The 57,671-nt window shown below is 31.6% G+C and carries 63 protein-coding genes (2 of these 63 cut by a window edge); all 63 read right to left on the bottom strand.

The window, feature by feature from the left end; all coding sequences use genetic code 11:
• On the bottom strand, window positions 1-214 hold the beginning of the coding sequence (locus bsdtw1_RS15520; protein WP_183278465.1) for a FliA/WhiG family RNA polymerase sigma factor. 512 nt of this gene lie to the left of the window's left edge; the window shows 214 of its 726 coding nt (coding positions 1-214); the start codon lies at window positions 212-214; its stop codon lies off the left edge, out of view.
• Between the two features lie 13 nt (window positions 215-227).
• Window positions 228-866: a flagellar brake protein gene (locus bsdtw1_RS15525; RefSeq protein WP_183278466.1), complete on the bottom strand. Its 639-nt coding sequence runs from the start codon at window positions 864-866 to the stop codon at window positions 228-230.
• 11 nt (window positions 867-877) lie between these two features.
• Window positions 878-1,738 (bottom strand): MinD/ParA family protein, encoded by an 861-nt coding sequence (locus tag bsdtw1_RS15530; protein ID WP_183278467.1) that lies wholly within the window; start codon window positions 1,736-1,738, stop codon window positions 878-880.
• Window positions 1,732-2,949 (bottom strand): flagellar biosynthesis GTPase FlhF, encoded by a 1,218-nt coding sequence (gene flhF, locus bsdtw1_RS15535; protein WP_183278468.1) that lies wholly within the window; start codon window positions 2,947-2,949, stop codon window positions 1,732-1,734. The genes bsdtw1_RS15530 and flhF overlap by 7 nt, the downstream gene beginning before the upstream one ends.
• Entirely contained in the window at window positions 2,949-5,012 is a 2,064-nt protein-coding gene (gene flhA, locus bsdtw1_RS15540; protein ID WP_183278469.1) for a flagellar biosynthesis protein FlhA, read from the bottom strand. Before flhA ends, flhF begins: the two co-directional genes overlap by 1 nt.
• A gap of 20 nt (window positions 5,013-5,032) precedes the next feature.
• Entirely contained in the window at window positions 5,033-6,862 is a 1,830-nt protein-coding gene (locus bsdtw1_RS15545) for a fused FliR family export protein/FlhB family type III secretion system protein (protein WP_183278470.1), read from the bottom strand.
• 11 nt (window positions 6,863-6,873) lie between these two features.
• The gene (gene fliQ / locus bsdtw1_RS15550) at window positions 6,874-7,143 is read right to left on the bottom strand and encodes a flagellar biosynthesis protein FliQ (protein ID WP_183278471.1); all 270 of its coding nucleotides are present in this window, start codon (window positions 7,141-7,143) and stop codon (window positions 6,874-6,876) included.
• Window positions 7,144-7,154: 11 nt separating this feature from the next.
• On the bottom strand, window positions 7,155-7,928 hold the full coding sequence (fliP, locus tag bsdtw1_RS15555; RefSeq protein WP_183278472.1) for a flagellar type III secretion system pore protein FliP: 774 nt from the start codon (window positions 7,926-7,928) through the stop codon (window positions 7,155-7,157).
• The gene (locus bsdtw1_RS15560; RefSeq protein WP_183278473.1) at window positions 7,925-8,287 is read right to left on the bottom strand and encodes a flagellar biosynthetic protein FliO; all 363 of its coding nucleotides are present in this window, start codon (window positions 8,285-8,287) and stop codon (window positions 7,925-7,927) included. Before bsdtw1_RS15560 ends, fliP begins: the two co-directional genes overlap by 4 nt.
• 14 nt (window positions 8,288-8,301) lie before the next feature.
• On the bottom strand, window positions 8,302-8,802 hold the full coding sequence (locus tag bsdtw1_RS15565; protein WP_183278474.1) for a flagellar basal body-associated FliL family protein: 501 nt from the start codon (window positions 8,800-8,802) through the stop codon (window positions 8,302-8,304).
• A complete protein-coding gene (locus tag bsdtw1_RS15570) occupies window positions 8,802-9,509 on the bottom strand; it encodes an OmpA family protein (RefSeq protein WP_183278475.1) in 708 nt (235 codons plus the stop codon). Before bsdtw1_RS15570 ends, bsdtw1_RS15565 begins: the two co-directional genes overlap by 1 nt.
• The gene (locus bsdtw1_RS15575) at window positions 9,502-10,311 is read right to left on the bottom strand and encodes a motility protein A (protein WP_183278476.1); all 810 of its coding nucleotides are present in this window, start codon (window positions 10,309-10,311) and stop codon (window positions 9,502-9,504) included. Before bsdtw1_RS15575 ends, bsdtw1_RS15570 begins: the two co-directional genes overlap by 8 nt.
• A 13-nt stretch (window positions 10,312-10,324) precedes the next feature.
• Window positions 10,325-10,513, bottom strand: a complete 189-nt coding sequence (locus tag bsdtw1_RS15580) for a flagellar FlbD family protein (RefSeq protein ID WP_183278477.1) — start codon at window positions 10,511-10,513, stop codon at window positions 10,325-10,327.
• Between the two features lie 55 nt (window positions 10,514-10,568).
• The gene (locus tag bsdtw1_RS15585; protein WP_183278478.1) at window positions 10,569-13,247 is read right to left on the bottom strand and encodes a flagellar hook-basal body complex protein; all 2,679 of its coding nucleotides are present in this window, start codon (window positions 13,245-13,247) and stop codon (window positions 10,569-10,571) included.
• Window positions 13,248-13,337: 90 nt separating this feature from the next.
• On the bottom strand, window positions 13,338-13,724 hold the full coding sequence (locus tag bsdtw1_RS15590) for a TIGR02530 family flagellar biosynthesis protein (RefSeq protein ID WP_183278479.1): 387 nt from the start codon (window positions 13,722-13,724) through the stop codon (window positions 13,338-13,340).
• A 10-nt stretch (window positions 13,725-13,734) separates the two neighbouring features.
• The gene (locus bsdtw1_RS15595) at window positions 13,735-14,421 is read right to left on the bottom strand and encodes a flagellar hook capping FlgD N-terminal domain-containing protein (RefSeq protein WP_183278480.1); all 687 of its coding nucleotides are present in this window, start codon (window positions 14,419-14,421) and stop codon (window positions 13,735-13,737) included.
• A gap of 11 nt (window positions 14,422-14,432) precedes the next feature.
• The gene (locus tag bsdtw1_RS15600; RefSeq protein WP_183278481.1) at window positions 14,433-16,103 is read right to left on the bottom strand and encodes a flagellar hook-length control protein FliK; all 1,671 of its coding nucleotides are present in this window, start codon (window positions 16,101-16,103) and stop codon (window positions 14,433-14,435) included.
• A 5-nt stretch (window positions 16,104-16,108) separates the two neighbouring features.
• Window positions 16,109-16,549, bottom strand: coding sequence for a flagellar export protein FliJ (fliJ, locus tag bsdtw1_RS15605; protein ID WP_183278482.1), 441 nt, complete (start codon window positions 16,547-16,549; stop codon window positions 16,109-16,111).
• Between the two features lie 6 nt (window positions 16,550-16,555).
• Window positions 16,556-17,866, bottom strand: coding sequence for a flagellar protein export ATPase FliI (gene fliI, locus bsdtw1_RS15610; RefSeq protein WP_280514151.1), 1,311 nt, complete (start codon window positions 17,864-17,866; stop codon window positions 16,556-16,558).
• Between the two features lie 115 nt (window positions 17,867-17,981).
• Complete coding sequence (locus tag bsdtw1_RS15615; protein WP_183278484.1) at window positions 17,982-18,731, bottom strand: FliH/SctL family protein; 750 nt, start codon at window positions 18,729-18,731, stop codon at window positions 17,982-17,984.
• On the bottom strand, window positions 18,715-19,731 hold the full coding sequence (gene fliG / locus bsdtw1_RS15620) for a flagellar motor switch protein FliG (protein WP_183278485.1): 1,017 nt from the start codon (window positions 19,729-19,731) through the stop codon (window positions 18,715-18,717). The genes bsdtw1_RS15615 and fliG overlap by 17 nt, the downstream gene beginning before the upstream one ends.
• Window positions 19,732-19,734: 3 nt before the next feature.
• Window positions 19,735-21,306 (bottom strand): flagellar basal-body MS-ring/collar protein FliF, encoded by a 1,572-nt coding sequence (fliF, locus tag bsdtw1_RS15625; protein ID WP_183278486.1) that lies wholly within the window; start codon window positions 21,304-21,306, stop codon window positions 19,735-19,737.
• An 18-nt stretch (window positions 21,307-21,324) separates the two neighbouring features.
• Window positions 21,325-21,630 carry a flagellar hook-basal body complex protein FliE gene (gene fliE / locus bsdtw1_RS15630; protein WP_183278487.1) on the bottom strand — a complete coding sequence of 102 codons (306 nt, stop codon included), beginning with the start codon at window positions 21,628-21,630 and terminating at the stop codon, window positions 21,325-21,327.
• A gap of 12 nt (window positions 21,631-21,642) precedes the next feature.
• Complete coding sequence (gene flgC, locus bsdtw1_RS15635; RefSeq protein ID WP_183278488.1) at window positions 21,643-22,050, bottom strand: flagellar basal body rod protein FlgC; 408 nt, start codon at window positions 22,048-22,050, stop codon at window positions 21,643-21,645.
• 6 nt (window positions 22,051-22,056) lie between these two features.
• Window positions 22,057-22,455, bottom strand: a complete 399-nt coding sequence (flgB, locus tag bsdtw1_RS15640) for a flagellar basal body rod protein FlgB (protein ID WP_183278489.1) — start codon at window positions 22,453-22,455, stop codon at window positions 22,057-22,059.
• A 432-nt stretch (window positions 22,456-22,887) separates the two neighbouring features.
• Window positions 22,888-23,748 carry a flagellin N-terminal helical domain-containing protein gene (locus bsdtw1_RS15645; protein ID WP_183278490.1) on the bottom strand — a complete coding sequence of 287 codons (861 nt, stop codon included), beginning with the start codon at window positions 23,746-23,748 and terminating at the stop codon, window positions 22,888-22,890.
• Between the two features lie 67 nt (window positions 23,749-23,815).
• Complete coding sequence (locus tag bsdtw1_RS15650) at window positions 23,816-24,514, bottom strand: acylneuraminate cytidylyltransferase family protein (RefSeq protein WP_183278491.1); 699 nt, start codon at window positions 24,512-24,514, stop codon at window positions 23,816-23,818.
• 13 nt (window positions 24,515-24,527) lie between these two features.
• Window positions 24,528-25,685, bottom strand: coding sequence for a UDP-N-acetylglucosamine 2-epimerase (gene neuC / locus bsdtw1_RS15655; RefSeq protein ID WP_183278492.1), 1,158 nt, complete (start codon window positions 25,683-25,685; stop codon window positions 24,528-24,530).
• A complete protein-coding gene (gene neuB, locus bsdtw1_RS15660) occupies window positions 25,682-26,686 on the bottom strand; it encodes an N-acetylneuraminate synthase (RefSeq protein WP_183278493.1) in 1,005 nt (334 codons plus the stop codon). The genes neuC and neuB overlap by 4 nt, the downstream gene beginning before the upstream one ends.
• Window positions 26,683-27,321 carry an acetyltransferase gene (locus bsdtw1_RS15665; RefSeq protein ID WP_183278494.1) on the bottom strand — a complete coding sequence of 213 codons (639 nt, stop codon included), beginning with the start codon at window positions 27,319-27,321 and terminating at the stop codon, window positions 26,683-26,685. Before bsdtw1_RS15665 ends, neuB begins: the two co-directional genes overlap by 4 nt.
• Window positions 27,321-28,373 (bottom strand): nucleotidyltransferase family protein, encoded by a 1,053-nt coding sequence (locus tag bsdtw1_RS15670; protein ID WP_183278495.1) that lies wholly within the window; start codon window positions 28,371-28,373, stop codon window positions 27,321-27,323. Before bsdtw1_RS15670 ends, bsdtw1_RS15665 begins: the two co-directional genes overlap by 1 nt.
• 16 nt (window positions 28,374-28,389) lie before the next feature.
• Window positions 28,390-29,556, bottom strand: coding sequence for a LegC family aminotransferase (locus bsdtw1_RS15675; RefSeq protein WP_183278496.1), 1,167 nt, complete (start codon window positions 29,554-29,556; stop codon window positions 28,390-28,392).
• 37 nt (window positions 29,557-29,593) lie between these two features.
• A complete protein-coding gene (locus tag bsdtw1_RS15680) occupies window positions 29,594-30,577 on the bottom strand; it encodes an NAD-dependent 4,6-dehydratase LegB (protein ID WP_183278497.1) in 984 nt (327 codons plus the stop codon).
• A 73-nt stretch (window positions 30,578-30,650) separates the two neighbouring features.
• Window positions 30,651-31,019 (bottom strand): DUF8042 domain-containing protein, encoded by a 369-nt coding sequence (locus bsdtw1_RS15685; protein WP_183278498.1) that lies wholly within the window; start codon window positions 31,017-31,019, stop codon window positions 30,651-30,653.
• Complete coding sequence (locus tag bsdtw1_RS15690; protein ID WP_183278499.1) at window positions 31,012-32,721, bottom strand: motility associated factor glycosyltransferase family protein; 1,710 nt, start codon at window positions 32,719-32,721, stop codon at window positions 31,012-31,014. Before bsdtw1_RS15690 ends, bsdtw1_RS15685 begins: the two co-directional genes overlap by 8 nt.
• 426 nt (window positions 32,722-33,147) lie before the next feature.
• On the bottom strand, window positions 33,148-33,963 hold the full coding sequence (locus bsdtw1_RS15695) for a flagellin N-terminal helical domain-containing protein (protein ID WP_183278500.1): 816 nt from the start codon (window positions 33,961-33,963) through the stop codon (window positions 33,148-33,150).
• Between the two features lie 376 nt (window positions 33,964-34,339).
• Window positions 34,340-35,155, bottom strand: a complete 816-nt coding sequence (locus bsdtw1_RS15700) for a flagellin N-terminal helical domain-containing protein (RefSeq protein ID WP_183278501.1) — start codon at window positions 35,153-35,155, stop codon at window positions 34,340-34,342.
• 272 nt (window positions 35,156-35,427) lie between these two features.
• Window positions 35,428-36,243 (bottom strand): flagellin N-terminal helical domain-containing protein, encoded by an 816-nt coding sequence (locus bsdtw1_RS15705; protein WP_183278502.1) that lies wholly within the window; start codon window positions 36,241-36,243, stop codon window positions 35,428-35,430.
• A gap of 524 nt (window positions 36,244-36,767) precedes the next feature.
• Window positions 36,768-37,583 (bottom strand): flagellin N-terminal helical domain-containing protein, encoded by an 816-nt coding sequence (locus tag bsdtw1_RS15710; RefSeq protein ID WP_183278503.1) that lies wholly within the window; start codon window positions 37,581-37,583, stop codon window positions 36,768-36,770.
• A 162-nt stretch (window positions 37,584-37,745) separates the two neighbouring features.
• Complete coding sequence (gene fliD, locus bsdtw1_RS15715; RefSeq protein ID WP_183278504.1) at window positions 37,746-39,635, bottom strand: flagellar filament capping protein FliD; 1,890 nt, start codon at window positions 39,633-39,635, stop codon at window positions 37,746-37,748.
• A gap of 14 nt (window positions 39,636-39,649) precedes the next feature.
• Window positions 39,650-39,988, bottom strand: coding sequence for a flagellar protein FliT (gene fliT, locus bsdtw1_RS15720; RefSeq protein ID WP_183278505.1), 339 nt, complete (start codon window positions 39,986-39,988; stop codon window positions 39,650-39,652).
• A 1-nt stretch (window position 39,989) separates the two neighbouring features.
• Window positions 39,990-40,373: a flagellar export chaperone FliS gene (fliS, locus tag bsdtw1_RS15725; RefSeq protein WP_183278506.1), complete on the bottom strand. Its 384-nt coding sequence runs from the start codon at window positions 40,371-40,373 to the stop codon at window positions 39,990-39,992.
• A 9-nt stretch (window positions 40,374-40,382) separates the two neighbouring features.
• Complete coding sequence (locus tag bsdtw1_RS15730) at window positions 40,383-40,688, bottom strand: hypothetical protein (protein WP_183278507.1); 306 nt, start codon at window positions 40,686-40,688, stop codon at window positions 40,383-40,385.
• A gap of 36 nt (window positions 40,689-40,724) precedes the next feature.
• Window positions 40,725-41,078 (bottom strand): flagellar protein FlaG, encoded by a 354-nt coding sequence (locus bsdtw1_RS15735; RefSeq protein ID WP_183278508.1) that lies wholly within the window; start codon window positions 41,076-41,078, stop codon window positions 40,725-40,727.
• Window positions 41,079-41,091: 13 nt separating this feature from the next.
• A complete protein-coding gene (csrA, locus tag bsdtw1_RS15740; protein ID WP_128212454.1) occupies window positions 41,092-41,307 on the bottom strand; it encodes a carbon storage regulator CsrA in 216 nt (71 codons plus the stop codon).
• A 1-nt stretch (window position 41,308) separates the two neighbouring features.
• On the bottom strand, window positions 41,309-41,737 hold the full coding sequence (gene fliW / locus bsdtw1_RS15745; RefSeq protein WP_183278509.1) for a flagellar assembly protein FliW: 429 nt from the start codon (window positions 41,735-41,737) through the stop codon (window positions 41,309-41,311).
• Window positions 41,738-41,756: 19 nt separating this feature from the next.
• Window positions 41,757-42,752: a flagellar hook-associated protein FlgL gene (gene flgL / locus bsdtw1_RS15750; RefSeq protein ID WP_183278510.1), complete on the bottom strand. Its 996-nt coding sequence runs from the start codon at window positions 42,750-42,752 to the stop codon at window positions 41,757-41,759.
• A 15-nt stretch (window positions 42,753-42,767) separates the two neighbouring features.
• A complete protein-coding gene (gene flgK, locus bsdtw1_RS15755; protein WP_183278511.1) occupies window positions 42,768-44,588 on the bottom strand; it encodes a flagellar hook-associated protein FlgK in 1,821 nt (606 codons plus the stop codon).
• 14 nt (window positions 44,589-44,602) lie between these two features.
• Window positions 44,603-45,013 carry a flagellar protein FlgN gene (locus bsdtw1_RS15760; RefSeq protein ID WP_183278512.1) on the bottom strand — a complete coding sequence of 137 codons (411 nt, stop codon included), beginning with the start codon at window positions 45,011-45,013 and terminating at the stop codon, window positions 44,603-44,605.
• Between the two features lies 1 nt (window position 45,014).
• On the bottom strand, window positions 45,015-45,293 hold the full coding sequence (gene flgM, locus bsdtw1_RS15765; protein WP_183278513.1) for a flagellar biosynthesis anti-sigma factor FlgM: 279 nt from the start codon (window positions 45,291-45,293) through the stop codon (window positions 45,015-45,017).
• A gap of 407 nt (window positions 45,294-45,700) precedes the next feature.
• Window positions 45,701-46,867 (bottom strand): flagellar motor switch phosphatase FliY, encoded by a 1,167-nt coding sequence (gene fliY, locus bsdtw1_RS15770; protein WP_183278514.1) that lies wholly within the window; start codon window positions 46,865-46,867, stop codon window positions 45,701-45,703.
• Window positions 46,860-47,855: a flagellar motor switch protein FliM gene (gene fliM / locus bsdtw1_RS15775; protein ID WP_183278515.1), complete on the bottom strand. Its 996-nt coding sequence runs from the start codon at window positions 47,853-47,855 to the stop codon at window positions 46,860-46,862. Before fliM ends, fliY begins: the two co-directional genes overlap by 8 nt.
• A gap of 21 nt (window positions 47,856-47,876) precedes the next feature.
• Window positions 47,877-48,278, bottom strand: coding sequence for a chemotaxis protein CheW (locus tag bsdtw1_RS15780; protein ID WP_183278516.1), 402 nt, complete (start codon window positions 48,276-48,278; stop codon window positions 47,877-47,879).
• Window positions 48,279-48,293: 15 nt separating this feature from the next.
• Window positions 48,294-48,653, bottom strand: coding sequence for a response regulator (locus bsdtw1_RS15785; RefSeq protein WP_128212445.1), 360 nt, complete (start codon window positions 48,651-48,653; stop codon window positions 48,294-48,296).
• Between the two features lie 15 nt (window positions 48,654-48,668).
• A complete protein-coding gene (locus tag bsdtw1_RS15790) occupies window positions 48,669-49,271 on the bottom strand; it encodes a chemotaxis protein CheC (RefSeq protein WP_183278517.1) in 603 nt (200 codons plus the stop codon).
• Between the two features lie 20 nt (window positions 49,272-49,291).
• The gene (locus bsdtw1_RS15795) at window positions 49,292-51,343 is read right to left on the bottom strand and encodes a chemotaxis protein CheA (RefSeq protein WP_183278518.1); all 2,052 of its coding nucleotides are present in this window, start codon (window positions 51,341-51,343) and stop codon (window positions 49,292-49,294) included.
• Between the two features lie 422 nt (window positions 51,344-51,765).
• Window positions 51,766-52,530 (bottom strand): CheR family methyltransferase, encoded by a 765-nt coding sequence (locus tag bsdtw1_RS15800; RefSeq protein WP_183278519.1) that lies wholly within the window; start codon window positions 52,528-52,530, stop codon window positions 51,766-51,768.
• A 10-nt stretch (window positions 52,531-52,540) separates the two neighbouring features.
• Window positions 52,541-53,581 carry a protein-glutamate methylesterase/protein-glutamine glutaminase gene (locus bsdtw1_RS15805; protein ID WP_183278520.1) on the bottom strand — a complete coding sequence of 347 codons (1,041 nt, stop codon included), beginning with the start codon at window positions 53,579-53,581 and terminating at the stop codon, window positions 52,541-52,543.
• A 13-nt stretch (window positions 53,582-53,594) separates the two neighbouring features.
• Complete coding sequence (locus bsdtw1_RS15810; RefSeq protein WP_183278521.1) at window positions 53,595-54,083, bottom strand: chemotaxis protein CheD; 489 nt, start codon at window positions 54,081-54,083, stop codon at window positions 53,595-53,597.
• Between the two features lie 9 nt (window positions 54,084-54,092).
• Window positions 54,093-54,542, bottom strand: coding sequence for a chemotaxis protein CheW (locus tag bsdtw1_RS15815; RefSeq protein WP_183278522.1), 450 nt, complete (start codon window positions 54,540-54,542; stop codon window positions 54,093-54,095).
• A gap of 11 nt (window positions 54,543-54,553) precedes the next feature.
• Window positions 54,554-56,455 (bottom strand): flagellar assembly protein A, encoded by a 1,902-nt coding sequence (locus bsdtw1_RS15820; protein WP_183278523.1) that lies wholly within the window; start codon window positions 56,453-56,455, stop codon window positions 54,554-54,556.
• A 103-nt stretch (window positions 56,456-56,558) separates the two neighbouring features.
• The gene (locus tag bsdtw1_RS15825) at window positions 56,559-57,383 is read right to left on the bottom strand and encodes an aminotransferase class IV (protein WP_183278524.1); all 825 of its coding nucleotides are present in this window, start codon (window positions 57,381-57,383) and stop codon (window positions 56,559-56,561) included.
• 189 nt (window positions 57,384-57,572) lie between these two features.
• Window positions 57,573-57,671: the 3' portion of a DUF1292 domain-containing protein gene (locus bsdtw1_RS15830; RefSeq protein ID WP_183278525.1), read on the bottom strand. Its footprint extends 276 nt past the window's final position; only the last 99 of its 375 coding nucleotides appear in the window; the start codon falls outside the window, past its right edge — the gene reads right to left on this strand; the stop codon is at window positions 57,573-57,575.

Below are 57,671 nucleotides of genomic sequence, written 5' to 3' on the forward strand. Positions count from 1 at the left end.
TTCTTATAGAAGCATAGGTCGAAAACTTCATTCCTTTACTCTCGTCAAACTTGTTCATTGCGTCCATGAGACCAACCATACCATAACCAACTAGATCATCGTACTCAACATATTTGCTTTTGCCAAGAATAACTCTAGATGCTATATACTTAACTAATGGTATGTATTTTTCTACTATTTTGTCTCTATACGCTAAAGCACCTTGTACTGCCATATAAATTCCTCCCTTAGAGTAATTCTCTTTGTTTTCTCATTATATCAAACACCATTCTTATGATCTTATCTCTAGTTCTTTCATCTATGTTGTCAAAATTCACACCATAGATCCATTGTTTATCTTCAGTAGTTTCTACCCTTACTATATTTCCCTTTACTAATACTTGTTGATTACTATATTTAAGTTCAGAGATAATACTATCGCCTTTTGATAACTTTTCCTTGAGTTTAACTCTCATTCCTCCGCCACTTAAGTCTAGCAATATTGCAGTATTAAGTTTAAGCTTTTCTATATCCTCTACTGTATAATCCCCAGTAATATAACTTATTATTTGAGCAACTTTAACTCTCACATAATCTCTTCTTTGTATTCTTACTATGTCATATGGATTAGTCATAACATACATAGGTATATTATTCTCTTGTGATCTAGAAATTATTGTGGATTTAAACTTAAAAACATCTCCATCATCACAAAAGCTCATAAATTCTAAATCTAATCCCCTTGAAACAGTTAGGTATTGACCCTCGCTTGCAGGTAAATTTATGTTAAAGAAATTTTCTCCTATGTCTTGAATCTGACATCTGTATATCCTTTCTTCAAACAATACATCTAGTCTGTTGTTTACTAATAAAGTTAAATTGCCCATCTAATTCACTCCTACGAAAATATCTTAAATATCTTTTTAAACAATCCCTGAACTCCAGTTCCATTTTCTTTTTCAGCAGATCCAAGTAAATGATTTCCTATATCCTGAATACATTCTGCAGCATCTGAGCCTGGATATCTTACTATAAAAGGCATCTGTTCTCTAACAGCTTGAACTAATTTCTTATCATCCAACACACATCCATAGTATTTTAAGTTCATACTTAAAAACTTATTTACTACGTTTTCAAATTTAGAAAACGTTTCTTCCCCTTCTTTATATGAAAGAGCTTTATTTACTACTACATTTGCCCTATCTTTTATCTTAAAATGACTTGTGGCCTTCAGAAGACTATAAGCATCTGTCAAAGAAGTAGGTTCTGGTGTAGTTATAACGATAAGCTCATCACAGCAAGATATAAATGCTAATACGGTTCTATTAATACCTGCTCCAGTATCCATAAATATATAATCGAAATCTTCTATCTCAGAAATTTTGCTTAAGAACACTTCTCTTTCTTCATCGGTTAAATCTTCTACCTTGTTAAGCCCTGAGCCTCCTGGTAATAGTTTTATACCGAATGGTCCTGTTGCTAAAACATCATTTAAATTTTTATTATTATTTATTACATCAAATATATTATACCTCGAAGAGATTCCCATTAAAACATCATCATTCGCCATTCCTATGTCAGCATCGAAGATTAATACTTTTTTACCCATCTTTTGCAAATGAATCCCTAGATTTACTACAAAGTTGCTTTTTCCAACTCCACCTTTTCCTGAGGTTATAGTTATTATCTTCCCTTTTTTTGTTAAAGAAGGATTGCTACTCTGCGCAAGCTTTCTAAGGCTCTCAGCTTGATCTAACATATATTATCCTCCCCCATAATGAGCTTAGCTATCTGTTCTTTTGTAAAAATAGTTATGTCATCTGGAACTGTTTGACCTGTTGTCATAAAGCTTATAGGTTTATCTGCCAATTGCAATATGTTTAAAATAGATCCATAAACGGAAGTCTCATCTAGTTTAGTTATTATCACGTGATTGTAATTTAATATCTTAAAGCCCTCTACAATTGACTTTATATCACGATTTTTTGTAGTAGCACTTATAACTAAATGTATGTTATCTGAATTGACTTTTTGTACAAAAGCCCTTAGTTCAGATATTTGCATTGAGTTCTTACTGCTTCTTCCTGTAGTATCTATAAGTATTACATCACAATCTTTCATTGAGTTTACTGCATCTTCCATCTCTTTGATTGTTATAACTACCTTAAACTCTAAATTCATGATTTCTGCATATGTCTTTAATTGATCTACAGCACCAATCCTATATGTATCTACTGTTATAAGTCCTACTTTTTTCTTTTCAATTAATGCCATTCTCCCTGCAAGCTTTGCTATTGTAGTAGTTTTACCAACACCAGTGGGCCCTACTAATACAACCGGTCCTTTTAAATCTACGTTCTCAACTTTAATTCTTTTTTCTATAACATTTTCTAAAGCCTCTTCATCATGCTCTTCAGATAAAGGTATATCTTTAATTAAAGTTTCCGCTAAATTTTCCTCTATATCATTATTTATAAGGCTTTTTCGGATATTTTCATAGGGCTTTTCTTTAGCATCTTCACCAGATATAACCTTAGAAATTAAACTTTTCATTTCTCTCATTTCTTTTACTATATAGTCTTGAGTATTATTTAGAGAATATGAATCCTTTAATGTCTCATTCATCGGTCTATTAGAGTTCGCTCTGACTGTAGAACTTCCATCATCTTCTCTATCTGTTTTGTAATTTATACCACTTTTACTACTAGATATCTGATCATTCATTAACTTTTTTATACTCTCAATGGAGTCTTCTAAAGTATCTTCTTTCTTTCTATTATCAGCTCCGTCTTTTTTTGATGCATTTTCTACCGCAGCTGTTACCTCGATCATTTTAGGTGAAAAGATGCCAATGAATCCAGGTTTCTTTACTTTTCTTTGACTTATTATAACGGCATCTTTTCCAAGCTCATATCTGATTCTTGTCATTGCCTCATTCATGTTTTTAACCATGTATTTTTTAATAATCATTAAAACGTCACTACTCCTTCAGTTCTAATCTCTACATCATTAGGAATCTCATTTAGAGATATTACCATAACATGAGGAAATACCATCTCAATTAGCTTTCTGAAAGGAGCTCTCACATTTGGTGATACTAAAATAACTGCTTGATTATTGAAAAAGTAAACAGAATCTAAAGTATTCTTTATTGAATTAAATATTATAGTAGTAGTATCTGGATCAACTGCTGGGAAAGAACCATTGATAGACTTTTGAATATTGCTTACTATCACTTCCTCAATTTGTGGATCCAATGTTACAACAGATACCCTTCTATTTTCATCAATTATCTGATTACATATAGTTCTTGATAATGCAAATCTAACATACTCAGTGAGAAGCTCAATATCTTTCGTATTTCTTGAGTTATCTGCTAAAGATTCCATAATAGTTACCATATCTTTTATTGGAACCTTCTCCCTTAATAAGCTTTGTAATACTTTTTGTAGTTCTCCGATTGTCATTAAGTCTGGTATAAGTTCCTCTACAACCGCACTATACTTTTCTTTAGTATTATCCACTATTAGTTTAACTTCTTGTCTTCCTAATAATTCATAAGAATGTGCTTTTATTGTTTCAGTTAAATGAGTAACCATTACAGTAGTTGGATCTACAACTGTTAACCCCTTAATTTCAGCTTCCTCTCTTTGATCCTTATTTATCCACATAGCTGGAAGTCCAAAGGTCGGCTCAATTGTTCTAATACCTGGAATATCTGCATTTTCACCAGATGGATCCATACATAAAAGCATGTTTGGCATCATTTCTGAACTTGTTACTACTGTTCCTCTAATCTTTATAACATATTCATTTGTTTTAAGTTGAAGGTTGTCCCTAATTCTTATAGGTTGAACCACTATTCCCATTTCAATAGCACATTGTCTTCTTACTGAAGCAATTCTTTGTAGTAAATCTCCACCATTACTTTCATCTGCAAGCGGTATAAGGCCATATCCTATCTCTACTTCCATAGGCTCTACCTGTATAAGAGTCATTACATTTTCAGGCTCTTTTCTTTCTACTTCAGCAATGGCTTCTTCCTCTTGAACTATCTCTCTTACAATCTTTTCTTGCTCATCTTTATATAATGCATATGCTCCTGCTCCAAAGCCTACAGCCATTATTAGGAAAGGCACTTTAGGCATTTGAGGGATCAATGCTAAGAATAGCATTAATACTGAAGCAAGTCCTAAAACTATAGGGAATCCTGTAAGTTGCTTTGAAACAACTGAACCAAAATTCTCAGCATTACCAGATCTAGTTACTAATATACCTGACGCAGTAGATATTAATAGCGCTGGAATCTGGCTCACTAACCCATCACCTATAGAAAGCCTAACAAACTTTTGAGCTGACTCTGTTATTGGAAGTCCCATCATAACGCTACCAATAATAATACCACCTATAATATTTATTATAGTGATTATTATGGCTGCAATAGCATCTCCTTTAACGAACTTAGAAGCACCATCCATGGCTCCATAGAAATCAACTTCGGCCTGAAGGTCTGCTCTTCTTTTCTTAGCACCCATCTCATCTATAAGTCCTGCATTCAAATCAGCATCGATACTCATTTGTTTACCTGGCAATGCATCTAGTGTAAATCTAGCTGATACTTCTGATACTCTTCCAGAACCATTTGTTATTACCACAAACTGTACTATCATTATAATTAAAAATATTATAATACCTACAACATAGTTGCCTCTAATAACGAATTCACCAAAAGAATCAATAACCTGACCAGCATATCCCCCTGTTAATATAAGTCTAGTTGATGATATGTTTAATCCTAATCTAAAAAGTGTTGTAACTAGCAGTAAAGTTGGGAAAACTGATAGTTGAAGCACATTAGTAGTAAACATAGTTATAAGAGCTATAACCACCGACAATGTTATGTTCAGTGCTATTAGTATATCTAGCATACCTGCTGGGAAAGGTATTATTATCATTAATATTATGCCTATTACGCCTAACGCAACAAGAACGTCTAGATTCTTTTTCAAACTTATCTTTCTGCTACCTTCCATAAATTAATCTCATCCCTTTCCTATTTTTTCTTCATCTTAAAAACTATCGCTAATATCTCAGCTACTGCTTGATACATATCAGCTGGTATTTCTCTGTCTACATCAACCTGCTCATATATAAGTCTAGCTAAAGGTTTATTTTCTAATATTGGAATATCATTTTCCTTAGCAATTTCTTTTATTCGAAGGGCTATATTATCTGCTCCCTTTGCAATTACCTTAGGCGCTTCCATATTTCCTTCTTGATATTTTATTGCTATCGCCAGGTGAGTAGGATTTGTTATAACCACTGTAGCATCTGGGACAGCTTGCATCATTCTTCTTGTAGCCATTTCTCTTTGTCGTTGTTTTATCTTTGATTTTATTTGAGGATCTCCTTCCATTTGTTTAAATTCTTCTTTAACCTCTTGTTTTGACATCCTCATTTCTTTATTGAACATTCTTCTTTGCATAAAGTAATCTAATGCAGCAATAACAACCAAGACTAGAGTAATCTTCATAAATATATTTAGTAATAATCTTTTAAATTCAGCTCCAAGAGATGGTAAATAGAAATTACCTATATTTATAATCTCCATATAGTTTGACTTTACAAAATCATAGCCAATATATGCCAAGATGCAAACTACTATAAAGTTTTTCCCTAAGTCGACGAAATTTTTCTTAGAGAACATATTTTTTAATCCGTTTAGAGGATTAAGTTTCCCTAAAGAAGGTTTTAATGGCTCTGCTGTAAACAAGAAACCACTTTGTGCAATAGATGACAATATACCTATTACCATGATAGGTACAACTATAGGTATTAGATCTTTCATTATTCTATAAATCACCATTAAAGACAAACCGTTTAGATAACTTATATTTATCTCTTGATGAAAGTTATTTGACAAAAAATATATAAGATTATATTTTAAATCACCACCTATATATCCACCTAGAGCAGCTATTACAAGTGTGCAAGCCACTAAAGTCATTGCAAGGTTTACATCCTTACTACGAGGTATTTGACCTTTCTTTCTAGCTTCAGATTTCTTCTTAGGAGTTGCCTCTTCTGTTTTGTCCTCTGCAGCAAATATGAATACTAGGGGTAATGCCTTGTATATATTTTGGTATACATCTGGCAGATAGCTAAAAGCTGCTATCATTGCTTTTATTATCATAGGAAGTGCTATCAAAAATGAAGCTACTCCAACTAGCATCTTGATAGGCATTCCAAGTATCATTATATTTAACTGTGGCACTGTTCTAGATATAAGTCCCATAGTTAAATCAGTTATTATTATTATCAATACTATTGGTATTGCAATTTTCAAACCTATTATAAAATACTGAGTAAAAGAATTAAGTATGGTCATAATACTCTCTTGAAATATAATGCTTTTACCTATACCTACAATCTTATAACTACTAGAAAGTTCTTTTATCAGCATATGATGTCCATCTACTATGAAAAAAATCAGTATAGCTACCCAGTATAAAAGTCTAGATAATAAACTTGAGTTGGACTTTGTGTTTGGATCAAACATAGATATCATACCAAGACCTATCTGCTGATCCATAAGGCTTCCTGCCATTTCTATGACATAGAATATAATTGAAGTTACGAAACCCAAAGTTATTCCTGTCATAACTTCATTAAATGCATAAATTATTATTGTATAATTACTTTGGATATTTTGTATAACACTTATGTCTATAGTTCCTACTAGTATCATTGATAATATAAGATTTAAAGATATTTTAAAGGCTGCAGGTGTTCCTGAAGGAAAAAAATTAGGTATCACTGTAAAGAATGTTACGAGTCTTAGAAAGATAAAAAATATCGCTAAAAAGTACGCTGTATCTATCAAGTTTATCACCTTTAATGTACTATATTAGCGATCATTTGAAATATTCGCTCAGTGAAAGACATTAGCTGTGTCAACATCCAACTACCTAATAATAATCCAACAGCTGCAACTGCTATGAGTTTTGGGACAAAAGTAAGTGTCTGCTCTTGTATCTGAGTAGACGCCTGAAAAATACTTATTAATAAACCAAGTACTAGTGAAATCACCAAAAATGGTGCTGAAAGATATAATGCGGTTGTTAATGCATCCTTTATTATTCCTATAACTAATTGTTCACTCATATTAACTCACCTCAAGAAAAACTCATAATTAACGATTTCACTATTAAGTACCATCCATCTACCAAAACAAACAGAAGAAGCTTAAATGGCAGAGAAATCATAGCTGGAGGTAGCATAAACATACCCATAGACATTAGAACACTGGAAACTACCATATCTATTATTAAAAAAGGCAAAAAAATCAAAAAGCCAATTTGAAAAGCTGTTTTTAACTCACTAATAGCAAAAGCCGGAATTACAACATATAGAGGAACTGTATTTTCATCTATTTTAGTCGCATCCAATTTTGCTGCTTCAATGAAAAGCTTTAAGTCTTTTTGTCTTGTCTGTTTCAGCATGAATTGCCTTAATGGCTTTGAACCAACATCAATAGCCTGCTGCTGTGTTATTTTATTGTCCATATACGGCTGCAATGCATTGGTGTTAATATCATTATACACTGGCTGCATAATAAATATAGTTAAAAATAATGCCAACCCAATCAAAACTTGGTTAGGTATAGACTGTTGTGCCCCTATTGCATTTTTAAGGAAAGAGAAAACTACTACAATCCTAGTAAAACTGGTCATCATGATCAGAAAGGATGGTAGTACTGAAATTAGTGTTAACATTACCAATAGTTTTATATTTGACACATAATCCTTAGGGTTAGTTGTATTTCCCACAGTAATATTAACATTAGGTACAGGGGTGTCCTGTGGAGCAGCTTGTGCTTTATATGTAGTAAGTCCTATTAAGACAAAAGCTAATATTAAAATAAATATGTATTTCTTTTTCAATTTCATCTTATTTTTCCTTTAAATCCTTTTACCTTAATATTTCCGAAAATATCCGAGTACTTCTTCATCATATCCTGTTGAAACTGATCCTTACTTTCTAATATGTTTCTCAAAGTCTCTTCATCAATTTCTTCTAGTTTTTCTGTGCTATTCTGAGAACAACTCATCACAACACCTTTGCTACCAATCTGAAGAAGCACTATGGATATTTCTTTAGATAACTGAATCTTTTCTATTACTTTTATATATCTACCTTTTTGAAGACTATTATACTTGTTTCCAGTAAGTTTTAGTGAAATTAGTGCCAAACATAATATAAACAGAAAACTAAACACTAACTTTATAATTAAAAAAAATAAATCCATAATTTACTCATCCCTTACTGTACTATAAGTTCTTGAAAATATGCCTCTATAAATTGACCTTGTGAAACTCTTTTATTTAATGTATCAATTAATTCTTTTTTAACTTGTTCCAAATTCTCTGATTTAAAATCAGCTGCTTTTTTTGATTGCAAAAATTCAAGTGCTGTTGATTGAAGCGCAATTAAATCATCAGTTGATTCTGTTGCAAGTTTTTTATTAGTTTTATCGTATCCAATTGACACCTTCGCTTTAAGGTAATGCTTTTCTTTATCATCGTTAAGATTTACAGTGTATTCTCCAAGTTCTAAATAAGCTTCTGATACTTTAGCAACTACTTTTGAACTAGAGGTACTTGAGCTATCTTTTCCCTTTACGTAAAGAACATAGTATCCTCCAAAAAAGCCCATACCAGCTAGGATTAAGACAAGTAAAACTATTATGATAAGATTACTCTTTCCCCCTCCGGTTTTTTCTGCCTTTTCTTTTTTTTCTTTTTTTTCTTTCTTCTCAGCCATTACTTCTTCTCCCTTTCTAATGCAACTATCAAGATATTTATTCTTCTATTTTTAGCTCTATTTTCAGCTGTGGAGTTATCAACTATAGGTTTATATTCTCCAAATCCTGCAGCTGTAAATCTAGCAGCATTAACATTTTCTTGATCAATAAAAAATTTAACAACATTAACTGCTCTCGAAGCAGAGAGATCCCAATTGCTCTGAAATCTATATGTATTTATAGGCACATTATCAGTATGCCCTTCGACAATTATATTATTGGGAACAGTTTTAATTAGATTTCCAACTTTATCAAGCAAACTTTTACTATCCGGGATTAAATCAGCTTTGCCTGATTCAAACAACAGACTATCCCTAAGCTGTAGTATAACACCTCTATCATCTTGTTTTAATTCAACTGATGCCCCAAGTTTATTATCTTCTATATATTTTTTAGACTTCTCATATATATCATTAATATTTGCCTTTTTTTCCAAGTCGCTTGCAGTATTCTCAACAATATCAGTACTCTGTGCTTTAACCTTTGCACCCTGTCCTGTTAATATCCCCTGTAGCGATGTTGGTATTGAAGACAAACTTTGCTCATCCATAGTTGAAAAAGAATATAATAATATAAAAAGTATCAAAAGAACCAATATAGTACTTGAGAAAGGTATTAGCCATTGATCATTTTTAACTTGCTCCTCTTGTACTCTTCTTCTAGCCATTATATACAGCCCCTTTTAGACTGCTTGTATTTTTTAAATATTCCAATCTTTCTTTAGGTGAAAGATAATTAACAAGTTTTTGCTCCATTATTCTAGGGTTTACTCCAGATTGTATTGAAAGAACACCTTCAACTATCATCTCTCTAATTGCAACTTCCTTGTCATTTTTAACCCCTAAGTTAGCTGCAATAGGATTAAGTATTACATTAGCTAATATAACTCCATAAAGAGTTGCTACAAGGGCTTTTGCCATGCCTGAAGCTAAAGAACCTGAATCATTTAAGTTAGAAAGCATTTGTATAATTCCAATTAAAGTACCTATCATACCAAAAGCTGGCGCATAGTTGCCCCAAGACTTAAATATATTTGCTCCTTTAGTATGTCTATTTATCATTTCATCTATTTCTAATTCCATTATTTCCTTAATCATTTCTGGCTCTGTTCCATCAACAACCATTCTTAATCCATTTTTGAGAAATTCATCTTCCATGGTACTTATATAATCTTCTAAAGAAAGTAGCCCATCTCTTCTTGCTTTCTTTGATATATCGGTGAACTGAGTTACAATCTCACTTCCTGAAATCTCAGTATCCTTTGTTGCTGAAATAAATACTTTACCAATATTCTTAATTTCATCTAAAGAATAATTTACTATTAGTGCACAAAGTGATCCCCCTACTGCTATCAATATAGACGGGAAATCAAAAAATATTTTAAATCCTGCACTATTGTGCATCCCAAAAGCCAACATGATTATTCCTGCTATTAGACCTATCACAGTAAGCGAATCAAACTTCTTCATAGCTTACCTCCTATTACTTTAGAGCGAATATCTTATTCTTGTATCTTATTACTTTATCCACTACTTCTTCAACAGTCTCTAATACAATGTATTTCTTTCCATTTGTAAGTGTAATTATAGTTTCTGGAACTTCTTCAATTTTTTCTATATGTTCAGCATTTAAAACAAATTCCTGATTATTCATGCCAGTAACATTAATCATTAAAGCCTCCTATTAGTTGTATGGGACATCATTTAGATGTCCCATATATTTTTTATTATCTCTTTAAGTTGATTATATCTTGAAGTATTTCATCACCAGTATTGATCATCTTACTACTTGCTTGGAAAGCTCTTGTAGCAGTTATCATATCAGTAAATTGTTCTGCAAGGTCAACGTTTGACATTTCAAGCATACCTTGAAGCGCATCTCCAAATCCCTTACTGTTATCATCATCTCTAGTATTTGATCCACTCTTTATAGTAGCTTCTCCAGAGTTTACTGATTGAGCATAAAGATTACCACCAAGTTTAGTAAGTCCTGATGCGTTCTTAAAGCCAGCCATCGCTACTTGTCCAAGTGCTGCTACTTTTCCATCTTCAAGAACTCCGTTTATTATACCATTTTTATCAATTGTATAGCTTTTTATTCTAAGTTCTGTATCAGTTCCAGGTATTTTAACCTTTTCTGGTATTCTTAAAGTTTTTAAGCCACCATCATATGCTTTAACAGTTTTAGTTCCGTCAACAAAAGTAACAGCTCCGTTTTCATCTAAACTTTGAACTGGAGTACCACCCTCAGAAATATCTGAAACTGATTGAGATTGAGTTAATGGTCTTATAGTTGACCCAGTTGGAATCGATAATGTCTGATCTATTTGAGCATTTTCTAAAGCATTTTGTATCTCTCTATTTAACCTCTCAACTGTAACTCCTGGTGTCACAAAGTCGCCATTTAAAATTATCTTCTTATTAGTAGTATCTATGTCTACAGATGGGGTTGTTCCTTGTGTAACTTTACCTACTTGCACAGAATATCCATTTAATGCTGCTCCTGTACCTGCTACAAAACTTAAACCTAAAACATCACTAGCAATTTGAGGTGCCACTTTTTCTGAACCACCAGAAATTTGATTTGATACTAAGTTTGAATAAGTCTTTCCAGTACCGCTTCCAACTGTTACTTTATAAGTAGTATCGTAGTTTGCTGCAGTAACTCCTGCTGGAGGATTAGCAATTACGGCATCCTTAATAGCCTGTTGTAATTGTGTTGAAGTAACCGCATTTGGAGTTAAGAAGTCACCTGAAATTTGTACAACCTTTTGTGTTGGATCACATACAGCTGTTACTGAATTTGCTCTTACATCAACTACTTGGAAAGTATATCCGTTATAAGTTGATCCCACTGGGAATGATAATTTTAAGTTTGCAACTGTAATATCTGATGGCTTACTGTCATCACTACCATTTTCTATTTTTCCAACTTGAGTAGCTAAAGGATCATAGGTTCCTGTAACAGAAAGTAGCTTTGGTGAAGTTATATTATTTTTAACTAGTTCATTATTATATAATGTTGCTAAATTAGTCACATTTGAAGCTACTGATAAATCGCCGTTCATCGTAACTACCATATTTGATTTATCTATAGTTACTGATGGAGTTACACCTGATCCGGTATTACCATACTTTATAGTATAATCATTTAATTTTCCACCATTATCAAAGTTAAATGTTAATCCACCTAAAGAAGCTATTGGAACTCCAGTGTCATCTGTAAGTGTTGGAACAGCTTTGTTTGCTCCTAAAGAATCTGTTTTTGCACTTATTTGAGATAATGTACTTACTGAACCAGTTATCTTTTCAACTTGTTGACTAATTCCTGCTGCACTTAGTCTATCATTTATTGCAGCTAATAATTCAGTATTGCTTACATTTCCATTTACTAAATCAGCATTTATTACTATCTTATTAGGGTTCTTAGTAATAGTTGCATCTGTAGTTGTTCCTGGTCCTATCTTATCGAATTCAATTGAATAACCTTCTAGTTCTTTACCATTTCCAAATTGGAATGTTAAACCTGCTGCTGTTACATTTCCTGGTGCCGCATCATCTAATCCACCTACTGCCTTGTCAGAAGCTAATTTATTTATCACATCAGGCTTTCCAGCAACAAATACACTTTGTGCTATTCCAGCTGAATTAAGAGCTTTGTTTATTGCTGATTCGACCTGAGCAGCTGTTAAGGCACCTGCAGTTGCAAAATCACCACTTAATACTATTTGTTTATTACTTTTATCAACGTCAGCAGAAGTTACAGTTTGAGGTCCTATTTCTCCAACCACAACTTTATATCCATTTAAAGCTGATCCTGGTCCAAACTTTATATCTAATCCATCTAAGTTCACCTTATTTGGTGCTACTGAAGATGCAGCTACTGATGTATCATCATTTGTTAAAGAATATCCCATAACTCTGTATCCATCAGCAGTTATTAAGTTTCCTTGTTCATCTAAGCTAAAAGCACCATCTCTTGAGTACATAAGCTGTGCACCTGAATTAGTTAAAGATTGAGCAGTTATATTATGAGCTCCAGCTCTTTGGTTAACTTGAAGCTGATTATCTCCAAAAACCGAGCTACCTTTACTAACCATGAAGAATCCATCACCGTCAATTGCCATATCTAGAGCTCTTCCTGTTGGTTGTAAGTTACCTTGTTTCATTACAGAATCTATACTTGCAAGCTTTACACCAAGTCCAACCTGTGCTGAGTTTACACCACCTTGATTTGCGTTTGGCGCCATTGAATCCTTAACACTTTGGCTAAGCATGTCCTGAAATCTTGCAGTCGAAGATTTAAATGCTGTTGTTCCAACATTGGCTATATTGTTACCTATAACATCTAGCTTAGTTTGGTTTGCTTTCATTCCACTAATTCCTGAATACATTGATCTTAACATATATATTGACCTCCCAAAATTTTAATTTAAAATACCTTGCTTCTATCCTTCCACAAGGTGAGGCCCCCTATCTTAGGTCCAGCCTCTTGTTTATAAAATCACTACGCTATCAACGTTAGTGAATACATTTTCCTGAGCTCTATTCTTCTCTACCGCAGTTATTATTGTATTATTCTCTACACTGGCAATCAAAGCCACATCCTTGTATACCATGACCGTATTCTTTGCACCCTTCTCCTTGGCTAAATCAAATCCTCTTTGAATTTTCATGTAATCTGCTTTTGAGAAATTTATATCTTTTAATCTTTCCGATGCATGATTAGAGATCTTGTATCCATATTCTTTTGAGATTATTTTCTCATCTAATATATCTTTAAAGCTCTTCTTACTAGCATCAGTATTCTCTTTTTTTCTTTCTAAAGGTGCAGTTAGGTTACCAACTAAATACGGTTTACCATTTACTATCCTATAACTCACACCTACCACCCTATTCTACAGCATTTACTTTTGTAAGCTTATCGTAAGTGAATGTCTTAAGAGCATCCGATCCATCAACCTTAACTGATAAGTTTATAACTCCATTTTCCTTTGAAACACCCTTTACAATTCCCTTGTAAGCATTACCAGCACTATCTTTATCTGAGAATTCTGCTTGCTTACCAATTAGTGATGCAGCTGATAAGAAAGACATATTTCCATTGATATTGGTTATTGGTGCTATGGTACTGTCTGGTACATCCAAAACAGAATCAATATTACTCATAGAGAAATCTTTATACTGATTTTGCCCATTTACATTTACAGCTACACTGATTGTAGTTTCACCATTCTTGGTACTTACAGCTTTTACCACTCCTGTATATGGAGTTCCGTTTTCGTCAAGGTCTTTCATAGTAACACCTTTACCTACTAGTGAGTTAGATGCAAAAGAACTCATTGTAGTATTTAAGTTTGCCATTTGTTCCATTGAAGTGAATTGTGCCATCTGTGATATGTACTGTGTACTGTCCTTTGCGTTATCTGGATCTTGGTTTGACAACTCTGCAGATAAAATCTTTAAAAACGAATTCTTGTCCATATCCTTACCAGGTTGTATTATTGTTGTACCTCTTGAAGTAGCTCTTGACCCATCATAATTTTGAACATAGCTTGTTGAATTTATATCTGTTGCCATTATAACACCTCCTATACTAAATAATTAAGATTATTATTTATGGTAGCTTGTCTATTATTATCCTCAATACTTATATCATCTTCTGATAAATTACTATTGCCTCTATTGCCATTTCCTTGATTTCTATTTTCTTTTTGTTCACTGCCAAATCCAAAGTTTGCTGCTTGAGAGTTTGGATCTCTGTTAGGATTATTGTAATTATCATTTCTAAGCTCTATAGCAACTTCTGGTATCTTTATCCCGTTAGAGCTTAAACTCTTTTGTAGTTCCTTCAGATTATCATTCAAAAGACTAAATGCTTCTTTTGTGTTGGCTGTTAATGTAGCTTTCATGCTATTTGTATCTAAAGTTAGTTTTATAGTTATTTCTCCTAAGTTTCCTGGGTTAGTTTTTAAAGTTAATTCTTTTACATCTAACTTTTCCATGTACTTAATTGATTTAACTATATCATTTATCATCGTATTTCTATTAATAACAGGTTGTTCATTTGGAGTTGCAACAGCTTGAGTATTATTTTTCATCTGATCAACCATCATCGAAAACTTACTCTGCACATTGCTATCCTTATCACCAATAATAGATTTAAGTAATTTATCACCGTCAATAGAATCAGAAGTTATCTTCTTTGTTGAATTATCAACAGATACATTATTTTCATTTGTTCTGAATCTATTAGCAGCTACATACAAGTTATTTACATTTGCAGATGTTTTTTCTTTATTAGTACCATCTTGCTGTAAATCACTTTCCTTTACATTATTTTTTATATTAATTAATTCAAGAATAACTTGTTTAATATCTTTTGTATCTACAGTTGATTTTAATGACTTATCATCTTGTGGTTTGTCATTTACAACAGTTTCAATTAAATTTTGTAAGTTTTCCTTAGTTTTGTTATCTAATTGCAAAGGCCCTTGAGTTTGTGAATCATCAACTTTTCCCAATAGATTCATTATTTCTGTAACTATGTTTGATGATTTTGTCTGTGCACTTGCTGAAGAATCAATATTTTGACTATTGTTACTCGCAAAATCCTTAACAGTTAAATCTATAAGCTTTGTATTGCTCACTGCTTCTTTTATTGATGATACAACTTCAGCATCAGAACTTTTATTATTCGCATCTGCAGTTGTGGTTTCATTATTTACCTGAGTATTATTTCCCATCAAGAACATAGCTAAAATTGCAACAAGTTTATCTACATCATTCCCTGTCTTATCTTTATCAGATTGATTATTTCCTTGGAAATTACTATTATCTACCTCGGCTTTATCTTGTGTAGTATTAACAGTTGCCCCTAGAAAATTATTTATATCTTTATCTCCTTCAGAGACTTCTTTAATAATCTGCTTTATAGAATCAACTATTGAATCTATTACTTCAGGTTTCTGCTCTGGAAAAATCTCAGATACTTGTTTTTGTAGACTATCTCCCTTGTTGTCCAACTGTTCCTTAATTTGTTTAAGCTGTGATAATGTATTGTCTAGTTTGCTACCATCTGATTTTTCATCTAAATCCTTACTATTTACATCAGTCTTATTTGCTGCTGTTTTAGATAAAATTGATGAAAACTTTGAATCGCTTTGATCACTATAATTTTTATTATTTACAGCTTGGTTACTTTGATTGCTTGGACTAACCTGCATTAAATCGAGTACATTATTAATTCCACTTATATTCACTTTATTCACCTCCTTTCAATGTTCCTAAGGTGAGCGTATAAAGCAAATTCATCATTTGTAATCTGCTCTTGTCTGTCAATCTCTTTGATGAAAGCTTCATATCTTTTCTCCTTAAGTATTTCAACAGTCTTCTTGTCTATCTGTTTCTGCTTAAGGTCTTCTCTCCTGTAGTTCAATTCTTTGTCTTTTTTCGCAAGTTCTTTTTCTTTATTTTGTATTCCTACACTTAAAGCATTTAGATAATTTCTCTTTATCTTCTGATAAGCTGCTGATTCGCCACTTTTTATGCTTTTATATTGTTCAAAACTTTCATTCATCTCTTTAATATTTTGTTCAATTATTATCTTTTCTCTTTGAGTATTTTGAAAAAGCCTTTTACTTTCTTCCTCTTTTTCTACTCTAATATCTAGAACCTTTTGAAGACTAAACTTAAATCCATTTGCCATGATATCCTATCCTTTAAACATTGAAATAAGTCTATTTTTACTTTCTTCGTACGTAGATTTTTCATCTATTCCTTGTTTTAAAAAGTTTATTATGAAGTCATGATAATCAATTGCCATATCCACTTTTCTGTTGCTGCCTCTTACGTAAGCTCCTATATTTATCAAATCCTCGGATTCTTTATATGTAGCTAAAAGATCTCTCGCAAAAGAACTTACTTCCTTGTGAATATCTTCAGCTATAGTAGGCATAAGTCTTGATACAGAGTTTAGTACGTCTATAGCAGGATAGTGATTTTTATGGGCTAAAGCTCTGGAAAGCACTATATGTCCATCAAGTATACCTCTCACAGCATCGGCAATAGGTTCATTAAAATCATCACCATCAACAAGTACAGTATAGAATGCTGTTATTGACCCTTTATCTGAAGTACCTGCACGTTCCATTAATTTGGGTAACATTGCGAAAACAGAGGGTGTATATCCTTTTGTGGCTGGTGGCTCTCCAATCGCTAGACCAACTTCTCTTTGTGCCATTGCAAATCTAGTTACCGAGTCCATCATAAGAATAACTTTTTTTCCTTTATCTCTAAAATACTCAGCTATTGCAGTTGCTGTTAAGGCTCCTTTTAATCTTACAAGAGCTGGCTGATCTGATGTAGCACATATTACTACTGATCTTTTCATACCTTCAGGGCCAAGATCCTTTTCAATAAAGTCAAGAACTTCTCTTCCTCTTTCCCCTACCAATGCAATTACATTTACGTCTGCTTCAGCTTCTCTAGCAATCATTCCTAAAGTTGTACTTTTACCAACTCCACTACCTGCAAATATCCCAATTCTTTGTCCATCACCACAAGTTAGAAATCCATCAATTGCTCTGACTCCAGTTGGTAGTACATCCTTAATTCTTCTTCTTTTCATAGGATCAGGAGGTGAATTATCAAGCTGATAGTATTCTCCACTAGTTATTTCTTTACCATCAAAAGGCATTCCCAGTCCGTCTAACATTTTACCAAGAAGCTCGTCACTGCATCTAACACTTAAAGGTCTGCCTTCAGGTACTACCTTGCACCCTGGTGAAATACCAATAAGATCACCTAAGGGCATTAATATTACTGAATCATCTCTAAAACCTACAACTTCACATTTTATTGGTTTATTTCTTTCATTATATATGGTACAAAGTTCTCCTACAAAAGCCCTAATTCCCTCTACTTCAATAGTAAGACCTATTACCTTCTTGACTCTACCTTCATAATGATTGAAGTTTACTTCATCTAAATCATTGATTATTGCTTCAAAATCAATCGAGATCATCATATACCTCCTGTTATAAGGATGTACCACTTCGTAATAAAACTTATTATTTTTAAATTCTCTCACCAGAAGCCGTGAGAGTTTTAAAAATACATTTCGGTTCGAAATGGTACATCTATAGAAGAGCCTCTCTTAACTTTTCCATTGATATATCAATACCTACTTTTACAGTCCCATTTTCTTTCTCTATCACTGCATTACCTGGATTAAGTGAAGAATCTTCTATAACAAAAATCTCCCCCTGTATAACAAATCTACTCTTCCATAGTTCAAGTTGTGCCTTAACAGATTCGATATGTATAGAATTACATTTAATAACGAAAGTTTTTGTGCCTTTGGATTCAGCTATAACATCCTCAACTATAGAGTCCAGACCATGCTCTGTTCCCAATTTCTCTTTTAATATCTTTTCGGTCATTTCCACTGATAGTCTTATGATCTGTTCCTTTTTGTCTTCTAGATATGCTTCATATTCTTGCTTTGCAGAAAGCAGCAAATTGTTAGCATTGCTTATGATAGAATTAGCTTCATTTTTAGCTAATTCTATATTTTTTTCATAAGCTTCTTTATATCCATCTTCATAGCCATTTTCAGTACCTTGTTTATAACCTTTTTCATAGGCTTCTCGCTCTAATTCTTGAGCTTGTACATATGCAGCTTCCAGCATTGCATCTTTTTGTCTTTGAGCATTTTTTATTATATTGTCACCAATATTTTTGTAACTCTCAACCATTCTTGCAGCTTCTTCAGGATCGTTTAAAAGCATCTCATCCATAAGGCTTTTTTGTTCGTAATCTGTATTTATCTTTTTACTATTTCCTGAAGTTACAATATTACTTTTAATAACACTAAAGGATGATTGCATCTTCTCCACCTCTTGCTAGAATTATTTCTCCAGCTTCATCTAATCTTCTAATTATAGAAACAATCTTTTGTTGTGCTTTTTCAACATCCATAAGTCTTACTGGTCCTAAGAATTCCATATCTTCTTTTAATGAAGCAGCTGCTCTCTTAGATTGATTTTTAAATATAGCATTTGCCACTTCTTCAGAACATCCCTTAAGTGCCAGTGCCAACTCCTTAGCATCTGTTTCTCTAAGTATTCTTTGAATTGATACATCATCAAGAGTGATGATATCTTCAAATACAAACATGCTACTCTTAATCTTTTCAGCAAGATCTGCATCTTCTCTTTCTAAGCTTTCAGTTATATTCTTTTCAGTTGTTCTGTCAACCTGATTTAATATATCAACTAAAGTATCAACTCCACCTAAGCTAGTTACTTCTGTTCTAACTATAGATGATAATTTACTTTCTAAAACCTTCTCAATTTCTTTTATTACCATCGGTGAGGTGTTGTTCATGCTTGCAATTCTAAATGCAACATCACTTTGAAGTTCCTCAGGTAATTCTGCTATAACTTGAGCTGCTTTTTCTGCTTGAAGATAGCATAAAATCAAGGCAATAGTTTGAGGATGTTCATTGGAAATAACATTAAGTAATTGATGTGCATCAGCTTTTCTAGCAATAGAAAACGGTCTATACTGCTGAGTTACTTCTGTTACTTTCTCCAAAATTTCGGATGCTCTTTGCTGTCCAAGAGCCTTTGATAACAAGACTCTTGCATAATCCATTCCACCCTCAACTATATAATCTCTTGCTTTATTCATTTCAAGAAATTCATTTAATATTTCTTCTCTTTGCTCTGCACTAACTGAAGTGATATTAGCTATCTCATACGTAATCTTTTGTATCTCACTCTCTGGTAACTTCTTAATGATTCCTGCAGAAGCTTCAGGACCAAGAGTGATAAAAAGTATAGCTGCTTTTTGCATTCCAGTTAATTTAGTACCTTCTCTTGGCATTACCTATCCCCTCTCATTCTCTGCTAACCACGACTTAATTATCTCTGCTACTTGTTCTGGCTTATCAGTAGCATATTTTTTGATTTCGTTTTCCATATGAGTCTTTTCATTATTAACATCAAAGTTAATTGGCTCAAATCTCTCTATATCCTTTGGATCTATTCTATCATTCACAACTACATCTAGTATATGTTGTCTTTCTTCCTCAGCTGGTTTTCTAAACCTTCTAATTACTAATATAATACCAACTATTAATACTAAAGCTGCTGCTCCAGCTACCCCTAAAGTCTTATAAAGGGCCATCTTCTTTTCATTAGCTGCATCAGCATTCATTTGATCTATCTCTTTCTGAATTGCTGCCTTATCGGTTGGATCAAAGCTCATTCCAAGGACATTTATTGAATCTCCTCTATTTTGATCAAATCCAATAGCACTAGAAACTATACTTTTTATTGCGTCTTGTGTTGTCGAATCCATCTTTCCATCAACTATTACAGACGCTGTTACTCTCTTTACTTCTCCTGGAGCACTTATTGTTTTTTCTTCAGTACTTCCAACTGAATACTCAACATTTTGAGATTCATTTGAACTAATATTTTGTCCCCCAGTAGTTGCAGCTATAGTATTAGAAGAATTGTTATCAACTGGACTTTGTGAAGTAGTTCCACTACTATCAGTTCCTGTTTGCTTAGTTGTTTGTTCTTTGTTTACAACTTTATTTGGGTCATATGTTATAACAGTCTTCTGTTTTGAATCTAAATCTAAAGTAGCACTTACTTTAGCTTTAACCTTATCCTTACCTATTACAGGTTCTAAAAGTTCTACTATATTCTTCTCTAGATTCTTTTCATAATCTGCTTGTAATCCTTGTCTCTGTTCAATGCTTGATGATGATACTTCATCACCATTTGTATCGTATAATCCTTTTGATAAAAGGTTCATTTTATCATCTACAACTTCTATGTTTTCTTTAGGTATGTTTTCAGTAGCACCTGACACTAAAGAGACCATAGCTTTAACTTGATCATTTGATAATTTAGCTCCAGTTTTAAGTTTTAAATATACAGACGCCTTACCTGGTGTCTTATCCTTTACAAAAACAGAATCTTCAGCAGGGGTTATATGTACTCTTGCACTTTCAATTTCACTAAAGCTCTTGACTGTCTTTTCTAGCTCTCCTTGCTGCATTCTTAGTTTCTTTAATTTAAACTCCTCATCAGTCATACCGAAGGAGCTACCACTATCCATTAGTTCATATCCCTTACTTCCATCTGTTAACTGTGGCGCAAGTTCCAGTCTCAACTCATCAATTTGAGTTTTAGGCACAAGAATACTACTTCCTGATATCTTCATATCAACTTTGTCTGCCTTTAGCTTTGTCGTAACAACCTGAGCATCATCTGCAGCCAAATTAGAAAACAGGATTCCGTACTTATTATTACCGGATATAATAGTATATGTTATGATTGCGAACACCACAGCTAAAATGGAGATGCCTAAAGCTATTTTTTTACCTTTACTCATAGCTTTAATTTTTTCCATAAAACCTTTAAGGCTCTCTAATAGCTTATTCATTAGTAGCACTCCTATCTATTACAACTGCATTCTATTTATTTCTTGATAAGCATCTAATAACTTATTTCTAACTTGCACTGCTAATTCTAAACTCATTTTAGCTTCTTCAGTAGATAACATTACTTGATGTACATCTACATTGTCGCCTTTTACTAATTTATCAGTTAGATCATTTGCTTGTATCTGTTGATCATTTACCTCATTTAACTTCTCTTTTAATGTATCCAGAAAACTTACTCCACCATTTGCAGTATTGTCTTGAGTATTTTGTGTTATATCTTTTTCAAAGACCTTTGTATCTGGTACAAAACTATTTATTCTCATATTTTATTCTCCTTATTTACCTATTTCTAAAGCTTTCATAAACATACTTTTTCCTGCGTTTAAAGTATCAACATTAGCTTCATATGATCTTGACGCTGCAATCATATCGGCCATTTCATTTAATATATTTACGTTTGGCATAGTAACATATCCATCTTTATCTGCTTCAGGATTAGTAGGATCATATTCCTTTTTTAGAGGTGACTTGTCCTCTTCTATACCAACAGCCTTTACCCCGTTCATACCTAATGCACCATTTAAGTTTTCCTGAAATACGGCTACTTTTCGAACATAAGGCTTACCATTTTCACCTCTTGTAGTATTTGCATTAGCTATATTAGAAGATATCGTATCTAATCTTAATCTTTCTGCTGACAAACCACTTGCACTAATTCTTAGAGCACTGAACAAACTTCCCATTAACTATTACCTCCCACCACCAGTAATAACATATTTAGTCATACTAAGTTTATTATTAGCCTGAGTTATCAAAGCATTGTAAAGCAGTGTATTTGCTGCTTGATTTACTTTTTCTGATTCTAAATCTACATTATTTCCATCTGTTCTCATACTTGAAGAAGTATCTTTACCCAATTTAACTTGTCCAAAACTATTTTCATCAACATTAGTATATCCTGTGTTTTCTATATCACTTGATGCATCTTTGAGTGTGTCTTCGAAAGATACTGTACTTCTTTTGTACCCTGCAGTATTTATATTTGCCATATTATTTGCGATTACCTTTGATCTTAATGAAGAAACATCTAATCCTCTCTTAATAAGGTTATAAGTATAATTATCTGAATCCACTCTATTAATAGTCATTAAATTTCACCACCATTCGAACGTTTTTTACTGTACTACTAAAAACTTTTTCTATTTATTTATATTTTACTATTAACGTTTTAAAAATAAAGTATTTTTTATATACTTTTTTGTAATAAACTAAGCTTTTTTGTAAAAATACAGCTTATGTTAAAAATTATATCTTAATTTTTCATATTTTTCTAGATTAAATTTTAACTAAATGTAAAAAATAATTAAATTTATGCATTTAAATTTTTACAAGGTACATCTTAGCGATATTTTTCTGAATATTCAAACTAATTTGAATTGTTCGTCATCACGAAATTATTATATAAAAAATATCGAATTTTGTCATCAGAAATAATTTATAATTTTATTGAGTAATTTTGATTTTCTTACCATTGTTGAATTTAATTAAAGAAAAAGTAGATACTACGTTGTTCGTAGTATCTACTTTACTCTGCTTAGTATATTCAAAACATCTTGTGGGAACTTGTTTGTTTGTGCCAAAAGTGCTGTAGCTGATTGTACTAGTATACCGTTCTTTGAGTATTCCATCATTTCATTAGCGATATCAGTATCTCTAAGACTACTGTCTGCTCTTTGTAACACTTCACTGTTGCTGCTTAAATTTTCTGAAGCTACTTCAAATCTATTTTGTAGAGCTCCATATTTACTTCTTATGCTATTTACTTGAGCAATTGAATCATCGATGACTTTGAGGTTAGTGCTAGATTTTGAAGCATCTGTAACATCAATTCCGCTTAGTGCATTACCTTTATCATCCTTTAACATATCAGTACTTATATTATACATTGGTATATCAATAGTATCTCCTACATTTGCTCCAGACATCATAGGTTGCATATATGGTTGATCATTATTAGTAACATACTGACTATTCAAAAGCTTTAATCCATTAAACTCAGCATCACTACCTATAGAATTTATATGCTGTTTTAGCTGTTCCATTTCTTGCTGAACTATTTCCTTATCATGATCACTTAAAGTATCATTACTGCCTTGAACAGTAAGTTCCTTCATTCTTTGAAGAGCCTCATTAACTGATCCAAGTGCACCATCTACAGTCTGCATCATGGACACCCCGTCCTGAACATTCTTCTGTGCAGCGTCAGATCCTCTTAACTGAAGTCTTATAAGCTCACTTTGCCCTATAGCATTGGGATTTTCTTTTGCTGAATTTATTTTTACTCCGGAAGAAAGTCTTTCAATTGAATTACTTTGTCCTGCCAAATTCTTTTTATAGTTTCTAAACAAATCTAAAGAAGCTAAATTATGATATAATCTCATCTTCATCACTCCGTACTTATTTTTATGTTATTTTTATCGTAACTTTATCAAATAACTTTAGTCAAAACTAATTTATTGTTCTTTGAGTTAATAGATACTCTGCAAATTTAAAATCAAACATATCATCTATATCAACTGATGATTGCTTATCCATAATATAAGCAAAACTCTTACTTCCGTAGAAATTTTTATATTTTAAGAAGCACTCCGTATTAGATATATATATAGCTCCATTTATTCTGTAATACTTTTTTAGTGTCTGTCTATTTTTATTATTTTCTATAACAATAAAATTTTCCATAGATAAATCTTCGTTAACCGTATTACACCATAACGGCGAATGCTCAGCCTCACATATCCCAATAACACTATTAGCCTTTTTACTTACAAACATTTCGTTTGCTTCAACTATGTGTTTATAACTTCTTAATGGTGAAGTTGGTTGAAGTATACTGAAATTTTCAAACTCATATCCCATTTCTTTAAACTTATTTATTGTATACTCTATAACATCATTTGTAGTAGAACTATCCTTTGAAATAAAATCAGGTCTAACAAACGGAACCTTAGCTCCATATTTTTTCGAAATATCTGCATATACTTCACTATCGGTAGAAACATAAATGTAATCATAAATATTAGCTTTTATAGCCGCTTCGATTGTATAAGCAATCATAGGCTTACCGTTTAACTCTTTAACATTTTTATCCTTTATACCTTTTGAACCACTTCTAGCAGGAATAATGGCTAAGTGCTTATACTTCATTAATCAACCCACCTTATAAATCATAAAAACTTTTTTTCAATGAAATTTTGTCTAAGTTTATTTCTTTTATCCTATTTACTATCTTCTCTGACGTATTACCTTGTCCGTATGGATTTATTATTAATTTTAACTTTTCCTCAGATTGATTTAAAGCTTTATTAATTGCATCAGTTATTTCCTTTGAATTAGGGTCGCAATTAATTATACTATCTGCCTGAATTCTGCCTTTTTGTCTATCACCTATATTTACTGTTGGTATTTTAAATGAAGGCGCCTCTATTATGCCACTAGACGAATTACCTAATACAAAACTTGAGTACTTCATGGCACTAAGATATCTTAACTGACCCATTGAATTAAATGCAATAGCTCTCTCTTTATTATATTCTACATAATTATCTATTAAAGAATTTATAATTCTTCCATCTTTATCTGAATTACTTTTAGTAAAAATAATTTTAATATCTTTAAAAGAATCCAATGCTGTTAACATTTCTTTTAGTTGCAATTCTAATTTATTTTTTTCTAGTGTAGCTGGATGAAAAGTAACAAGAGCATATCGCTTGTTTAACTTGAATCCTATGGATTCTTCAAGTTCACTTTTATTCAGCAAGTTCATTTTCATTATATTTTCAACACCTAGCGCACCAACATTAAACACTCTAATTGGATCCTCTCCTAATTGTATAACACGTTTTCTGTATTCTTCATTACTTACAAAATGTAAATAACTCATCTTTGTTATAGAATGTCTAAATGCTTCATCAAGCGAACCCTCAGTAGTCTCTCCACCATGAATATGGGCTACAGGAATATTTGCAATTAAAGCGGAACATGTTGCAGCCAATATCTCATATCTATCTCCTAGTACTATAACTAAATCAGTTTTTTTTCTGGCAAAATAATCTGCAAAACCAATCATTGTTAATCCCATTGATTTTGAAACTCCAGAAGAAGTATCTGAGCTCACTACACTTTCAATTTTTTCATCGATTATAAATCCATCTTTTTCAATTTCCTTATATGTCAATCCAAACTCATAAGATAAATGCATCCCAGTTACTACAAGCCTTAGCTCTAGTTCTTTATCTTCATCAACTAAAGCAATTATAGGTTTTAATAATCCATACTCCGCTCTCGAGCCTGTAATAATACATATATTTTTCTTCATATCTCTATCATCTCATCTTTTTCATAATCTCTAGTTGATTTTTTATTTATAAGTTCATCCCAAAATTTTGGTGAAATTCCGGAACCAGGTCTTTTTATTGACATATTATTTTCGCTAAATAATTCACCAGCTTTTATTTCTCTCTTAGCTACTATGCTTTTTCTCGCAATACGCTTATTTTTATCCTCAGATTTTGAAGGTCTTTTCACACCACTTCCAAGAGCCTTCTCAATATTTCTTATGCACCTAACCAGCTCCATTAATTCATCTGGGTCTAAGCTTGCCTTATGATCTGGCCCTATCATATTTTTATCCAATGTAAAATGCTTTTCAATTATTTTTGCTCCCATTGCAACTGCCGCTATTGGAACCTCTAAACCATTAGTATGGTCTGAGTATCCTACTTCTACTTTAAAAGCATCTCTTATAGTAAGCATAGCTCTTAGATTTACGTCTTCCATTGGAGTAGGATATTCAGTATTACAATGAAGAACAGAAACCTTCTGTGCTCCATTATTTTTCAATATATCTAAAGCAAATTCAATATCTGCTAAATTGCACATCCCTGTAGATAATATAACCTCTTTATTTAATCTTGCTATCCTCTTTAAATAGGGTGTATTTTCAATTTCTCCAGAAGGTATCTTAAATATGTCTATTCCAAGTGAATCAAGTAATTCTATACTTTCCAAATCAAAAGGGGATGATAAAAATTTAACTTTTCTTTCTTCGCAGTATTTAATCAACTCTAAATGCATATTATAATCTAATTCTAATTTTTTTAACATTTCATATTGACTTTCGCTAGTATCGGTACTCTCCAACTGATACATCGCTTTGCTTGCATACCTTGTCACAAGTTTATCAGCTTTGAAAGTTTGAAACTTAATAGCATCTACCCCCGCGGTACTTGCAACATCAATCATCTGTTTTGCTAAATTTATATCTCCATTATGGTTTACACCCGCTTCTGCAATAATAAAAACTTTATCAGTAATCATCTTTTTATCTCCTTACAAGGATTGCCGTAAGCAATGCAATTATCATTTATATTTTTAATCACCACGCTCCCAGCTCCTATCAATGTATTTTCTCCAATGTTAATTCCTTGAATTACAGTAGAGTTAGTTCCTAATAAAGAGTTATTTCCAACGTTCACGCCGCCACTTAAGACTGCTCCTGGAGCTATATGAGTGAAATCTCCTATTATACAATCATGCTCAATAATTGATCCTGAATTGATTATGCAGTTTACCCCAATAATTGCATGTGAATTTACAACAACTCTTTTCCCTACGTATGTTCCTTCTCCAATTATGCAATTGGTCGAAATAACTGCAGATGAATCAATTATTTGGGGAAATTTAAACCCTATTTTTTTTAGCTTCATAAATATATTTCGTCTTACAGAACTTACATTCACATTCCCAATTGTTATAAATGCATTTTTTATTCCATTTTCAAAAATTTTTTCTAAATCATCATCTGTTCCTATAACTTTAATTTCATCTACATAAGAACCAACCTTTTCCTTGATATCTATTATGCCAACTACATTGAAATTATCAGAAGAAGTGATTGTATCGAGAACCCCTTTACAATGCCCCCCTCCTCCAATTAACAGTAGATCTTCCATTAATCCACACCTAACTTTTTCATCATTTCATTCATTTCATCAATTTGCCCCATATCCATCCATGAACCCTCACTAATAGGATAAACTCCAACCTTCTCTCCCTTTTTCATATAATATTCATACAAGTCTGGAAGATTATAAAATTGGTTTTCAGGTATATCGTTTAACGTTTCTGGCTCCATTATGTACAAACCTGTATTTACTAAATATGTGTGTTCTGGCTTTTCTTCTATTTTATTTACAGTTTCATCCTGATTCAAATGTATTACTCCGTAAGGAACTCTAAAACATTTTAACGAAGTTACCATAGTTATCTTATTTCCCTTTTTCTTATGGAACTTTAGGATATCTGAATAATTAGCTTCAACTAAAATGTCACAGTTAGAAACAAAAAAAGTTTTATCTAACGTATCTTTTAGCAAATAAAGACTTCCTCCAGTACCCAATGGTTTGTCTTCTTCAACAAAAACCACGTTATATTCTTTATTTAAATCATTAAAATATGATTTAATCATATTTTTCTTGTAGTTAACAGTAAGATAAAAATCACTACAACCAAAATCATTAAATTTATTTATTATTCTTTCAACTATAGGTGTTTCACCAATTGGTATAAGTGGCTTAGGTAAAATTTTTGTATAAGGATATAATCTAGTTCCCTTACCACCAGCCATAATTACGACAGGAGTATCAAGTTTAGTAAAAAAATTGAGTTTTTCATCATTTTCTTCATTCCAAAATACAATCGATTGTAGATTATTCTCCTCATCTACTAGTGGAATTGCTTCAATAAAATGCTCTTTCATTAACTCCTTTGCTTTAACCTTATCATTGACATTTAAGTAAATAGGAGTTACATTCATAATTTCCTTAATTGGATATTGTAAGTCGCCATTTTTTAAAATCCATCTTCTTATATCACCATCAGTTAGTACAGCTTTAAGCTTAGTTCCATCAACGATGAGCAGTATTTTCTTAGCACTTATATCTAACCTTCTAATTGCTTCTCGTATAGTTATCTCTTCATCAACTATTAATTCTGTCAAGCTCATAAGATTTTCACCGTCCTTATTTTACTTGTTTTAGAAATTCTATAACAGTAATAACATCTTCTCTTGTTAAGCTACTACTACAAGGTATATTTAAAATGTGTTCTATATAATATTTACTAAGTTCTAATTTATAAGTTTGAGATTCAGAGTATGGTTTTTGATCACTTATTAGCCCCCATATAGGCCTAGTCTGTATTCCATTGTCTCCAAGATATTTTAGTAGTTGATCTCTATTTAATGGGTATACCTTAGAATCAATTAATAAAGAATAGAACCAATAGTTTGGCCTTATACCTGATCTAAAATCCATAATGCTTAATCCTGGTATAGCTTCTATTTCAGTTTTATACAATTCATAATTTTCCTTCTTTATTTGTATAAATTCTTCTAGTCTTTCAAGCTGAGCTACTCCCATCGCAGCTTGAAGATTTGTCATTCTGTAATTAAACCCTATTTCATCATGTATATAATATAATCCATCACTTTTAGCTTGAGTTGAGAGGTGCTTTGCTCTATCCGCATCTTTTGCATTTTTGGCTACGAGCATACCTCCGCCTCCAGTAGTTATTATCTTATTGCCATTAAATGAGTAAGCACCAAAATCTCCAATTGTTCCAGCAAACTTACCTTTAAAACAACCTTCAGTATAGTATGTTCCTAACGCTTCTGTAGAATCTTCTATAACCTTTAGATTGTAATCTTCAGCAATTTTCATTATCTTTTCCATGTCAGTTAAGTTACCGAAAACATGTACTACTACTAAAGCTTTCACAGCTCTTCCAGTTTCTTTATTTATTAAATTTCCATTTCTTACATAGCACTTTTCTTTGCAAAATTCTTCTAACTTATTAGGATCCATTGTAAGAGTATCATCGCAATCCATAAAGATAGGATGTGCACCAATATATCTTACAGGATTTACTGCAGCTATGAAAGTTAGAGTTGGTACTATTACTTCGTCACCATGATTTACACCTGATAATATTAATGCTAGATGCAGAGCTGCAGTTCCACTTTGACAAGCAACTGCTTTTTCAACATTAAGATATTCAGCCATATTATTCTCAAATTTATTAATAAACTCTCCCCCTGTAGAAACCCATTCATCTTCTACAGCTTTTGTTACATATTCAAGTTCTTTACCTTTCAAATTTGGCACTGAAAGTGGAATAAATTTACCCATATCTATTGCTCCTTTAACAACAAACTCAATATATTCTCTATACGTTATAGATGTCTACTTTATATCTATCTAAGTTCTTCTTAATCCATTCAATGGTTTCTGCCAATCCCTGCTCAAATGTATAATCCGGCTTCCAGTTTGTTAATTCCATTATCTTTTTATTAGATCCAAGTAGTCTTTCTACTTCACTTTTTGCTGGTCTTATTCTTTCTTGGTCGCAAACTATCTTAGCATTAGGATTTATCTGGTTTATAAGCTCTTGTGCTAAATCTCCTATTGAAATCTCTCTTTGTGTAGCTATGTTTATTTCTTCTCCAATAGTTTTATCAGACTTGGCTATTTCTATAAAACCTTTTGCTGTATCTTTTACATAGTTAAAATCTCTTGTTGGAGTTAAAGAACCTAAATTAATTTGTTCTTTTCCAGAAAGTAGCTGAGTTATTATTGTAGGGATTATTGCCCTAGCAGATTGTCTAGGTCCGTATGTATTAAATGGTCTTACTATTGTTACCGGTGTATTAAAGCTTCTATAAAATGATTCTGCTAATCTATCTGCACCTATTTTAGTAGCAGAATATGGAGATTGTCCTTGGAAAGGATGATTTTCATCTATCGGTACATATCTTGCTGTTCCATAAACTTCTGAAGTTGAAGTTATAAGTACTCTTTTAACTCCTAAATCTCTAGATGCTTGTAACACGTTAAGTGTTCCTTTTATATTAGTATCTACATATGAATCTGGTGAATGATAACTGAATGGAATTGCAATCAATGCTGCTAAGTGATAGACCTCATCTATATCTTTCATAGCATTCCTAACTCCATTAGGATCCCTTATATCCCCTGCAAACACATCTATTTCACTTAGTTTATTTTTATCTAACGTATCTAACCAACCCCAAGAGTTAAATGAGTTATAATATGTAAAAGCTCTAACCTCATTACCTGATTCTAATAGCATTTCTGTGAGATGGCTTCCTATAAATCCATCAGCTCCTGTTACTAAAACTTTTTTAGTCATCACTTAATCTCCTTTTATAAAACAAATTTGTAGTATAAAAATCTATTTTCAACTACTAAAATCATATACATTATTAATTATTGTTTTGTAATGCCATTATGGTTTCAGCTAGAAGTTTATATACTCCTTCTACTTCAGCCATTAGTTCATATTCTATTATATCACTTAATAGCAATAAATCTAAATTGTTATAAGCTTCAGTATATGAAGTAATCTTTTGCTGTATAATAGCTAAATCTATATCTTGCTTATGAATGTTTCTCAGCAAAATTATCACTTCAATAATCCAATTAAAACCAGTTAGGATATTTTTAAAATATATCTCTAAATCATTCAAGTTTCTATCATTTATATTGTTAACTAAGCTTCCCATTCCGTCATATAATTTTTCACAATATTCGTAAGCTTCACTTGCAATCTCTAAATTTTCATTATTATTCACTTATAATATCCTCCAATGACTTTATTGCATCATTTATGTATGGTAATGCGAAATCAATACATTCATTTACATTTTCATAAAGAGTTTTACCTTTTTCAGCGATGAAGGTTACATGTTCTAATTCGCTTTCATAATTTCCAACCTTTTCATCGTAAAATTGTATATCAATCGCTTTAATAACTGGTGCAAATAAGGAATTTATTAAAAGAAATTGATCCTTCTTTTGTTTGTAAATATTATCAATATAATCTAGTCTTTCAAGTGCTTTTTTGAATTTCTTATTATTTGCTTTAAAATTACCAACTAAATTGTCATTTTCAATTATAGCTTCCTTAGCAAATTTCTTAATCTTTATCAATTCTTTCAAATTATCCTTTAATTCATTCAGCATTGTTTCCTTATCAAGATTTGGTCTATCATATCTATATATGCAACTTTTATCTATTACATTATTATTCTCATCTATAACTTCTTTTAATGTTTTTATCAAGGTACCATTTATATTAGCCCCACCTTCAGTCGCATTTATATAAGTCCTTTCATAATAGCCTTTAATAAATTCTTCAAAACCTTTTCTAAAGGAATCTAATGAATAGGTAGTTGGAACATCATTGCCATATATATCTTTAACATAAAAGTCGAAATTATCCGTTTCTAGTTTTTCTCCCTTAATAGTAGCATTCTTGGAATGTATTTGATTGTTTGTATATGCTAAATCCTGTCCTATAAAAACTATAGGATCACAATCAAAATATTCAGCAATAGCTAAACAAGAATGCGCTACTGATCCTCCTTGATAAACCAAATCAGTACTAAAATTTCCTAACTTGATATTTAAGTTAATATAGTTTGGTGATGTAAAATATACCTTTTCTCCCTTATATTCATTAATTATTTTATAATTTGATGATTCAGAGAAAAACAAATGTGTTTCTTCATTTAAAGATTCTTTAGCCACGTTATACATTGCTTCTGATCCATCAATAACACATGCAAAGTCTGCTTTTATCCCTTCATTTCTTAATGTACTCAATGTTCTAATTCCAGTGATAATAACAAACTTATCTTCATTTCCTTTTAGAAGTTGTATATTTTTTTCAAGGGAAGGGCCAGCTGAAACTATTATTGCTGGCTTCTTACTAAAGGCTGCCCTATATTTATTCAATCTTTCACTTTGAGCTATAACCGGTAGATTCTTCAAATAATTTTCAAACCAATCTTTTGAAAAGACTACTCTTGTATTTTCATTTATAGTTTTATCAGTAATATCATCCTTGATACTATTCTTCAAGTCATATCCTTCTTTTGGAAAAATCAAATCATAATTTGAGAACACTACAAATTGAACAAATCTCTTAGTGATAACCTTCTTTAAATCAGATTGAAAAGTATCACTTTCTAAAGAAATTACTTTTATATTGTTAATTTCAGAAATATTTTCAATTAATTTTTCTTTCAACTCATCAAGAGGTTCTACAAAAACAATTTCACGTTCTTTAAATTGTTCTTTCATCTCTCTAATCCAACTTCCTCCAGCTGCACCAAATATAATTACCTGATAATGTTTATTTATCTCATTGAATACATCTTTAAATTTTTCTATTTCTCTAGTCATATTGTATTTACTTCCCAAGTAAATACTTCTGTTTGCAATCTCTAATTTTATAATTTCTTTATTATCAAAGCTTTCTTCAATTTTCATATTTGCACCTTTCTTTTAAAAAAAGAGTCAAGAAGATCTTGACTCTTTATAATATTTATTATTATCTTAAAAGTTAAAGAACTTCTTGCATTTATACTCTAATTATATACGAATCATTTCATCCTCTTACGGCTTTTATTGAATTTTTTGATGAATATTTAATTCAATACCAATAATTATAAACATATTATTAACTTATTATATAGTTGTATTCATTGCAGCCTCACTAAATATTTTAAGAATTATATCTAGTTATTACCTATATTTAATAATCGATGTATTTCCTTATTACTTTACTACTTTTTCTTTTTATAAGCATTTTTTTCTTTTTTATGTATAATAATCATTATAATAAAATAATTTATTTCTAATTAAAATTATTAAAAAAATAAAAAAGTCGAGAAAATCTCGACTTTTTTATATTTACTATCTTAGAAGTTGAAGAACTCCTTGTGGTTGTTGGTTAGCTTGTGCAAGCATTGCTTGAGCAGCTTGTTGAAGTATGTTGTTCTTTGAGTAGTTCATCATTTCCTTAGCCATATTAACGTCTCTTACTCTGCTTTCTGCTGATTGTAAGTTTTCTGATGATGTATCTAAGTTAGCTATTGTGTGTTCTAATCTGTTTTGGTATGATCCTAACTTAGCTCTTTCACTTGATACTTTATCAATTGCTGTTTGTATTGTGTCTATTTGTGGTGTTATAGAAGCTGCACTCTTAGTAACATTGATATTATTAACTCCTAATGCCGCAGCATCCATTGTCTTTATAGCTAATGTTATTGTTTGGTTTTTGTTTGCTCCTACTTGGAATACTACATTTGAAGCCTTTCCATTGATTAACTTCTTAGTATTGAATTCTGTTTGGCTTGATATTCTGTTTATTTCATTCTTTAATTGAGATACTTCTAATTGTATTTGGCTTCTGTCTGCTGATACGTTTGTATCGTTACTAGCTTGTACACTTAATTCTCTCATTCTTTGAAGAATGCTGTGAGTTTCATTTAATGCACCTTCTGCAGTTTGAATTAATGAAATACCGTCTTGAGCATTTCTTGATGCTTGATCAAGTCCTCTGATTTGGCCTCTCATCTTTTCTGATATTGCTAATCCTGCTGCGTCATCTCCAGCTCTGTTTATTCTTAAACCTGAGCTTAGTTTTTCCATTGATTTTCCAGCAGCACCTGTGTTTATTGCCATGTTTCTTTGTGCATTCATTGCATTAATATTATGATTGATTATCATTGATAGTCCCTCCTTGATTTTTAAACTGCACTTCCTTGTGCATTTTTTAAATAGTTCAGCTTTATTAAGTTTATACTCAATTTTAGCTTCCTATAGTTAATAATCGTCATATTTCTTTACTACTTAACTACTTTTTAAAAATAAATTTAATTTTTTAATAATTTTTATTTAAATCTATATAACTTAGGAACAAATTACAAATCTTATTTAAATTCTAATATTACAGTTTTATAATAATTTCATTCACGCTCATTAAAAATACTTTATCTAAAACTTGTAAATACTTTTATTATTCAATGCATTATTAAAAGGGTGATCTTAACACAAAATTAAGATCATTCCTCCAAAATGAGAATCCATTAATAAAATTTAATAATTATCTTAGAAGTTGAAGAACTCCTTGTGGTTGTTGGTTAGCTTGTGCAAGCATTGCCTGAGCAGCTTGTTGAAGTATGTTGTTCTTTGAGTAGTTCATCATTTCCTTAGCCATATTAACGTCTCTTACTCTGCTTTCAGCTGATTGTAAGTTTTCTGATGATGTATCTAAGTTAGCTATTGTGTGTTCTAATCTGTTTTGGTATGATCCTAACTTAGCTCTTTCACTTGATACCTTATCAATTGCTGTTTGTATTGTGTCTATTTGTGGTGTTATAGCAGCTGCACTTTTAGAAACATTGATATTATTAACTCCTAATGCTGAAGCATTCATTGTTTTTATAGCTAATGTTATTGTTTGGTTTTTGTTTGCTCCTACTTGGAATACTACATTTGAAGCCTTTCCATTGATTAACTTCTTAGTATTGAATTCTGTTTGGCTTGATATTCTGTTTATTTCATTCTTTAATTGAGATACTTCTAATTGTATTTGGCTTCTGTCTGCTGATACGTTTGTATCGTTACTAGCTTGTACACTTAATTCTCTCATTCTTTGAAGAATGCTGTGAGTTTCATTTAATGCACCTTCTGCAGTTTGAATTAATGAAATACCATCTTGAGCATTTCTTGATGCTTGATCAAGTCCTCTGATTTGACCTCTCATCTTTTCTGATATTGCTAGTCCTGCAGCGTCATCTCCAGCTCTGTTTATTCTTAAACCTGAACTTAATTTTTCCATTGATTTTCCTGCAGCACCTGTGTTTATTGCCATGTTTCTTTGCGCATTCATCGCATTAATATTGTGATTGATTATCATGAAAATACCTCCTTGGTTTTAAAGCACACTTCCCTGTGTACTATTTTTAAATAGTTAAGTCTTATATGCTAAACTATTTTTTGTGACTTATATATATTTAATCGAAAGTTTTTTTTTCTACTTTACTGTTTTTTTATATTTTTTTATATTTTTTTATATATTTTTTTATATATAAATTTATCATTCATTTTAATATCTGCTCTAAATAATTAATATAATTTATATTTATAAAAAAATAAAAAGCCGAGAAAATCTCGACTTTTTTATATTTACTATCTTAGAAGTTGAAGAACTCCTTGTGGTTGTTGGTTAGCTTGTGCAAGCATTGCTTGAGCAGCTTGTTGAAGTATGTTGTTCTTTGAGTAGTTCATCATTTCCTTAGCCATATTAACGTCTCTTACTCTGCTTTCAGCTGATTGTAAGTTTTCTGATGATGTATCTAAGTTAGCTATTGTGTGTTCTAATCTGTTTTGGTATGATCCTAACTTAGCTCTTTCACTTGATACTTTATCAATTGCTGTTTGTATTGTGTCTATTTGTGGTGTTATAGCAGCTGCACTTTTAGCAACATTGATATTATTAACTCCTAATGCTGTAGCACCCATTGTCTTTATAGCTAATGCTATTGTTTGATTCTTATTTGCTCCTACTTGGAATACTACATTTGAAGCCTTACCATTAAGTAACTTCTTAGTATTGAATTCTGTTTGGCTTGATATTCTGTTTATTTCATTCTTTAATTGAGATACTTCTAATTGTATTTGGCTTCTGTCTGCTGATACGTTTGTATCGTTACTAGCTTGTACACTTAATTCTCTCATTCTTTGAAGAATGCTGTGAGTTTCATTTAATGCACCTTCTGCAGTTTGAATTAATGAAATACCGTCTTGAGCATTTCTTGACGCTTGATCAAGTCCTCTGATTTGGCCTCTCATCTTTTCTGATATAGCTAATCCTGCTGCGTCATCTCCAGCTCTGTTTATTCTTAAACCCGAGCTTAATTTTTCCATTGACTTTCCAGCAGCACCTGTGTTTATTGCCATGTTTCTTTGTGCATTCATTGCATTAAGATTGTGATTGATTATCATTGATAGTCCCTCCTTGATTTTTAAAGTGCACTTCCTTGTACACTATCTATACTTTAAAAATTTATATTGGTAATATAGTTAGATATTTGTCCAACTTGCCTATTATTAACACCGTAATTATTAGGCTATTTTGGACAATTGCTATCTCATACTTATGACTATTAAATGGATATGTTTTTGAAAGTTAATTACTTATTGTTTTAGTCGACCACTTAAAAATGTATTTTTTCTTCCTTTATTACCAATCTTTTGAATTATAGCATATTTTATTACATTATGTCAATATATATTATAACACTACATTTTTATACACATATTTCAATTTATATGTCATTATTAATAACTTCTTACTTTTCAGAATGCTATTGACTTTTAAAACAAATATATATCAATATAAATATCTACTCTTTTTTTAAAGTCATCCTACACATAATTGTTTATAAAAAAAAGACCGATACCATTTTCATATGTATCAGTCCTACAAAATCAAATATTAATTTATGAATTTACCTACTTAGATTGTCCTATCTTAGAAGTTGAAGAACTCCTTGTGGTTGTTGGTTAGCTTGTGCAAGCATTGCTTGAGCAGCTTGTTGAAGTATGTTGTTCTTTGAGTAGTTCATCATTTCTTTAGCCATATTAACGTCTCTTACTCTGCTTTCAGCTGATTGTAAGTTTTCTGATGATGTATCTAAGTTAGCTATTGTGTGTTCTAATCTGTTTTGGTATGATCCTAACTTAGCTCTTTCACTTGATACCTTATCAATTGCTGTTTGTATTGTGTCTATTTGTGGTGTTATAGCAGCTGCACTCTTAGTAACATCGATACCATTAACTCCTAATGCTGTAGCACCCATTGTCTTTATAGCTAATGTTATTGTTTGGTTTTTGTTTGCTCCTACTTGGAATACTACATTTGAAGCCTTTCCATTGATTAACTTCTTAGTATTGAATTCTGTTTGGCTTGATATTCTGTTTATTTCATTCTTTAATTGAGATACTTCTAATTGTATTTGGCTTCTGTCTGCTGATACGTTTGTATCGTTACTAGCTTGTACACTTAATTCTCTCATTCTTTGAAGAATGCTGTGAGTTTCATTTAATGCACCTTCTGCAGTTTGAATTAATGAAATACCGTCTTGAGCATTTCTTGATGCTTGATCAAGTCCTCTGATTTGGCCTCTCATCTTTTCTGATATTGCTAATCCTGCTGCGTCATCTCCAGCTCTGTTTATTCTTAAACCTGAGCTTAGTTTTTCCATTGATTTTCCAGCAGCACCTGTGTTTATTGCCATGTTTCTTTGTGCATTCATTGCATTAATATTATGATTGATTATCATGATAGTCCCTCCCTGATTTTTAAACTGCACTTCCTTGTGCATTTTTTATTATAGTTAAGTCTTTCGACTCTACTAACATATTTAATAATTTATTATAAACTTTTCATAGTAAAACTACTATACTATATTAATCGTTAGTCTTTTAATAAACTTTAGTTTTTTTTACATAGCACCTAATTGAGATGACAACCAGTTACTTTGTGAATTTAGGTTATTCATATTTGACTCTAAAGTAGCATACATTGAATACAATCTTTGTTGCTTTTGAGTAAACATTTCTTTTAGATCATTCAATCTAGTATTTTTTTGCGAGAGTGATTTAGTTAATTCGTTCTGACTTACCCACTTTGTATTAATATAACCAGCCTTCTTAACTAAAGTACCATCATTTCCAGCAGTCTTATCAAGTATGTCTTGAAATCTCCTAAAAATCCCCTCATTTCCAGTACTATCAGGAATTTTAGTAAATAACTTCTGAACAAGGTCTCCTCTATCTTGAAGAGCTGTCTTTAGTTTATTCTCATCTATTGTAAGCTTTCCTCCATCATAAAAGTTTGATGTCGTTGTAATTCCAATTTCAGTTATACTTATTCCTGCCCCTTTAACTGTGTCATAAATAGCTTGTCTCATTTGAGTAAGTACGCCTGAAAGATAGTTGTCTCTTCTGAGAATACCTTGCTTCGCCTTAGTCTCCCAACTAGTTATCTGGTCAGCAGTCATTGAAGCCTTCTGAGCATCAGTTAAAGGTTTATAATTGTAATCTTTTTTTTCAGTTATCTTTGTATTAATTTTATCTATTAAAGTATTATAAGCATCAACAAATTTTTTAAACTTATCAACCTGCGCTGAAGCATCAGATTTAACATTGAGATTTATTGCATCTCCACCTGTAGTAGCAACTAAATTATAAGAAATACCATCTATAGAAAAATTATTGGAGTTTTTAGTAACACTCACAAAATCAGTTTCTCCAGGTGCCTTAACTGAAATTTTAGCATCAACACCTGTATAGGAGCCAGCTATACCTAACATATTTGAAGATGTTGAACTTGATATTACTACATTATTGTTAGAACCTGTATTTTTAGTTTGTATTGTAAGCTTATTTGTTAAATCGCTAAAGTTAATATCCAGATACGAACTTAATGATACATCTCCAACCTTTGTATTTCTTAAGTCATCCACAAACTGAGATACCGTTTTTGTAGGATTAGCTGTAAGGTCAATATTAACAGTAAACGGAGACCCTCCATTTATTGCAATAGTAAAACTATCTGTACCAGTTAAGCCTAAGTCCTTTAATGTTGAACTCGAGTTGAAAGTCTTACCAAAATTTCTGCCTATGCAGTCACTGAACCCTGGTGCAGTTGTTGCACTGTCTATAGACATAACATCATTTGAAAGAGCAGTAAATGTAACCTTTCCACCAACATTTCCAACGCTCATTTTTGATGTTAATAACGTCGGATCTATTACATTCATCTTAGCTTTAATATCATTTACAACGTCATCTGCTGTACTTGTACCTGAATAAGTACTATCTAAAGTTATTTTGTAAGTAGATGCTCCTATTTTAAATGATATATCTTTCCCATTGAGAGTCGTCATATCACTTGGAAGATTAACTCCTAAACTTGCCAAACTAGTTTGAGCCTTAGCCCCCTCTGCAAGCTGATCTACTTTTACTTGATATGTACCTTTTATGGCACCTGGAAGAGTAGTCGCTGTTAAATAGTTATCAGCAGATACCCCGCTAGCTAAGGCAGTTGTTGCAACTGTACCTGTAAAATTTGTGGAACTCATCATATTATTTGATTGTAGGATATCGAAATTTTTTCCGAAATCCTTTAGTGTATTTATAAAATCAATATATGCTTCTTGTTGCCATTGTACATACTGAATATCTTGCTTAGCTTGATCTATTTTTGTTTGATCCGCCGACATAGCTTGTTTTACTAATCCATCAGTATCCATCCCTGTAGCAAGTCCTGTAAGTCTCCCGTAATCCCCACTACTACTGCCACTACTACTTGAAGTACTTGAAATATTCAATGTTACCACCTCATTTAAATCTTTTTGTTAATTAGGTTATATCCGTTAAAGTTTCTACTATATGCTATTAATGCATTAGATTTATCTTTTGATTTCTTTATCTCTTGTTGGATAAATTTCTTTTTTTCTTCAATTAATCTAATTAGGATTTGATCTTGCTCTAAAAGCTTAAGTTCACTGGAAACTTTTCTAAACTCATCAGATTCATAATTACTAGCATCTATTAAGTTTATTAAAGCCTGCTTCTGTGTCAGCAGTTTCACAAACGCTTCCTCTTGTTCTTCCTTTACAGAAGTAATTATTTGTTCAGTTATTTCTTTATATTGAATTAACTTTTCTTTTAAATCATCCATTTTACCTAGCTACCTTTGCTAGTTTTTCTGCTTCATACCATGTATCTCTTACATTTTCAATTATTGGTATTACCGAATTCATAATTTCAACATCTTTTTTAATGTTAGCTTGCATTAACTGATATTTTATAAATTCATATACTGCAAAGAGCTGTTTTGCCCAATCTCCAGCGTTTGTATCCAAACTTACCATAAGCTCTGTAAATATATCTTCTGTTCTAGTTATATTATCGTGTGCTTTTTTAGGATCTTTATCTAAAATAGCTTGTCTACCTATTTTAGAATATTTAACAGCTCCATCAACTAGCATTAGTAATAATTGTTCCTTGGATGCATAATTTACACTATTATTTTTATATACATTGTATCCATTGTTTCCGTACATAATATCCTCCTATTTTTTAACATCTATAAATATTCCTCTGTAGTTTTCCTTTGAATCCTTCTCTTTTGTTACTTCGACTTCTAAAGTCTCCGGCTTATATCCATCTACAGTTACTACCTTTTGCTCTTTGATTACCTCTTGAAAGGATTCTTTATGCTTGTCTTTTTTCTTTTTTTGATTCTTGTCTCTATATTTATAGCTATCACTTTGAGTTTCAATCTTTATTCCATCCTTAGAGTGTACCTTACCATCCCTAGTTTGTTCTTCAAGCTTATGTCTCAGGTCGGTATCTATCTTGTTTAATTTAAATTCCATATAGATTCCTCCTGTTCCTATATTTACTCAAAATATCTATACTTTTTTATCAAACATAACTCCAACCAACTCACACATCTTAGCAACAATGTCCAAGATTTTTTTTGGAGGCACTTCCATCAGCACCTCTTTAGTTCTGTCGTCTACAATCTTTATTATTATATCACTTTTAAATTTATCATGAACTTCATAAACAGCATGAGTATTATCACCTTCTAAAAATCTATTAAGTTTTTCAACAGCTTTCTTTATCTCACGCTCATTATTCTTATTCTTGATATCTAGACTTTTTTTATCATCCATTGCAGATGCATTAGTTGTTTCTATTGGTTTTGTTTGACTTGTTGAATCTATAGCAGCTTGGGTCACTTGATTACCCCTAATCTCCATACTTCATACCCCTTTATTTATTGAGATTTTTAAGAACGTCTATATTTATAAGAGTAGCATTCTTATTTTCATCTTCAACTTCCTGAACAAGTTCTTTTCTAAGTATGCTTAATTCTCTTGGAGCTTTTATAGCAAGCTTCACGCTACCGTCGTCCAATTTAATAACTGAAATCTCTATATCATCACCTATTAGCAATGATTGACCTTTTTTTCTAGTTAAAACTAACATATTACTCACTCCTTAGTAGAGGATGCTTAATCATATATTTTTCATTATCTATGATTATTTGTTCCCCAAGCTTTGATTTTATATTAATTATTATAGGAGCTTTTAAATTCGTAGTAATCTCTTCAGCTTTAGAACTTAAGGTCACAGTATTTAGTACTAAAACTTCACTTGAATCTGTTATTTTAAGCTTTTCAATTATATAATCCTTCAGTTCAAATTCATATTCATTCACAACATCAAAGGGCGAAACTGCGACCAAACCTATTTCCTTATTTTCTATAGAATGAAGTATCTTAAAAAACGGATTTCCTTCAAAATCAATAAGTATAAACTTTTTTAGCTCTTGAAGTCCAGGTAATCCTTTAGTAAATGTAATTATATCCTCTTGATCATAATTTAATATACCATGGTATTTAGTCTCTAGTTTCATAAAATCCCCTCCAATATTCCTATCTCAAGTAATCCATGAGAGAAGGTTGAATTATTTTTGCACTTGTCTGAAGTGACGCCATATATACTGTTTGCATTGTGCTGTATTCCATTGTTTTTTGAGTTATATCAATATCTTCAGTATTAGATAATACTTCAGTTAGATTATAATTTTCTTGATCATTTTTATCCTTAGCAGAATCCATTCTGTTCTGTTTAGCTCCAACTTCAGCTCTAATTTTTAGTATATTACTTGCTGCAGCAGTTAAGTCATCTAAATTTTCACCTGTAAGCTTACTTTGTGCATCAGATGAAGATGAATCTAGGTTAGTAATTATATTATTTAACAAATTGCTAACATTTATTTGTTTTCCTTTTTCACTAGTGAAATTTAACACATCATATGCACTTACATTATAATCCATAGTTACACCTTGTGATATTTCCACTGGCAATTTCCCTTTAATCATGTCCATTTGGCTTGACATTGCTATATCTGTAGAATTTATAGAAAGTTCTTCTCCTTCTTTTCCTGCGAAGAATATTCCCTTATTTCCGTTAGCATCTATATCTTTTACACCTAATGGCTTGGATGTCACTTTACTACCACCAAAAACATATTTACCATCAAAATTGGAATTTAAAATCTGAGATATTTCTGACACCTTTTGATTTAATTCATCCTTTATAGCTCTTCTTTCATCTGATCCATATGCAGCATTTCCTGAAGATATTGTAAGTTCTCTTATTCTTTGGAAAGTTTGAGTTACTTGATCTAAAGAAGTATCCGTAGCATCTAACCAATTTATAGTATCACTTATATTTTCATTGTATTGCTTATTAGCAGATATATCTGTATTAAGTTGCATTGCTCTTGCAACTTTAAAAGGATCATCCGATGGTCTTCTTATCTCTTTACCTGATGACAGCTGAGATTGAAGTGTTTTCATATTATTAAGGTTTGTCCTCATATCACTTAAGAAGTTATTTGACAACATTCTATTAGTAACTCTCATTTATTTACCCCTTTACTATTTCTTTAATCCATTTACTACTACATCAAGAAGCTCGTCCACAGTTGCAATAACCTTTGCATTAGCACTATAGGCATGTTGAAATTGTACTAGGTTAGCCATTTCTTCATCTAGTGAAACTCCAGATACACTATCTTTAGTCTGATTAAGTGAATCTAAAAGTTGTTGTTGGTTAGTCACCATTCTAGATGCTTCTTGAGATTGTACACCTAATTTATCTATTGTGTCTTTAAAGTAAGCTTCTAAAGTAGTACCGTTATTATTATTTTCGATTGTCATACCGTTATCCTTTAGTACTGCTTTACCTTTTGTTAAATCAAAAAGATCTGCTCTTGATTTAACAGTAGTTCCTACATCCTGTATTCCAATTAAATTATTTTTAAGCTGTGCTATAGCTAGTGCTCTAGCTCCATCACCTTCACCATCTACAGTGTTTTGCGAAGCATAAGCGAAATCAGAATCTCTTGTTTTTGTCTTTAATTTCATAACATCACTAAGAATTTCTTTATTTACCGTTATATTTTCAGCAGTTATTTCTGATTCATTATTTAAAGTATCATCAAGATTTACCATTTGACCATTTACACTATATTTAGCTACTGATTTATTTACGAATAAAGGCATATAATCTTTATCTGGAAATCCATTGCTAGTTGTACTTGACATACCACTATGTATAGCATTAACTGTAAACGCAATTGATTTAGCTAACTTGTTTACTTGATCTATATAGTTATCAATATCTTTTTGTATTGTTATATTTCCTTTAACTTCTCCTGATGCTGGAGAAAATAATTTAAGCTCTTGTACATCCACTATTGATCCATCTTTTAACGGATAGCCATCAGCTTTAGTTGCAACTCCATCACTATTTGCCCATATAACTCTTGTCTCTTCAATTTCTTTTGCCTGATCAGGGCTCACATTAGTCAACGTTATTGTTTGTTTATTATCTTCATTGTCCATACTTCCAAGTTTATAATAAGTTATCTTATAAGTAGTTCCTGAATCATCTGTTGGATCTTTTTCCATACTGCTTATATATGAAAATCTTGCAACATTACCGTCTCCATCAGCCTTAACAAGTTCCGGTGCTTTCATCCCATTAACATCTGCTGGTTTAAGATTTATTCCTTCGAAAGCTTTCTTATCTATATTCAAGTTAAATTTGCTAGATAATTGATCTATAAGTAAATCTCTTTTATCCATTAAGTCATTAGGTGTGTCTCCAGCATTTTTAACACTTATTATTTCTTTATTTAATTCACCAATCTGATTTAATGTACTATTCATATCAGTAACAGTGTTTTTTATAAGACTTTGTGCATTATTCTTTAAATCTTTTAGTTGTGTATATGTATGGTTTAATGAATCTGTAAGAGCTAATGTTTGTTGGACAACTACAGTTCTTGCATTAGAACTCTGAGGCTGCTTGGACAATTGTTGCCATGAATCAAAGAACTTTCCCATCAATGAAGATATACCAGTATCAGATGGTTCACTAAAAACATCTTCAATTTGAGTTAAAAACCCGCTTCTAGTATTAAATTGTCCAGATATACTTGTTTCATTTCTTACTTGATAATCTAAGAAAGTATCTCTTATTCTCTCAACTGTAGAAACCTGAGCACCAGTTCCAAGTTGTCCTGCTTCCATACCGCCTAAAGATTGTGGTCTTGTAGTTTCTATATTTGCTCTTTGTCTAGAGTATCCAGCTGTATTCGCATTTGCTATATTATGCGAAGTTACATCAATAGATTTTTGCTGAACTGACATACCGCTTTTTGCTATATTAAATGTAGAAAATAAACCTGACATATTTCCTCCCCCTACTACCTTGACATTTTTCCGTATGAGTTATAAGTTTTCATCTCTCTGTTTGGATTTATATAAGTTAACATTTGATTAGTGTATGAAAGTTGTTGCTTTAAGAGTAAATCATTTGTATCCTTCTGAAGTCTCACTGCTTCTAAAAGCTTTATGATATCCCTATAACTTTCTTCCAATCTTTCGTTTCCTGAAGAAAATACAACTTCTTTCATTGAATTGCTTCCAACAAGCTTTCTTCTTTTAACTTCTTCTTCCGCTATTTCTTTATTACAAGCTTGTATTTTGTTTGCAACGTCATCTAATCCAAATATATCTTTCTTTAATATAAATGAATATTGATTATCTAATAACGAAAGAAGCTTATTAAGCGCTTCTTTTTCACTAAGTATTACATTAATAAGCTCTTCGTACATATTAACCCCTTCCTTCACTTATAGAATTAATCATTGATTGTGCTATTTTCTCATTATCTGGTTTATAGGTTCCATTTGCAACTTGCATTCTTAATGCTTCTACCTTTTCACTTCTAGGCATTACATCATCTCCTAAAGAAAAGTTACTTAAAGCTCTAGCTGCGCCTGATATTTCTAAACTATCTTTTTTCACGCTTTCAGCTTTTTGAGTTGCCTTTACTTTGTTAACATTATATATATCAATTACATTTCTAGTTGGTCCTACCCCTTTGATATTCATAACTTACCTCCACTGTACTGTATTCACTACTTATATTATCGTGCAATGAATAAATTAGTTTATACTTAGTTTTTATATTTGTAAAAAATTCCTAATTATCAAAACTCATTTTAAGTGCCATTTTTGACATCCTATACCTTATTATGTACCTGTTAGAAAAAATCACGATTTATTAACAAAATTTTAACATTTATATTGTTTCCATAATTCCTAAAGTTTATTTTATTTTTCACTCAAACTTATATATTATAGCTTGAATATATAAGCCTAATTATTTAATTCAAGCTATTTATTCAGTTAAAACATATATTAATTTGTATCAATATTAGTCTCTGTTTAACCATTTAATTCAACATTTGAAAAAATAAAAAGCACTTTCCTGCATGATTCAGGAACAGTGCTTTTTATCACTTCAAAGACTTTATTCTCTCTGCGTTGCTTACGATACTTGTGATTCTAACTCCAAAGTTTTCATCAACTACCACAACTTCACCAAATGCTACTCTCTTGCCATTTACTAAAATCTCTACAGGCTCATCAGCAACTTTATCCAGTTCAATTAAAGATCCATTACTTAAAGATAAAATATCTTTAATGCTTTTCTTAGTTCTACCAAGAACCACAGAAATTTCTAATGGAACATCTAATATTAAATCTATATTTTTATGTGCTGGCCCAGAAGGACTTGAAGTTAAATTATCAAAAGATGCTTGATGAACTTCCACAGGAGTTCTTTGCTCTTGATATATAGGTTTCTCTTGTACAAAGTGATTATAGTCATTGTGACTTTCTTGGGCATGATATGTATTAGATGGTTCGTAATTACTAGCTGTTCTTACTTCCTGTTGTGGTACTCTTTCTTCCACTCTAGGCTGCTCATTAGCAGGTTCGCTTTGCTGCTCTTCCCCCATCATTATTGAAACAATCTTTTTAGCAGTTTTTAGTGGTAACAACTGCATTATGTTACTATCTACCAAATCACCAATTGTTAGTTTGAAGGATACTTTAACTAAAACATCGTCATCGTTAATCCCTTCTGAAACCGGCTCATTTGCTTCATCCCAAGTCTTTGAAATAGGTGGTGATATGTTTACTTCTCTTGCAAACATAGTAGCCATTGAGGTTGCTGCTGAACCAATCATCTGGTTCATTGCTTCCTGAACTGCACTTAGTTCTATTTCTGATAACTCTGTAGTATTTACAGTGCCATCTCCACCCATCATTAGGTTAGCTATTACTGCAGCATCATTGATTTGCATTATTAATATATTTTTACCTAATATTCCTGAGGTATATTCTACTTCAAGTACTATATTAGGAATATGAAATTGCTCTTTTAACTCTCCCAAAGTTGTCGTGCTTACTACTGGAGTAGTAATATTAACTGACTGATTTATTATCTGGGAAAGAGCTGTTGAAGCTGAACCCATTGAAATATTTCCTATCTCACCTAACAGATCTTTATCTATATCTGAAATACTTTCTTCAGTGTTACCTGTTGTGGATTCGGCTGGTGTTGATGGACCATTCAACAAAGAATCTATCTCTTCTTGTGTAAGAAATCCATTACTCATAATCTTCCACATCCTTACCTATAATGTCTAGTATGGCTACTCCCATATTTTTACCAACTATACCTGGTTTGGCCAGGTAACATTTTTCGTCTTCAACTTCTACTGTTACAGGACTATTATACTTGTTATCAAGCTTAATCACATCACCTGTCACCAATCTTAAGAAATCATCAATACTAATTTCTGTACTACCAAGCTCTACCTTAACATTTACATCTACGATATCCAATCTCTTTTCTATATCATGTCTTGTATGTTCACGGTCTTCTTCAGCACCTGCTTGGAACCAATTTCTCATTACCAGTTTATCAAGAATTTTCTCAATACTCAAATAAGGTATACAAAGATTTATAAAAGTATTACTCTTACCCATTTCTACTGAAAAAGTTATTAATGCTACTGGTTCATTTGGAGCTAGTGTTTGGTTTAAAGCAGGATTAGTTTCTAAACTCTCTACTTCTATATCAATATCCATGACATCTTCCCAAGCAAGCTTTAGGTTTGATAACACTCCTGTTGCCACTTGAGTTATTATATTTTTATCTATATCTGTAAACTCTTTACTTACATGTCTTCGCTCTCCTGTTCCTCCTAACAGTATATCAATAACTTGAAAGGAGAAACTAGGATTCATCTCAAAAAGAATTGAACCATTTAAAGGTGGCATCTTAAACAAAAGCAGTGTAGTCGGATTAGATACACTATGAATAAACTCCTCATAGGTTACCTGCTCTATGTTTTCTATGTTAACCTTTGTATTTTTTCTCACCTGAGCAGTAAGAAAATTAGATATTATTCTTGCAAAATTATCATGTATAAGCTCAAGTGCCCTTATATGCTCTTTAGAAAACTTTTGAGGACTTCTAAAGTCATAAACTTTCACTTTTTGCTTTTCTTCATCTTTTTGCAATTCCTCTGGCTCAAGCTCTCCAGCAGACAAGGCAGACAATAGGGCGTCTATTTCACTTTGTGATAATACATCTGCCATACGCTTACCTCACTTCACTAATTAAATTTTTAGTATTTTACTTATATCTACTAATGTAACTAGTTTATCATCAAAATTCACTATACCTTTTACATAGCTTTGATACTTTTCATTCTCAAGTCTTTGAATAAGTTTTTCATCAATTTCTAAAACCTCTTCAACCTCATCAACAGATATACCTACTTGTTCATCATCAACATTCAATATTATTATGTTACTTTGAACCTTTGATGACTTTGATATATTGAGTAGCAGATTTATATCCAATAAAGGTATTATGCTACCTCTAAGGTTTATAAGTCCTCTAATATGTTCTGGGGCTTTTGGTACTTTGGTCACTTCTGTCATATCAGTAATGCTCTGAACTTTAGATGTTTCTACAGCAAAAAGTTCATCACTAATCTTAAAAACAACAACTTGCATTTTCATGCCCCCTTATTAACCAATTGCCTTTTTGATTGCTTCTAACACTCTATCTGCTTGGAATGGTTTTACTATAAAATCTTTTGCACCTGCTCTTATTGCATCCATAACCATACCTTGTTGGCCCATGGCACTGCACATTATTACCTTAGCTGCTGGATCAAACGCTTTGATATTTTTAACTGCTTCAATTCCATCCATGTCTGGCATTGTTATATCCATAGTTACTACATCTGGTTTTTCCTTTTTATAAAGCTCTACAGCCTTAATTCCATTACTTGCTTCACCTACAACCTCGAATCCGTTTTTTTCAAGAATATCCTTTATCATCATTCTCATAAATGCTGCGTCATCAACAATTAATACTCTAGCCATTTAGAATCCCCCTATCTATATTACGCCTATTGAATTTAATATTTTTTCCAAAGATCCAGGATTAGGAACAAAGTAAAAATGTCCACCAATATTTTCTGAATCCTCGCCTAATAGCATTGTTTCTATTTCCAATACACTATCTGAATACTGTGCTGACTCTACAAAAGTAGAGCTTAAAATCGCACTTAGCATATCAAATGCCACAGCTGGAACTGATGGCATAATGCTCAAGTTTGTAAGTCTTGCTATTGAATTCATGTATGCTGCTGAAATAATATTACCTATTTCACATAGCACTGAATTTCCCATCTCGCTAAACTCATCTTCCTTCATTCCAGTCAGTACTTCTATTATATTAGAAGCTATAGATTTTTCAAATACAAATAAGATATTTCCTGGTGCATCGCCAAGTACTTTTACTAGTACTGCTGCCACCAACTCTTCTTCAGAAACAAAATTATAAATATCCATAAAATCTATTACATTAACACTTGGAACTGTCATATCAATTTTTCTGTTTAACAATTGAGAAAGAGCAGTTGCTGCATTTCCTGCACCAATATTGCTTACTTCTTTAAGAGCATCTAGTTGAAGTGCACTTAATTGAGTATAATCCATCACAATCCTCCTTCTAGTTCCTAGATTAAAGCACCTACATCAAGTATAAGTGTAACAAGACCATTACCAAGTATTGTTGCTCCTATATACTCGTTTAGTCCTTCAAGAGTTTTTCCTAAAGGTTTTATTACTATTTCTTGCTGTCCTAATAAAGAATCAACTAAAAGACCAACAACTTTATCTCCAACCTTAACTATTATAATAAAATTCTTATCCTTTTTGCTAGTATCAATTTGTAAAGTTTCATTTAGTCTAATTAGAGGTATAACATTTTCTCTATATACTATAACTTCTCTTCCATTAGTCTTCTTTATTCTATCTTCCTTATAGTCGATAACTCTGTCTATAAAACCTAGAGATATTGCAAGTGTTTCTTCTCCAACCTTAACAAGCAATGCTTGAATAATTTGAAGTGTTAGAGGAAGTCTTATTATAAAACTTGAACCTTTTCCTATTTCACTTACTACATCAACAGTTCCTCCAAGTGCAGATATTTTTGTTTTTACAACATCCATACCTACGCCTCTACCAGATATATCTGTTACTACTTCGTTAGTACTAAAGCCTTGAGAGAAAATTAAATTCTTTATATCATTTTCAGTCATTCCTTCAGTGTTTATACCTACTTTTTCAGCTTTACGTCTAACCTTTTCAACATCAATACCATTACCGTCATCTTCTACTTTTATTACGGCCTTTGTGCCTTCTTGATATGCTGACAGTCTTATAGTACCTACAGGATCTTTACCTGACTTAGCTCTATCTTCTTTGCTTTCTACTCCATGATCTGCAGCATTTCTTAATAAGTGAATTAATGGTTCCCCGATTTCATCTATTACAGTTCTATCTAACTCTGTATCTTGACCTTCAACAATGAAGTTAATTTCCTTATTCAATTCTACAGAAAGATCTCTAATCATTCTAGGGAATCTATTAAATACAACCTCTAAAGGAAGCATTCTTATCTTCATAACAAGATCTTGCAAATCAGAAGTTGTTCTAGCTACTTGTTCAAGAGTCTCATTTAACTCTTGAGCTCTATAACTTGTGCTTATTTGCTCTAATCTAGTTCTATGTATTACTAACTCAGAAACCATGTTCATAAGCTTATCTAGACGTTCCAAATCAACTCTTACTGATTGATGAACTTTTTTTGTTTGAGCAGATGGATTATTGCTCTTTTTTTCTTCAACTTTTTCTTTATTCGTAACTATAGATTTAGGAGTTAATGGTTTTGACTTTTCATTTACTTCAGCCTTAGCTACTGATTCATATTTAGTAGTTGCAATTTCATTTACTTTTTCTATTCTTAATTCGACTTCTTCTGCAGAAACTTTATCCACTTCTGAAATATTTTTTACAAGTTTCTCAATTTCTTCAGCATTTAGTGTAGTAATTACAATAAGTTCAATGCTAAAATCAAAGTTTTCATTTTCTATATCTTCTGTAGAAGGATATGATTTTATTACTTCTCCATGCTCTTCTAATTCCTTAAATATTAAAAAAGCTCTAGCAGATTTTAATAAAGTATTCTCATTAAGACTTATAAAAACTCTTATAGCCTTATAGCCCTTTTCATGAGCTTGCTTAATTACATTCATATCATATTCATTTATATCAATTACATAATCTGACGAACTCTTATTTTCTGATACTTCTTCTAATATATCAACAGCAACACTGTCTTGCTGTTCATTAGTACTTATATCATGTAAATCCTTCATTATATTCTCTATTTCAACTTTTTCTTCTACACCTTCTGATATATTATTTACCATTCTTTCAAGAGTATCTAGGCAATCAAAAAGTACTGTAACTACATTTTGAGTAACTTTAAGTTCACCTTCTCTAAATTTAGAAAGAACATCCTCCATTTTATGAGTTAGTTCCGCTATATCGCTAAATCCCATTGTTGCCGCCATACCTTTTATAGTATGAGCTACTCTAAATATTTCATTTAACTTGTCAATATCATCTGGTTTTTGTTCTAAGTCAAGTAAAGATTCATTTAGAGTCTGCAAATTGTCCATGGACTCTTCTAAGAACATTGAAAGATATTGAGATGTGTCCATTGTTATCCCTCCCGTTATTCTTCGTAGCACGCAATAATTATTAATTATTGCGCCTCCTGTATTCCTTATTAGCACACAACAATTATTAATTGTTGTGCCTCCCGTTATTCTTCGTAGCACGTAACAATTATTAATTGTTACGCCTCCTGTATTCCCTATTTGCACCTAACAGTTATTAATTCTCACTTCTCTTGTCTATATAATCATAAGTAATAATTGTTAGTTATTATTACTGAAATTAACTAAGCAATACATATTCAATTATATTTAAATAATAAATTTGCATAGTAATTTTTTATAATATACAGCAATTATATATCATATATTTATTTAAAATATGTGAAAATTACATAGCCTTTTCAATTATTCAACACTTATTATTCGTATGAAGTAGTTAATTTCTTTATAGCAATTATTAACTTTTATAACTTTCTATAAATAAAAGTAGAAGCCTTTTCAAAGCCAAAATCTTTGTAATTATATATACTTTCAGTAGCCCCTACAAATAATAAACCACCTTTTTTAAGGGATGCTGCAAATCTCTTGTATATATCATTCTTAACATCTACATTAAAATAGATAACCACATTTCTACATACAATTAAATCGAAGTTACTCTCATAACTATCAAGTATAAGATCATGCTTTTTGAAAGTAACCATGTTTTTCACACTTTGTTCGATATAATACTTATCTTTAACTTTCTTAAAGTACTTTTCTAATTCTCTAGGTTTTACATTTTTCATTTCGTTGTCGGTATATTCTCCAAGCTTAGCTTTCTGAAGAATTGTATTATCTATATCAGTGGCCAGTATCTTATGTCTTCCATTTGGACTTACGTTATTCAAGATCATAGAGATTGAATACGGTTCACAACCAATAGAGCAAGCAGCACTCCAAATTTTAAGACTATTATTAGCTGCGGACTCTTTTTTCAAGATAGCCTCTAACTCTTCAAATAATTCTGGATTTCTAAAAAACTCTGTAACATTGATAGTTATAAAGTCCAAGAATCTTTGCCTGTGCTCTCTATCAGTTTTAATCAGCTTCGTATACTCTTCTAATGATTTTACGCCTAATCTTGTCATTAAACTTTCTATTCTTCTATTAAGCTGGGTTGGTTTATACGCAGATAAATTAATCCCTAGCTCTTTATGTACCCATTGATGAAACTGGCTAAAATCCATAGTTTATCTACTATCCTTTCACTAATGTAACGATTTTTTTTGCTATATATCCTAAAGGTAATACTTCATCAACTTTTCCTGTTTCAAAAGTGGCTTTAGGCATTCCATAAATAGTACAAGTGGACTCATCCTCAGAAATGGTATGTCCTCCAGCATTTTTTATAGATACCGTACCTTGTGCACCATCTTTTCCCATTCCAGTGAGCACAACAGATAATAAGTTCTTACCATAGACAGCAGCTGAGCTATTAAATAGTTTATCTACCGCTGGTCTTACTCCCCATATGCTTGGTTCTTGATTTAATGAAATTCTTTTATCCTTAGATGATTCCATGTGATAACCACCTGGAGCAATATATATAACATTTTTTTCAATTCTCATATCGTTTTCTGCTTCTACAACCTTAAGGTTACAAAGATTATTTAATCTTTCAGCAAAGGTCTTTGTAAATCCTGCTGGCATATGCTGAACCACTAACACCGGAACCTCTAAATCCTTTGGAAGTTCTGTTAGTACAGTTTGAAGTGCTCTGGGACCACCTGTAGAAGCACCAATTACTACTGCCTCTATTTTATTAGAAGCTCTCTTAGTAGTAATAAATTTTGCTGGCTCCTTAGCTTCAACTTTAAAATCAAATAATGACCTTTTTATGGATGCTACTGCTCTTATTTTATGTACTAACTCAAGCTTAACTTTATTAATATCAAGCGATATGGATCCAGATGGTTTTGAAACGAAATCAGCAGCACCAGCATCTAAACAATCCAGTGTCGTTCTAGAGGAACTTGTTGTTAAGCTACTTAACATTATGACCTTAGCATTTCTATTAGTGAGTTTCAGTTTTTTCAGCGCAGTAATACCATCCATTTTGGGCATTTCTACGTCTAAGGTAATTACATCTGGATTATAACCTCCAACCTTGTCAACGAACTCCTCACCATTTCTTGCAGTAGCTATAACTTCCATATCTGTCTCTTCATTTATCATGTCAGAAATTATCTTTCTCATCAGTGCAGAATCGTCTACTACCATAACTTTTATTTTATTCAAGATTATCACTCCATTAAAGTTCTATAATACCTTGTCCTACAATCTTTATTATTACCTTGCCAGTTTTTGAATCTAAAACCATTGTCCTTCCTTTGTTTCCACCTAGATGGGAAGCAAGAACTTGAAGTTGTAATTCTTTTAAAGTCTTCGCTACAGCCTCACCATTTCTTTTTCCAATATCACTTATCATGCTTTTATCGGAAAAATTAAACATCGATGCTCCTCCAGCTATTTTTACAATCAAATTCCTTTTTTGACACCCTAATTTCTCCATCTTTTCAATTAGAATCGGAATAGCTAGATCAGCAAATTTATATGGATTTTTCACTTCTTTAAACTGAGTCGAATCAGGCAACATTATATGTGACAACCCACCAATCGATTTAACTTTATCGAATACTGCTATTCCAACACAAGAACCTAGTCCTATGGTCATTATTTTATCTGGATAACTTACAGTATTTAAATCAGCAATACCTACTTTAATTTCTGCATCTATCATAGAACCACCTTATAGCAACTTAGTTTTTTCTTCCTCTGTTAAAATTTTAGATAAATCTAAGAGGATTACTATATTTTCCTTTAATCTTATTAGTCCTTTTATGTATCTTCTTGAAATACTTGCAGCAATTGCTGGAGGGTTTTCTATTAAATTAACTTCCACATCTTTAACTTCATAAACATTATCTACGATAATACCCATCTTAGATTCATTTTCCTTAACTACAATAATCTTTGTTTCAGCTAAGTTTACTTTAGTATTAAATCCAAACTTTTTAGACAAATTAACTACAGGTAAAATACTTTCCTCATAATTAATAACTCCATCAACAAAACTTGGTACATCAGGTAACACCGTTGGTGTTTCATAACCTAATATTCTTTCTACTTCCATTATGTCAGTAGCGTAATGTTCTCCATTTAAACTAAAAATCAGTAACTTTATTTCCTTGTTAGCCATTTTAATCCCCCTTATAAGCGAAACTTATCTATTATTATATCTCCAAGCTCATCCATGTATACATGAACATCCCTTGAAGGCTCTTCCAGGACTATTTCTCTTTCTCCAATAGCAAAAATAGTATTATGATATGCAATATCAGCATATATGTGCCCAATTTTCGAAACAGAAGCCTTAGTTTTAACCCCACCAGTGCTACCAATAGTCTTACATTTTATTTCATTTTCAGCTTTTAGATATCCCCCTCTAGACACGCTGCCGTTTTGAGTAAAAATTATACTTCCACTGCATGTTAAATGAGATATATATTGTCCTTTTCCATTTAGGTATATATTCCCGGAAGAACTTACTGTTGAATCTTGACAATAATTTATAATAATATCAGCAGGTATATTAATTTTTCCTTGGATATTTTTAATACATTCATCTGCTAATACCACAAGCTTGTTCAATTCGCTAAAATGCTTTATTGTTGTTGGTCCAAGACCTATAAGCATCTGCCTTACTAACCTACTTATATTTTTACCTTCTTCATCAGATTTAGAAAATAATCTAATTATATTTAAAGAATTAGTTGTTATACTCTTAAATTTATTCTCAATTAAAACCTTTATTATTTCACCATCACTTCTGTCAAGTCCCAATAATTTATGTTCTTTAATTTCTAGTATTGTACTAGTTAGCTGCAACATTGAACTTTTCAAGTTTTGTAACTCATCCAATTGTTGTTGTATTAAGAAGTCTTTTCCTCCAGCCTCAATAGTCGATCCAATTATACTGCCTTTTATCAAAGTTTGATCGTTTGAAATAATATGAGAACCCTCTACAGAACCATCAATAGTTATAGATTTTCCAGCTTTTATAGTCATTCCTTGACTAACATTTGCTCCTATATGTATATCACCAGTGAAGTTAAGATTTCCAGAAGCTAGGTTCACATCAGATGTTGCTTCATATATTTTATTCACTGATATAGTATTGTTTTTAAAGTCTGGTCTTCCATCTACAGTGGCAATTATATTACTACCATCAATTTTACATCCTTCGCCTGCATTTAATTGTAATTCTTTATACTTTTCAGGCTTTATAACCTTGCCACTTATATTTATACCTGGCTTTCCTTCTGATCCTTTTATTAGTGTTGCTATTATTTCTCCTGATTGAACAGTGACTATTTGATTCATATTCCTAAAGTCAATTGTCTCATCTTCAGCCACAATTTTCTTTTGTTTATCTTTGAAAAGTATAGTCAATTGATCGTGTACTGTATCTCTAACTCTTTTACCTTCTGCAACTAGGATTTCTCCTTGTTCATCACCCTCGCACAAAGATTTTAAGTTTTCTAAAATTATACCACTTACAATTCCTCTTTCAGATAAAATCTTCTTAATTTCAAGTTCATTAAACTTAGGAGGATATTCTTCGTAGTCAATTTCTATTTTTAAATTTAATACACTCACACTTTCTGAATCACATAATTTATATACTCTCTTAGGAAAATATTTAACTGAAGCCATTGCAGTCATATCATCATCTGATGTAACTATATTTATTTCCCTTTTTGCTTCTTGATTTATAATATCATACCTTATAGAATTATTTTCGGTTATACTACAAAAATCTTCAACTTTTTTGTTATCTATATATAGATTGATATTTTCACTTGTGAATAATTTTGCAGGTGCTCCCTGTTCTAGAGGATTGGCAACTATAAAACTTCCATCTTTTACAGCGACCTTTCCATCACAATCTGATGTATTATTCTTGGGTGAAACTCTAATTTTGTATTTTCTTCTAAGCATACCTTTTTTCTCAATCACTTCATAATCAAAATCTTCTGCAGATATATTAAGTTCCTCTTCTGCTAATTTGATACATTCTTCAATAGTTAATGCTTCATATACATATTCCATAATTACTCACACCCCCCCAAGAGTCATTTACTGCTTTTAGTATACCATATTAAGGTTTAATTGTAATTTAAATTTTAATGCGAATTATAATTTCATTCAAATATTATTTAGCAGATTTAATGTATTCATCAATTTTCTTATTGTATAGTCTTATTAATTCTAAAACTAATGTGTTCTTTGGCGAATTTAAAGTTATTTTATCTACATTCGCGATTGGAAGAATCTTCGGAGATGTGCCTGTTATAAACATTCCCTCCAAGGATGCAATATCTCTATAAGATACTTTTTCCTCCTTTATTGATATATTATTATCTTTACAAATGTCTATTATGGACCCTCTTGTCACCCCTGGAAGAACATCTTCCAATGGAGATGTTAGTATTTCATTGTCTCTTACCATGAATATATTAGATTTACTTCCTTCTGTTATAAAACCATTTCTATCTACTAAAATAGCCTCGTAGCATTTTTTTTCGCTTATTTGTTCATTTACTAATGTTCTGAAATCATTATTCACTATTTTTGCATTAGGATTTTCTCTTTCTCCAAAGAATAGTGTAGTATTTACACCATTTTCGTATTGATCATTCGTAGGATATGAATGCTTAACAAAGTATACTAAAAGATTTTTTTCATTACTTTCTGAATCCATTAATAATTTTATATTTCCTTCAAATACATTGACTTCTTTTATTAGAGTTTCAATTTGCTCCTTTATTTCCTCCTTATCATACTTCATCTCCCTATTTATCAAAGAAAATGAGTTATTCATTCTTTCCAGATGCTTTTCTAAAAAAAGAGGCACTCCATCTATTACTCTTATAACTTCATATACTATTCCTTTTCTTCTTAGTATATTATCGTCAAATTTTTCTTTAACTCTAGATGTACCATTTAAAATAAATTTATTTGAATAACATTCACTCATTTTTATCCCCTCAATTCACAGTTTTATAATTTTGAATGGATGTACAACTTCGCAATTAAATTTATATTTTCATATTGAAGTAATACATCTTTATCTACTTTATATTATATATTAATTAATAAATACCATACAATTATGTGATTAAATAATTGTATATAAAAAAAAGGCGGTATAAACCGCCTTCTCCAACTATTGAGCTAATTCAGACTCATAGTACTTTGTAACTTCTTCAAATTCTTCATCATCAGGTATTGTAAGTTCTCCTTCTTCGCCCTCTGATTTGAATAA

This window comes from Clostridium fungisolvens, assembly GCF_014193895.1.
Taxonomy (GTDB): domain Bacteria; phylum Bacillota; class Clostridia; order Clostridiales; family Clostridiaceae; genus Clostridium_AR; species Clostridium_AR fungisolvens.

Bases quoted from the DNA above. Each gene is read 5' to 3' on its own strand.
- bsdtw1_RS15525 (WP_183278466.1), bottom strand. From the start codon at position 866: ATGGGCAATTTAACTTTATTAGTAAACAACAGACTAGATGTATTGTTT.
- bsdtw1_RS15530 (WP_183278467.1), bottom strand. From the start codon at position 1,738: ATGTTAGATCAAGCTGAGAGCCTTAGAAAGCTTGCGCAGAGTAGCAAT.
- flhF (WP_183278468.1), bottom strand. From the start codon at position 2,949: ATGATTATTAAAAAATACATGGTTAAAAACATGAATGAGGCAATGACA.
- flhA (WP_183278469.1), bottom strand. From the start codon at position 5,012: ATGGAAGGTAGCAGAAAGATAAGTTTGAAAAAGAATCTAGACGTTCTT.
- fliQ (WP_183278471.1), bottom strand. From the start codon at position 7,143: ATGAGTGAACAATTAGTTATAGGAATAATAAAGGATGCATTAACAACC.
- fliP (WP_183278472.1), bottom strand. From the start codon at position 7,928: ATGAAATTGAAAAAGAAATACATATTTATTTTAATATTAGCTTTTGTC.
- bsdtw1_RS15560 (WP_183278473.1), bottom strand. From the start codon at position 8,287: ATGGATTTATTTTTTTTAATTATAAAGTTAGTGTTTAGTTTTCTGTTT.
- bsdtw1_RS15565 (WP_183278474.1), bottom strand. From the start codon at position 8,802: ATGGCTGAGAAGAAAGAAAAAAAAGAAAAAAAAGAAAAGGCAGAAAAA.
- bsdtw1_RS15570 (WP_183278475.1), bottom strand. From the start codon at position 9,509: ATGGCTAGAAGAAGAGTACAAGAGGAGCAAGTTAAAAATGATCAATGG.
- bsdtw1_RS15575 (WP_183278476.1), bottom strand. From the start codon at position 10,311: ATGAAGAAGTTTGATTCGCTTACTGTGATAGGTCTAATAGCAGGAATA.
- bsdtw1_RS15580 (WP_183278477.1), bottom strand. From the start codon at position 10,513: ATGATTAATGTTACTGGCATGAATAATCAGGAATTTGTTTTAAATGCT.
- bsdtw1_RS15585 (WP_183278478.1), bottom strand. From the start codon at position 13,247: ATGTTAAGATCAATGTATTCAGGAATTAGTGGAATGAAAGCAAACCAA.
- bsdtw1_RS15595 (WP_183278480.1), bottom strand. From the start codon at position 14,421: ATGGCAACAGATATAAATTCAACAAGCTATGTTCAAAATTATGATGGG.
- fliJ (WP_183278482.1), bottom strand. From the start codon at position 16,549: ATGGCAAATGGATTTAAGTTTAGTCTTCAAAAGGTTCTAGATATTAGA.
- fliI (WP_280514151.1), bottom strand. From the start codon at position 17,866: ATGATCTCGATTGATTTTGAAGCAATAATCAATGATTTAGATGAAGTA.
- bsdtw1_RS15615 (WP_183278484.1), bottom strand. From the start codon at position 18,731: ATGCAATCATCCTTTAGTGTTATTAAAAGTAATATTGTAACTTCAGGA.
- fliG (WP_183278485.1), bottom strand. From the start codon at position 19,731: ATGCCAAGAGAAGGTACTAAATTAACTGGAATGCAAAAAGCAGCTATA.
- fliF (WP_183278486.1), bottom strand. From the start codon at position 21,306: ATGAATAAGCTATTAGAGAGCCTTAAAGGTTTTATGGAAAAAATTAAA.
- fliE (WP_183278487.1), bottom strand. From the start codon at position 21,630: ATGAGAATAAATAGTTTTGTACCAGATACAAAGGTCTTTGAAAAAGAT.
- flgC (WP_183278488.1), bottom strand. From the start codon at position 22,050: ATGGGAAGTTTGTTCAGTGCTCTAAGAATTAGTGCAAGTGGTTTGTCA.
- flgB (WP_183278489.1), bottom strand. From the start codon at position 22,455: ATGACTATTAATAGAGTGGATTCAGATAATTATACTTATAACCTTATT.
- bsdtw1_RS15645 (WP_183278490.1), bottom strand. From the start codon at position 23,748: ATGAGATTATATCATAATTTAGCTTCTTTAGATTTGTTTAGAAACTAT.
- bsdtw1_RS15650 (WP_183278491.1), bottom strand. From the start codon at position 24,514: ATGAAGTATAAGCACTTAGCCATTATTCCTGCTAGAAGTGGTTCAAAA.
- neuC (WP_183278492.1), bottom strand. From the start codon at position 25,685: ATGAAGAAAAATATATGTATTATTACAGGCTCGAGAGCGGAGTATGGA.
- neuB (WP_183278493.1), bottom strand. From the start codon at position 26,686: ATGATTACTGATAAAGTTTTTATTATTGCAGAAGCGGGTGTAAACCAT.
- bsdtw1_RS15665 (WP_183278494.1), bottom strand. From the start codon at position 27,321: ATGGAAGATCTACTGTTAATTGGAGGAGGGGGGCATTGTAAAGGGGTT.
- bsdtw1_RS15670 (WP_183278495.1), bottom strand. From the start codon at position 28,373: ATGAGCTTGACAGAATTAATAGTTGATGAAGAGATAACTATACGAGAA.
- bsdtw1_RS15675 (WP_183278496.1), bottom strand. From the start codon at position 29,556: ATGGGTAAATTTATTCCACTTTCAGTGCCAAATTTGAAAGGTAAAGAA.
- bsdtw1_RS15680 (WP_183278497.1), bottom strand. From the start codon at position 30,577: ATGACTAAAAAAGTTTTAGTAACAGGAGCTGATGGATTTATAGGAAGC.
- bsdtw1_RS15690 (WP_183278499.1), bottom strand. From the start codon at position 32,721: ATGAAAATTGAAGAAAGCTTTGATAATAAAGAAATTATAAAATTAGAG.
- bsdtw1_RS15695 (WP_183278500.1), bottom strand. From the start codon at position 33,963: ATGATAATCAATCATAATATTAATGCAATGAATGCACAAAGAAACATG.
- bsdtw1_RS15700 (WP_183278501.1), bottom strand. From the start codon at position 35,155: ATGATAATCAATCACAATATTAATGCGATGAATGCGCAAAGAAACATG.
- bsdtw1_RS15705 (WP_183278502.1), bottom strand. From the start codon at position 36,243: ATGATAATCAATCACAATCTTAATGCAATGAATGCACAAAGAAACATG.
- bsdtw1_RS15710 (WP_183278503.1), bottom strand. From the start codon at position 37,583: ATGATAATCAATCATAATATTAATGCAATGAATGCACAAAGAAACATG.
- fliT (WP_183278505.1), bottom strand. From the start codon at position 39,988: ATGGATGATTTAAAAGAAAAGTTAATTCAATATAAAGAAATAACTGAA.
- fliS (WP_183278506.1), bottom strand. From the start codon at position 40,373: ATGTACGGAAACAATGGATACAATGTATATAAAAATAATAGTGTAAAT.
- bsdtw1_RS15730 (WP_183278507.1), bottom strand. From the start codon at position 40,688: ATGGAATTTAAATTAAACAAGATAGATACCGACCTGAGACATAAGCTT.
- bsdtw1_RS15735 (WP_183278508.1), bottom strand. From the start codon at position 41,078: ATGGAGATTAGGGGTAATCAAGTGACCCAAGCTGCTATAGATTCAACA.
- csrA (WP_128212454.1), bottom strand. From the start codon at position 41,307: ATGTTAGTTTTAACTAGAAAAAAAGGTCAATCATTGCTAATAGGTGAT.
- fliW (WP_183278509.1), bottom strand. From the start codon at position 41,737: ATGAAACTAGAGACTAAATACCATGGTATATTAAATTATGATCAAGAG.
- flgL (WP_183278510.1), bottom strand. From the start codon at position 42,752: ATGAGAGTTACTAATAGAATGTTGTCAAATAACTTCTTAAGTGATATG.
- flgK (WP_183278511.1), bottom strand. From the start codon at position 44,588: ATGTCAGGTTTATTTTCTACATTTAATATAGCAAAAAGCGGTATGTCA.
- bsdtw1_RS15760 (WP_183278512.1), bottom strand. From the start codon at position 45,013: ATGTACGAAGAGCTTATTAATGTAATACTTAGTGAAAAAGAAGCGCTT.
- flgM (WP_183278513.1), bottom strand. From the start codon at position 45,293: ATGAATATCAAAGGGGTAGGACCAACTAGAAATGTAATTGATATATAT.
- fliY (WP_183278514.1), bottom strand. From the start codon at position 46,867: ATGAGTAATGGATTTCTTACACAAGAAGAGATAGATTCTTTGTTGAAT.
- fliM (WP_183278515.1), bottom strand. From the start codon at position 47,855: ATGGCAGATGTATTATCACAAAGTGAAATAGACGCCCTATTGTCTGCC.
- bsdtw1_RS15780 (WP_183278516.1), bottom strand. From the start codon at position 48,278: ATGCAAGTTGTTGTTTTTAAGATTAGTGATGAACTTTTTGCTGTAGAA.
- bsdtw1_RS15785 (WP_128212445.1), bottom strand. From the start codon at position 48,653: ATGGCTAGAGTATTAATTGTTGATGACGCAGCATTTATGAGAATGATG.
- bsdtw1_RS15790 (WP_183278517.1), bottom strand. From the start codon at position 49,271: ATGGATTATACTCAATTAAGTGCACTTCAACTAGATGCTCTTAAAGAA.
- bsdtw1_RS15795 (WP_183278518.1), bottom strand. From the start codon at position 51,343: ATGGACACATCTCAATATCTTTCAATGTTCTTAGAAGAGTCCATGGAC.
- bsdtw1_RS15800 (WP_183278519.1), bottom strand. From the start codon at position 52,530: ATGGATTTTAGCCAGTTTCATCAATGGGTACATAAAGAGCTAGGGATT.
- bsdtw1_RS15810 (WP_183278521.1), bottom strand. From the start codon at position 54,083: ATGATAGATGCAGAAATTAAAGTAGGTATTGCTGATTTAAATACTGTA.
- bsdtw1_RS15815 (WP_183278522.1), bottom strand. From the start codon at position 54,542: ATGGCTAACAAGGAAATAAAGTTACTGATTTTTAGTTTAAATGGAGAA.
- bsdtw1_RS15820 (WP_183278523.1), bottom strand. From the start codon at position 56,455: ATGGAATATGTATATGAAGCATTAACTATTGAAGAATGTATCAAATTA.
- bsdtw1_RS15825 (WP_183278524.1), bottom strand. From the start codon at position 57,383: ATGAGTGAATGTTATTCAAATAAATTTATTTTAAATGGTACATCTAGA.